Genomic DNA, 56881 nt, shown 5'->3' with positions numbered 1-56881 from the left:
AAATGCACCATCGGTTAAAAAACAGACTACCGTAGGCGCCGGAGACAGCATGGTGGCAGGAATGGTAGCTGTACTTGCTAAAGGTGGCTCTGTAACCGAGATGGCACGCATGGGCGTTGCCTGCGGAACTGCAGCGACCATGGGCAACGGAACAGGATTATTCACAAAAGAAAATGCAGAAAAGCTATATAAGTGGCTTTCAAAATAAGCTAATTGGTTATTTGTTGATTCGGTATCCGGAGCCGACAAACTATTCCCATCAATCAACCAAACAATAATAAATTATGAAATACCTTGACGCAAAAGACACCTACGAAGAACTAAAGGCCTTTGAAGGTAAAGCTACATTTAAAGGCGAAGAGACACTAATAGATTATTTTGTACTGCTGCCTAAAAGCGAACTGGATAATTTTGACCTGACCTCATTCTTTGAACGTTACCAGGCAAGCACCAGCTTTGAGATAGAGGGCAGCCATGAAGATGAGGCCTATACCCTGCTTGGCGTTAGCATTACCGAAGAAAAATATGCTAACGATATAGACTATTTCATGAAGCTTATTGTTTGGTAACTGTAGATACCAAATAATCACTTTTCTTTACATTTGCTCCATAACAAAACACTAATGGAAACCATTTCTTTTGAAGGACAGCTAAGCCCGGATGCTGCAGTTGGGAAAACATCTGTCGTGCCCTATGCATCGGCCACACCCATTGTAAAAGAAATGAGCAGGCTGGAGCAAAATATGATAAGCCTTATAACCGAAGGTGAAAAACTCATTTATAGTAATGGTGAAGCCATACACGTAACGCCTAATACCATTATGCTCCTGGCGGGCGGCAGTTATATTTTTACCGAACGCTTTGCCGAAAATACTATGCTGAGAAGCACTATTCTGCTTTTTGACAATAGCCTGCTTGAAGAAATTTTACCAAAGAAAAAATCTGCTGCTGAACAGAAATCTCATGTATTTTTTCCGAGGGATAAATTTGTACTCAGCTACGTAGATGCCCTTCAGCATTTACAACAATCGGGCAATAAAATAAGCGGGGTTATGGCAAAGGTAAAAGTAAGTGAACTTCTGCTCTATTTATCTGACGCCTATCCTGACATCTTTAATAGCTTTCAGCCGTATGCCCCAGAAAAGACATCGCACGAAACCCTAAAAAAAGCTGTAGAACAAAACCTTTCTAATTTCCTGTCGGTCAAAGAGATTGCTTTTTTATGCAATATGAGTGTGCCTACTTTTAAAAGGCATTTTAACAGCGTGTACAAAACGTCTCCTGCAAAATGGATGCAGGAACGCAGGCTTGAAATGGCAGCATTAAAAATTAAAGGCAAAAAAGCCAGGCCAACAGACCTTTATCTTGATGCAGGATACAACAGCCATTCGGCATTTTCACAAGCATTTAAAAGGCATTTTGGTATTTTGCCAAGCGATTACTCCAAAAAGCATTCACTTTAAATGAACCTTTTGCTACAATAAAACGACGTTTCTGCACTAACCCCTACCCTTCTCACCATCCTACATTTGTACCGTAATAAAAACAATAATTATGAGTACAGAACAAAGCAAAGCTTTAGTTGTACGCTACAACAAGGAAATGATTGAAACAGGGAACATGGGGGTATTAAGGGAGATTGCTTCGGCAGATTTTGTTAATTATTCGGCACCTGCCGGCATGCCTGCCGGACTTGACGGGATGGAATATTTTTTCACCAACATTCTTCATGCCGCCTTCTCTGATATCCATGTAAATATTGAAGACATGGTTGCCGACGACCAAAAAGTTGCCACCCGCAAGACCATCTCGGGCATCCATAGCGGAAAGCTTATGGATATTGCCCCTACCGGTAAAAAGATCACGCTATATGTAATTGACATTTTGACTATTGAAAATGGCAAGATTACTGAGCACTGGGGACAAAACAATTTTACCGAAGTAATGCAGTCGCTTTAAGATACCTGACAAAAATGGATAAATGTTATTTTTTAGACTTAGCCGGTTATATTGCCTGGACTGACAATAAGATAATCAAGTGGCTGGACCAGATTAGTGAAGAGCGCTGGGAACAAAACATTACAAGTAGTTTTAACAGCATAAAGCAAACAGCTCTTCATATAGCGAGTGCGGAAAAAATCTGGATAGACTTTTGGAAAAACATTCCTGATCCTGTGTTTTTGTCCGCAGAATTTGATGGCACTAAAAATGATCTGCTGAAAATATGGACAAAAACCTCTTTACAATTAAAGGATTTTATAGAACATTACCCCGAAGAAGAATACCGCAAACAAATTATATTTAAAGTAAGGGGAGAAGAATGGAAAATGGAATTCTGGCAGACATTCTCGCATTTTATAAACCACGCCACGTATCATCGCGGACAACTTGTAACAATGCTGCGTCAGGTTGGTTTCGAAAATTTTTCTTCAACTGATCTGGCTACTTATTATCGTTTGTCAAAAAACAATTCTGCATAAATAAAATATCCGTGGCAATAAGCGCTACGGATATTTATTGTTACACAATACAACACAAACTACTGATAATTAATATTTTATTAACCTTATCATAAACACCACTTCACGTTTCTGTTTTTAATTTACTAAAAAATAAGAGACATGAAATCATTCTTTTTAAAATATCTTATCTCTTTTAGGGAATGGCTTTTCTTAAAGGCCATGCAGTCTACTTTCATACATTAATATCCATCAGGAGAATTAGCTTACACGTTGTTTTTGGATGGAGATACAGGATGATTCAGGATTGAACAGACACCTGTTTGGAACAGATTTCAAATGGGGCGTTTCTACTGCTGCCTTCCAGATTGAAGGCGGATATGATGCCGATGGTAAAGGACTCTCTATATGGGATGTATTTACTGCCCAAAAAGGCAAGATAAAAAGCGGCCACCACGCACAGACGGCCTGCGATTTTTACACATCTTACCACACCGATATTGAGCTTATACAACAGCTTAACATTCCCAACTTCAGGTTTTCCATAAGCTGGTCACGGGTTTTGCCCGACGGTACCGGCAGGATTAACCAGGCAGGGATAGACTATTACAATACACTTATAGACCATATGTTGCAATGTGGTATTGAACCCTGGGTAACGCTTTACCACTGGGACCTGCCTCATGCACTGGAACTTAAAGGCGGGTGGACAAACCGCGAAATTGTAAAATGGTTTGCCGAATTTGTTGAACTCTGTGCCAAAAACTTTGGCGACAGGGTAAAGAACTGGATGGTGGTAAATGAACCATCAGTATTTACAGGGGCGGGTTACTTTCTAGGAATCCATGCGCCGGGCAGGCGCGGACTGGGCAATTTTGCCAAAGCTGTTCATCATGTTACGCTAGCTACAGCAACAGGCGGAAGAATATTACGGTCAATACTTCCTGAAGCTAACATAGGCACTACTTTTTCATGTACGTATATAGAACCATTGTCAGACAAGAAAAAGCATATTGACGCCGCAAAACGAGTTGATACCCTGCTTAACCGCACTTTTATAGAGCCTATACTGGGTATGGGCTATCCGCAGGAGGATTTGCGCGTACTGAACAAGCTTAATAAATATATGCAGCCGGGCGATCTTGAAGCTATGGCCTTTGATTTTGATTTTATAGGCCTGCAATGCTATACGCGCGAAATAGTACGGTCATCTATGCTTACGCCTTACATAGGCGCGGCACTGGTTTCTGCCGAGAAACGTAAAGTACCGCTAATCACCGAAATGAAATGGGAAGTGTATCCTGAAGCTATTTACCATATGCTGAAAAAATTTAGTGAATATAAAGGCATAAAAAAGATACTTATTACCGAAAATGGTGCCGCATTTCCTGATACCCTAACCGATGGGCAGGTAAACGATGAACTTCGCACCAAATACATACAGGATCACCTTAGCCAGATACTCAGGGCCAAACAGGACGGCGCAAACGTGCATGGCTATTTTGTATGGAGCCTTACCGACAATTTTGAATGGGCAGAGGGGTATCACGCCCGCTTTGGCCTTATCCACATTGATTTTGAAACACAGCAGCGCACCATAAAACAATCGGGGCTGTGGTTCAGTAATTTTTTAGCTGATGAGAAATAAAGCCTATCTTAAAAATAGCAGACAATGAAAATTCTTTATGCAGTACAGGGCACAGGAAACGGACACCTTAGCCGTGCCATAGACGTTATTCCGTGCCTGCAAAAGCACGGCGATGTAGACATTCTGGTAAGTGGTATACAGGGCGACCTGAAACTGCCTTTCAAGGTTACCTACGAACTCAGAGGGCTAAGCTTTATCTTCGGAAAAAAGGGCGGTGTAGACCTTTGGAAGACCTTTGCCAAAACCAATACCCGTAAGCTGGTACGAAGCATAAGAGAACTGCCTGTGGAAAAATACGACCTGGTTATAAACGATTTTGAACCGGTATCGGCGTGGGCATGCAGCCTTAAGAATAAACCCTGCATAGGCCTTAGCCACCAGGCGGCAGTGCTGGACTCAAGATATCCGCTGCCAAAGAATACCGACCGTACCGGCAGGTTTATCCTGAAACACTACGCTCCTACAGATGCAAAATACGGTTTCCACTTTAACGGAGACGGAAAGACGATGTTTACGCCCGTTATCCGTAAGCAGGTGCGCAGTCATGAAATTACCCAGGGAGTACATTATACTATTTACCTGCCTGCCTACGACGATAAAACCCTTATAAAAAGGCTATCGGAATTTAAGGACATAAAATGGCATGTGTTCTCCAAACATAACAAAAAGGAACTTGTGCATAAAAACATCATTATCCAGCCCATAAATAACGAGCAGTTTACGGCGAGCATGGCAGCATCTGCAGGTGTATTGTGCGGGGCGGGTTTTGAAACCCCTGCAGAGGCATTGTTCCTTGGTAAAAAACTGCTGGTAATACCTATGAAGAACCAGTATGAGCAGCAGCTTAATGCAGCTGCACTGGAGCAGATAGGGGTACCGGTAATCAAAAGCCTGAAGCCAAAATACAATGACGTTATAAAGGAATGGCTAACCAACGGAAAACCGATACCGGTAGACTATCAAGACATGACCCAGGAAATTGTAGACAGCGTTATAGCAAGGCATACTGTACCGGCACTTGCCGTATAAGTTATTTCATTATTATGCAGCAGGTTAAGTATTTTCTTAAGATTATTTAATGTTTTATTGGCAATTCGTTACCAAAACTTTAAAGGTTTATGGAGCATCTTTGTAAAACTAAACCACCTAAAACTACAGATCATGAAAAAGAACATTGACTTAACAACGATCAAAAATTTTATCCTTACCAACGCACTTTCAGAGAACGTTATGCTTATGCTTCACCCGTCTAACTTTGACAAACTGGTAACAGCAGGCAAACAGAAAACCAAATCAATTTGCATAGCCGGCATCAACATTATTGCTGATGACAACAACGAAATAAACGAGGGCGAAATAGACGTCCTTGAAGTAAAATTTAATTAGAGAAACACATCACCCCTATGAGAACAGCAATAAGCTACGATAGCGTACAGGAATTTATACTGGAACATGATCTTGACGAAAACAGCAGTATAGTGCTTCACCCCCGTGATTATGATATTGTGGCTTCTGAATTTGCTGACGAAAACAACATTGTAATATTCAGGTCTTTTGAGATACTTGGTGTCCCTGTGCTTGAAGATAATGCAGATGAAGTGAAAAAGAACAGCATTGCAATACTGCAACTGGCTGCCTCATAAAAACATATACATCAATAATTACTTTATTGGTAAGGCCATCCGCTACGGCGGGTGGCTTTTTTTGTGCCCTCATTTTTTCGCCCATAAAAAAGCCCCTTGCGGGGCTGTAAATACTAAAATAACAACGTGCTTAATTTGCCGTCATAGTAAGCTGAGAGCCGTTGATGCTCCCTCCCCCAAACACTTCTGTAAGGAAAGAATCTGCACAGCCCATATCTTTTTGTGTACGCGGGTCCTTTTTAACCTTTAGCGTAGCATCTACAAAATACTTCTCGCAACGGTTTACCACTGTTCGTGCCTGCATTGGCCCCATAACCTCTATTATCTTCAAGTTTGTAACGGTGACTACGTAGTTTCCGTTGTCTTTTCGCACTTCAAAATCAAATTTACAGTCGTTACGCATAACCGGCGATCCCTCCTGGCAGGTGTTTTTTATCTTATCTGCCGAACCGGTGTGCACATCGTTTACAAATGTATTGATCTGCAGCTCAGGATTGCCGTCAAGCTGTGCCTGCATATTTGTAGCAGCAGGGTAAGTATGCTGCCATATAAGTTTTCCGTTTTCGTTCCTGAATCCGTCCTGTGCCATGACAGGCAGCGCAAACAGCAATGAGAAGAGTAATTTTTTCATAGCTAATTCTTTTTAAGTGTAAGTACTGTTTGAGTATATAGGAAGGTGATATAAAATTACCCATAAAACATCAACAGGCAGCCGTTTAACCCTGTTTTACAATTTATTTATGATTCGGTTATGTAAAGCGGTTAAAAATCTTACGGGCTAATCCACAAAAATGCAGTTTGCAGTATCATTAAGTGTAGTGCTTCAAAAAAATATGTTAATAAAATGTGTTTTCAGCCGAAAGAATGTTCAAATAAACTTTTTTCCGAATAAATCACATCAACCTTATTTTTAATTAATCTAAATAAATAACTTTGCGCTGTTTAATATCCAACATACACGTTCATGAAGAGAACTATCCTTTTTTTATTATTTTTAGTGTCCGGTGCAGCTGTAACTGCACAAACACCCTGTTCTGAGCCCGGACCTGCCATAGGTTCTACAGGCTGCGTTACATTTACTTACGACGGTCAGACCGTTCAATATACAACGGTAAGGGCTGCAGACGGCAACGTTTGGCTTCAGCAAAACCTGGGAAGCTCAGCAGTGGCGACATCTGCAACAGATACAAATGCCTATGGCGACCTTTTTCAATGGGGCCGCTGGAATGACGGACATGAAAAGCGTAATTCAGCAGGATCTGCCATAGCACCTTCGCCAAACAATCCTTCAGGCCTTACCTCAGGGAATAATAATTTTTTAACCTCAACACCGGCATGGTGGACTGTAGCCGGATCAGGCGATGCCTGGGATGGCTCATCTATCGCTGACGTTACAGAAACGAGCGGATGCGACCCTTGTAAAGCTGCGTTGGGCAACGGATGGAGAGTACCAACATCTGACGAATGGCAGGCTATCATCACTACAGAAAACCTTACCGATATAACTGCTGCCTTTAACAGTAACCTCAAACTTACTGTTGCCGGTTCACGAAGCGGAGTTGGCGGAGGATTTACAAGTGTAGGCCAGAGAGGTTACTACTGGAGCAGTACACCAAGCCCAAGCAATGCAAACTATGGCAAATACTTATTTTACAGTAATATTTCCATGAATGCTAACGCCGGGGCATCAAGAAGCCAGGGAACATCGGTACGCTGCATTAAAGGAATATCGGCTACGCCACCGGCAGCACCTACAGGCATTACCATTATAACCCAAGGCAGTGTTCCGGCTGAGATAACTACAAACGCAGGCACACTTCAGCTTCTTGCTGTTGTTTCTCCGGGCAATGCAAACCAGTCGGCTACATGGTCTATAACATCAGGCAGCGAATTTGCATCTATCAACGGTGCGGGGCTTGTTACAGCTACAGCAAACGGATCCGTTACTGTACAGGCAGTGAGTTCAGAAGCTCCATCTATTACAAACACAATTACCGTTACCATAACAAACCAGGTGCTGGCTCCTACAGCTGTAAACATCGCAGTAGCAGATAATGCAGCGGCAACGATAACAGCAAACGAAGATACGCTTCAGCTTATGGCAGCGGTACTTCCGGCAACGGCTAACCAATCGGTTACATGGAGTATTACAGCAGGTGCCGAATTTGCATCGGTAAACGAAACAGGACTTGTTTCTGCTTTAGAGAACGGTACGGTTACAGTGCAGGCAGTTAGTACAGTAAACAATATTCTACTTGATACTATAGAAGTAGTGATTACAGGGCAAATCACGTTACCACAAACTGTTGTGATAAGTGTTGCAGACAATGCAGCAGCTACTATAACTGAAAACGAAGGTACACTTCAGCTGAATGCTGCGGTGCTCCCTGCTTCTGCAGAGCAGACAGTTACATGGACAATTACAGAAGGTAGTGAATTTGCATCTGTAAGCGAAGGCGGACTTGTTACTGCTATTGCCAACGGTACAATTACCGTTCAGGCAGTAAGCACCGTAGATGCAGCGATACTTGATACGATAGAAGTTGTTATTACCAATCAATATATTGCACCCGTAAACCTTGAGGTAACTACCGAAAACAATGTAAATGCAAGCATTATAACAACAGGTGGAACACTACAGCTTGAAGCTGCGATAGTTCCTGCCGAAGCTGACCAAACAGTTATATGGAGCGTTACTGCCGGAAGTGAATTTGCCACGGTAGATGCCAGCGGACTAGTTACTGCTCTTGGAGACGGTGTTGTTACCATACAGGCTGTAAGCACAGATGATAACACACTACTTGACACTATTACGGTTAACATCATCAACCAAAACCCTGCATCGGCAGCACCATATTGTGATGCTACAGTAGAATGGGATGTTGAGCCGATATCAAGAGTAGCGTTTGCAAATATTGACAACGCATCAAGTGCAGCAGTTAACGCATCTCCTGCTTATGAAAACTTTACCGCTATTATAGTTAATGTTATCCAAAATGATATATATAGCCTCGCAGTGGAAGGAAATACAGTAGGTATGTTTGAGCACGACATCAGGGTATTTATCGACTGGAACCAAAATGACGAATTTGACATGGCCACAGAATATTACCATACATCTATACAGGATACTGATGGAACAGACGGAACACAGGCAGTAATTAGCATCACCATTCCTGCTGATGCCGCTGTAGGAACCACACGCATGAGGATTACCAAAGACATGTGGAATGTATTTGAAGAGGGAGAGTTTGATGCCTGTACAGATGCATACTACGGCCAGGTGGAAGATTATACACTAAGCGTTACTTCTCCTGTTGCCGGACTTGACGACCTTAACAAAACAAGATTTACAGTATACCCTAACCCTACTCATGACCTGTTAACTATCCAGTCTCAGGCAGCGGTTAAAAATATAGAGGCTTACAATATAGCAGGCCAGCTAATTGCCCAAAGCAGCAATGCACAGCTTAGCCTTTCAAAAGCAGCAGCAGGCATCTACATTGTCAAGATAAGCTTTGAAAATGGCAGTACTGCAACACAAAAAATTATAAAGCAATAGTTAGTAAGTTAATTTGCAGATCAAAAAAAATAGATGTTAGTAGTAGTTTAATAGTTTTTGTTTTTTAGAGCAACGTTAGTTAGTTTTTGTTTTATTCATATTTTTTTTGAGGGGCCGCTGGGTAAAGACAGCGGCTCTTTTTTTTGCCTTTATGACTACCTTAAGAATACTTTACCAATCCTTTACCATAGCCCGGTTTTTATATTGACTAATTTTATAACTAATAACAGACATAAAATATAATATTATGGAAACCAGCAACATCAAATCAGCATCAGGGCCAAAACAAAACTTTTCGAAGTATGACGTTTCAGGCACAGACCCTAACCGTTATGCATCCGTTTCCAACACTAAGGAAGCTGATACATATCTTCACAAAAATAAAAAAAGCGTAGTGCCTGGCTTAAGGGTAAACGTTAGCAAAACAGAACGTTTACTTATGGTTGCGGCAGGAACTTACCTGTTGTACCGTGCACTTAAAAAGAAAAAAAGCACACCCAGAAAAATAGCCGAAGGAATTACAGCAGGAACAATGCTGTTTAGAGGTATAAGCGGCTATTGCCCTGCTTATGACCTGATAGACCAAAAGGGCGTACTCAAGGGAAATAAAATAGGCATTACCACATCGCTTACGGTAAACAAACCGGTAGAAGAAGTATACAACAGCTGGAGACAGCTGGAAAATCTTCCGCTATTCATGAAACACCTGCAAAGCGTTGAAGTAATAGACCGGCAGACTTCGCAATGGAAAGCTAAAATTCCGGCAGGCATTGGTTCTGTAGGATGGAAAGCACAGATACTTACTGACAAACCTAACGAGGTATTAAGCTGGCAGTCGCTTGCCGATTCTACGATACACAACGCAGGAAGGGTTAAGTTTAAATCTAACGGAAATTCAACAGAAATAGAAGTAAGCATCGCTTACCATGCACCTCTTGGTAAAGCAGGAGAAGCAGCAGGAAAATTGCTTACACCGGTATTTGAAAGAATGCTGCAAAAAGACATTGAAGGCTTTAAAGAATATATTGAAGGGGGTTCAATAATTGCTTCATAATAGTGCAATTTCATTTGTGTAAGAAGGGCGTGATCTTTACTGATTCACGCCCTTCCTTTTTTTATCCAATCAAAACTACAATGCATTAAAAAAAGGTACAGCAAAGCTGTACCCTGAATTAACCTAATATTTAGTATTTAGTAGAATTTTTAGCTAAAGATCCCAAATACGCCTGCCACTACGATAAATGCTATAGCAACGACTCCTGTAATTTCAATAGATCTTATAATGGTATCTTTCTTCTGGAAAGAGTAGTAAAAGTTTTTCTTTTTTCCGGCAGCTACAAATTGTGCCTGGCTAAACTGAGAGCGAGTTGTGTTTTTCATTTCGTTAATCATTTATCATTAATATCCTAATACAGTAAATATATAAACGCATTTCCATTAAAAAAAGTATTTAACAAAGACTTAGGCTTTAACACTTAAAAAACTACAATGCGTTTATAAAAACGTCCTCCCCGGATGAATAATTATCTGTATGCAAAAGAAGTGCCAAATTCTTAGTAACTTCGTGCTACTTTAAATTAATTATGCAGCAGGCGCTCGATATCCTTAAAAAATACTGGCAGCACGATACCTTCAGGGAACCGCAGGAAGAAATAATCCGTTCGGTCCTTGACGGTAAAGATACTTTTGCCCTTATGCCTACCGGAGGAGGCAAATCAGTTTGCTTCCAGGTACCCGCCATGATAAAGGATGGGCTATGCCTTGTGATCTCGCCATTGGTCGCGTTAATGAAAGACCAGGTTAATAACCTGGCAAAACGCGATATCAAAGCTATTGCCTTAACGGGAGGCATATCGACCGACGAACTTAGTGACCTGCTGGACAATTGCAAATTTGGCAATTACAAATTCTTGTACCTCTCCCCGGAAAGGCTTCAGGCCGACTGGGTAATAGAGCGCATAAAGGACCTGCCCATAAATCTTGTAGCTGTAGATGAAGCGCACTGCGTATCGCAATGGGGCCACGATTTTAGACCGGCTTATCTTAAGATATCGGCATTAAAGAAACACCTGCCCCATGTGCCGTTTATGGCGTTAACAGCATCGGCAACACAGCGGGTCCAGGAAGATATCGTAAAGCAGCTGGGACTAGAATCTCCTGCCCTTTTTAAAAAATCATTTGCCCGGGAAAACCTTGCCTATATGGTTTTTGAGACCGAAGACAAACTGCTTCGCATTCAGCAGATACTGACCAAAAATCCGCAGCCGTCCATAATTTACGTACGCAACCGCAAGGCCTGCCATGATCTTTCAGGTCAGCTGCAATCGCTGGGGTTTAGCGCTACCTTTTATCACGGCGGCCTAAAAGAAAAAGAGAAGGAAGCTAACATGCAGGCATGGATGAAAGAAAAAGCACAGGTTATTGTTGCCACCAATGCCTTTGGAATGGGAATAGACAAAGCTAATGTGCGTACCGTAATCCACATACAACTACCGGAAAACCTTGAAAATTATTACCAGGAAGCAGGGCGTGCGGGGCGTAACCGTGAAAAGGCCTATGGCGTACTGCTTGTACATCCGTCTGACATCAACATTGGCAAACAGCAATTCCTGGAAGTGCTGCCCGATAAAAAATTCCTTAAAGAAGTATACAACAGGCTTAACAGCTTTTTACAAATTGCCTATGGCGAAGGGATAGATGAGACCTATCCTTTTAACTTCAATAGTTTTTGCCAACAGTACAAGCTGCCGGCAGCAAAGGCCTATAATGCCCTTCAGTTTTTAGACCGGCAGGGTATACTCACGCTTTCACAGCAGTTTACAGAAAAAGTGACCATACAATTTATCATCCCGAGTAAGGAGGTAATGCGCTACATAAGCCTTAACCCTGCAGATGAAGAAATGATTCTTGCCATACTGCGCAATTATGCAGGGGTATTTGACATGGAAACGCCACTGAACAGTACACTTATCACCAAAAAAGCTAAGGTTTCTGAAGAAACGCTCACTAACCTATTGGAAAGGCTGGCGCAAAAAGGCGTTATATCGTACCGAAGCAGCGGCAATGACAGCTCCATCACTTTTAACGAAGTACGTGAGGATGAACATACCATAAACCGCATCTCTAAATTTTTAGAACAGCAAAATGATATAAAGATCAGCCAGTTTGAATCAGTGGTTCATTTTGTTTCAGACAAGGACACCTGTAAGAGCAGGCTTATCCTCAATTATTTTGACGAAAAAGAGAATACCGACTGCGGTATATGTTCGTACTGTATCACAAAGAACCGAAAGCCCGTGAGTCCGCTTGATTCGGCAAATGCCATACTGAACCTGCTTAAAGACACATCTTATAACTCAAAACAGCTTGAAGAATTGCTGGGCTTAACGCCCCAGGATACAGTATTTGCGCTTCAGCTGCTGATGGAGAACAACAGGATTACACTAAACACTAACAATCTATACACACTACAATAAAATGGAACGCTTACGAATTGTATTTATGGGTACGCCCGAGTTTGCCGTAGGGATACTTGACACGATATACCAAAACAACTACGACGTTGTAGGGGTAATTACCGCTGCCGATAAACCGGCAGGACGCGGCCAGCAGATAAAATACTCGGCAGTAAAAGAATACGCCCTTGAAAAAGGATTACGATTATTACAGCCTGTAAACCTAAAAGACGAAGCTTTTCTTGAAGAGCTTAAAAGCCTAAATGCCAACCTTCAGGTGGTTGTTGCCTTCAGGATGCTTCCTGAGGCGGTTTGGAAAATGCCTTCTCTGGGCACTTTCAACCTACATGCTTCACTATTGCCGCAATACCGCGGTGCTGCACCTATCAATTGGGCAATTATAAACGGCGAAGAAACAACAGGTGTAACGACCTTTTTTATAGACGACAAAATAGATACAGGCGCCATGATATTAAAAGCGTCTTTAGAGATTGGTGCAGATGAAAACGCAGGCCAGCTCCATGACCGCCTTATGGATCTTGGCAAGGATACGGTAATAAAAACACTTACTCTTATTGAGAACGGCAATGCAGTCACTACGATTCAGCCTAACGACGACGCTATTAAAACAGCTTATAAACTAAACCGCGACAACTGCAAGATAGACTGGACAAAACCGGGCGCCGAAATACATAATCTCATACGCGGGCTTAGCCCCTACCCTGCTGCCTGGTGTTTCTTTAAAGACAACGGACAGGAGTGGAACGTAAAAATATATGAGACTTCATTTGTAAAAGGAGAGCAGCAGAATGCTGCCGGAACTATAACAGCCGATAAAAAAGAGATAAACATCGCAGTAACAGACGGTACTATAAAAATACTTGCACTTCAATTTCCCGGTAAGAAAAAAATGACGGCAAAAGAACTGCTTAACGGAATGACATTTTTGGGAGAAGCGACAGCCTTGTAACCCACTGAATATAGGACTTTCACAAAAATTTAAGAAAAACAAGCCCTATTGTCAACATTAAGATAAAAGTTATTAACAATTGAGCGTAAAATCAGGTAAAACGCTTGCACGGTTTGGATTTCCTATTAAATTTGTAAGACAGGAGTTGAAAAAACAATAATTTTAACCAAACAATTAATAACAATTATTATGAACAAATCAGAATTAATCGACGCAATGGCTGCTGACGCAGGAATCTCTAAAGGTGCAGCTAAAAAAGCATTAGAATCTTTTGTTACTAACGTGAGCGGCGCACTTAACAAAGGTGGAAGAGTATCACTTGTAGGTTTCGGATCTTGGTCTGTAACAAGCAGAGCTGCAAGAGAAGGAAGAAACCCACAAACTGGAAAATCTATCAGCATTGCTGCTAAGAATGTGGTAAAATTCAAACCGGGAGCAGAACTTGACGGATCTGTAAATACTAAATAGTCTTTTAGCATATAAAATATAGAAAGCCTCTCAACTCCTGAGAGGCTTTTTCTGTTTGTTAAATTTTAGAATTTCTATTCACTTAAAGCCAAATACACAACACTTTAGCTATTTATCATTGCAAAAAATCAAAAAATACGGCAAAATAGTTAAAAAGCTTTTTTTGTAAAAGTTTGTGAAAGTTTTGGAGGTCTGTAATATTTCTTTTAAATTTATTACAAATTGTAAGAAGATGATTTCACTAAGACCCAGAAAAGGCCATCTGCTGATAGCGGAACCTTCCACCATCGGAGATCTTTCTTTCAACAGATCGGTAATCCTTCTGGCCGATCATAATGATGAAGGATCTGTTGGATTTATCCTTAACAAACCGTTAGGATACACTATCCATGACCTGATACCAGAGATCAAAGGAAATTTTAAAATCTACAATGGAGGCCCTGTTGAACAGGACAACCTTTACTTTATCCACAATATCCCGGAACTTATTCCTGACAGCATAGAAATATCTAATGGCATTTACTGGGGCGGCGATTTTGAGTCCACCAAAGAACTGATAAACAAAGGACTTATTAAACGTACAAACATCCGCTTCTTTTTAGGCTACACAGGATGGGAAGCCCATCAGCTTGATGAGGAGCTTGAAGACAATTCATGGATTGTATCTGAAAACAGCTATGACAATAAGATTATAGGCAAATCGAGCACTTCTTTCTGGAAAGAAAAGATAATGGAACTTGGCGGCGAATACCTGATTTGGTCTAACGCACCGGAGAATCCTGCCCTAAATTAACTGAACCTGATTTTTGCATTCAGCCTTTTTAAAAGGTCAGATGACAGCTGCGATACAAATTCCTTTTTACGGTACTTTGTTATAGGCTGAATTCCTTTAACCACGTTGGTGATAAACAATTCATCGGCCTTCTGCAGGTCAAACGGAGATATGGATGCCTCCACTACTTCAATACCTTCAATTTTTTTAGCCAGTTCAAGAACCTGCTTCCTCATAATACCGTTAAGGCAGCCATCGGCCACAGGCGGAGTTACAAGTTTACTTCCCGTAAGCATAAAAAGATTCCCCTGAAGGGCTTCAATTACATTCTTCTCATCATTTACCAACAGGCAGTTTTGCAGTCCGTTCTCGTGTGCGAAAATGCTACCGGTGATCTGCACCATCTTATTAGTACTTTTAAGTGAAGACAGCAGCTGTTTGGTAACATAAAAATCACGGAACAGGTCTACCTCATAGGCATCGCTGTTTAACGAATATAGTGGCTCAGCAAGCGCAGAGGCAGTTACAATGAATTCAACATCATTATTCTCAGGCAGGTAAAACCCACCCGATTTCCTGAATACAGACATCCTTGCCCTGTAAGCAGGTGCAGCAGGCAGGGAATCAACTAACAACAATACCTGCTCCTCCATATACTCCATGGTGAAATTCATGGGGATTTCCATCCTTACAATGCGCAGCGAAGCCATAAGCCTGAAGTAATGGTCTTCCAGGAAAAGCACTTTGCCATCAAGAACCCTAAGGGTTTCAAAAATTGAGTCACCATACAGGAAAGCCCTGTTTTCGTGAATGGATATGGTAGATTCGGTTACAAGTGTACCGTTATAATTGATCATAAAAAAAGCCCTGAAAATTCAGGGCAAATATAGTTCTTAATAGAATGAATTCCTAAACCGATCCTAAAACATGCTTAAGGTCTGAAATCTGGTTTTCCCAAAGCTGTTTAGACTCCTGCATATCGTCTTCTTCTGCAAAGTCTACAACGACAAGGGAAACGTCTTTAGTGATCTCATCTACCTGTATGCGAAGTTCAAAATAGTAGTCGCCATCCTTATTATCGTCATCTACCCAGCGGTATTTTACCTTTTCTCCAGATTTCTTAGAAGAAATACGTGCTTTCTCTTCGCTGTCATCCCATATAAAAGTAAAGAATTCCCCTCTCGAATTAACGTTGTCTGCAAACCATTCGGATAAACCTGATGGTGTAGATATATATTGGTACAGAAGCTGAGGTGATGAGGTTATCGGAAACTCCAGTTCATATTTTACTTTTTCGTCCATATGGGTCTTAAAATTTTTGGAAATATATAATAATTAACATTCATAAAAAAGGGTTTTTAAAAATAATTTTTTTCTTCAAATTTTATTTGGAACATATAAATAAAGCCCTATATTTGCACCCGCATTGAGAGATGTAATACAAACCGAAAAATGGCGAGGTAGCTCAGTCGGTTAGAGCGCAGGATTCATAACCCTGAGGTCACGGGTTCAACTCCCGTCTTCGCTACGAAATGTAAAGATTTGAAGGAGTGGTTTTAAAGAAATTTAAAGCCACTTTTTTTATGCCTTCAGTTTACCAAATAATGTCGTCACTACACTTTTCACTACACGATTTGGCACCAAAAAAGAAATACGGTAAGATCAATTTATTTGACTGGAATGGAGACCTTTCCAAAAGTTGGTACGTTTATTATAGTTTTGAAAATCCTGATACCGGCAAATTAACTCGACAAAATAATATTCATGGCAACATAAATTCCTTTGAAAGTATTCGTGGAAGGAAGCAAGCGGCTAAAATTATTATAGATGCACTGAAGGAAATGCTCGAAAACGGCTTTAGCCCTTATGCGATTCCGGAAGAACCGGTACAACAGGATGAGTCTATAAGCGCCGTTAAAACAATTGGCCAGGCAATTGATTTCGCCCTGAAGGCTGGAAAGACCCGATATGCAGAATCTACTTATAATGATTTTAGCAGCCGAATGAAGCAATTTAAAAAGTGGCTTACCGGCAAGAACCTGCACGACACCCCTGTTCAGTCATTTACTCCTATTCCTATATTGGATTATCTTAATGAGGTTCATGAGCGCACCAGCGCCCGGAACCGAAATAATACCAGGTTAAATATTTCAAGCTTGTATAAGCTACTCATGTCTAATCATATTGTAAAGATCAATATTGTTGAAGACATTGACAATTTGGCCAGCAAATCGGCAAAAAATAAGTCGTACAGCTCAGAGCAAGAAATAGAGCTGCTTGAACTGCTTGATAAAAAGGATCCGCTGTTAGGCCTTTTTATTGGTTTTATATCTATGAATATGCTTCGCCCGGTGGAAGTTTGCAGACTAAAAATTGAAGATATCAATATTAAGGATAAAGTATTGACAGTTCGTACTAAAACAAAAGCCAGCAAAATCAAGATCATTCCGGAAATGCTCCTGGCACTCCTACCCGATCTCAAACCCTACAATCAAAAAGATTTCCTTTTTACTCCTACTGGCCCAGGGCAATGGGTTACCAATGAAGTCAACAAAAGGAATTACTTTGGTAAACGCTTCAAGGAAATAAAGAATGCACTCAGCCTTGGCAAAGAATACGGAATGTACAGCTGGAGGCATACCTACATAACTAAAATATATCGCGAGCTCCGAAAAGACTTTCCTCCTTTTGAAGCAAAAAGCAGGCTTATGCTTATTACCGGCCATACCACTATGACAGCGCTCGATATGTATCTGCGTGATATTGATGCAGAATTGCCTGAAGATTACAGCCACCTTATGCACGACGGGGTAAAAACGAAAAATGGAAAGTAAGGATTAAACATGTCCTATTTATAGAAATGCCGGAACAATACATTTGTACCGGTATTTTTTTTGCCCTTTGTTTTGGCAAGTAATTTGTATTATTTTTAACCATCAATCACCCTACTCCAATCTATGATCCAAATCTCAATCCCGGTGGAACCTCATGTGAAGAAGTACCTCATGAAGAAGTATGGTTCTACCTACACAGCGTCGAAAACTTCGTTTTTAGGCCTTGAGGTACTTCAGGCCTTGTCCGGTGAATATGAAAAGCCTTATGTTCCTTCAGAGCAGGCGGCGGAACTTAAACACAGTTATAAGGTATTTATTCCGGAACGCTATTTTAATAGCAATGGCCATACTGTATCTATCAATAATTTGCAGCATCTTGGGGAAGTTGTTACAAAGAACTTCATGGAAACCATGTGCCAGTATCTCGATATGATGGTCGACCAGGGCAAACTGGCCATGCCGGAACTTCGCACATTCTTACATTACTATCACATATCTGAAGAAGATGTAAAACTTGAAAGCCTTTACAAAACCTATCAAAGGCACTGTAAAGGGAGCATTAAAAGCCCGAAAATAGCGGTATAATTTAGGACACCCTTTTTAAAATCGCTGAGAAACATAGTAAATACAGGCGTTTCCGCGTAGGACAAATTCGTAAAAAAACTTTAAAAAAAATTTGGATGTATTTTAATTGCCCTGAACAGTTGGCCGGTTTTGCCCGGTTAGATTTTTACCTGATATCGGAAACATCTAACTGGCCATTTGTGGTAAATGATGCCAATGCCGGTACGATACTAATTACCCCTCAGGTAACTATTGATGTTGATGGATCCATTGAACCGGAAACGATCAAAATTACCGATGATATTAAACCGGATGGATCGGGCGATACTGACCGCCAGCACAACTACAGCGAAAAGCTCCAGTTCTCTATCCAAAAAAGTTCTGCAATAGATAACATCGGTTTTGTGTCGGTTACGCCGTCACATCCGGATATCGAGATCTTAAATGTTGCCGTTAACGGCAACAACGTAACTATAGGCTATGTCCTAAACAACGGATTTACCACAAATAATCTGCGCCTGCAGTATCGTATGGCGGGCAGTACTACCTGGTACGCAATTGGCGATATCCTTTCTAATGGATCTGTAACTATTACCAGGACGGCCGGGACGTATTCGGCTCGCATTGTCGATTATAATAACCTTGCAAACGTTTCTGCAATCGTAACCTTTACCATATAATGAGCCTGATACGAATATTTGCCAATGGCATAGAGCTGGATATCGTGATCGATACGCTGAATATCCGTAAAGAAAACAACGCCTTCAGTACCGATTTCAGCATTTCGCATTCGTCGTACCCTTTTCTGATCGTGGAAAACGAGAAAACCCAGCGCGCGTTAGGTACCCGAGATCTTACGTCTGTCATTAAAAAGAAGATCATTCCGGTTACCGTTTTTGAAATGGGTGAGGAGTTTAACGGCGAGCTGCAGGTGTTAACCTATTCGCCGGGGTTCAGAAAATGCAATATAAAATACGGCGTGGAACCGTTAGCTATCATGAACGCAAAGCTGTTAGATATCCTGCCGGTGCTGTCTGTAATTCCAAACGTATCTACTCCGGTACCGTTTACTGAAGAAAGCCTGCAGGTTATTTACGGCACTTCGTTCTGGGAAACCTACCCTAACCAATTTGTGGGCAAAATATACCCTCAGGCAAAGTTCCAGTTCCCGCAAATGGCATGGAAGAATAAATTTTCTGATGAAGCTCCGGAAGCAGACGATCCATGGTTTGAATACAAAGGCTATTACAATTTTTACCAGGCTAACCACAATTTTGCCATCAACAATTATACGATCACCGGCGCGCTGAATGATAACGTATCTGTTTTTAATCGAAACGTCCCCTCTCCGCAATTATTTCTGCTTGGGATATTAGATTATGCCTTTGCATCGATTGGATGGAAAATAGCGGGCGATTTCGTGTCAAATGAATTTATTAAGCGCTTGCTGGTACTTTCCACAAAAAACAATTTGTGTAAAGTGGTCATAGCGCCGGCAAGCCAGGTGTTTTCTTTTACTGATCTCATATTGCGATCAAATGTTAATTTTGCGTATGACTACTATATGTACGAACATATACCAACTTCTGCCGGTACATATACTTTTCAATATAACATTACTGATGCCTTACGCCCGGACGGTATAACCAACACAGCCATCACTAAACTGGTATGGCAGCTTGATGCCATAGATGTAAGCGTAATTGACGGGGAAGTATATGCCAACTATAATGACCCGGCTAATTTACATTTTGAGGGTTCATTTGATGTAGTAGTTGATGAAGAAAAGGTAGGCAAAAGGCTGCGTGTATTTTGGATGCAGCTGAAGGCCAAACCGTTCATTGCTCCCGCCTACACCCTGCAATGGACAAAAGATGGTAAAGATTACCAGATGATGCACCCTACCCTACAGCTGGGCCGGTATGCGCCTGAAGGAACATTATCTGATTATATCAATGAAGTGAAAAATACTTTTGCGTTGAATCTAAAGTTTGACAGCGTTTCAAAAATGGCCTACTTTAATTTCACGGCCAAATCGCTTATAAAAGCTGATCAGTATGCTGTTCAAAAATCACTGGCCATAACAGAATATGAACCGCCGGAAAATGTAGCTGTTGTGCTAAAATACGCCAATGAAGAAGATACTTCATTGTATATAGATAAGAATGGCGTAACCCTAAACCAACCGCCACCGGCTGAATTTGGCTTTACAATAGAAAGTAAATTTAAGCTTGTACCGCGGGAAGGGCAAACAGCGGATCTAAGTACAATTGACGATAAGGAAGGTACCGGCCTGATGATATATGCCCCATCCGGAACTGCAGGTTTTGAACTGCCGGTGATCACCGATACTTACAATGGCCAGACTTTAACCTGGGATGGCGCTCAGGGGTTATATAACATGTTCCATAAAAACGTTGTTCGCTTCAGGCTTAATGCATCCAAGCTTGAGATTGAAGGGCCTTTTACCGAAACGGAGATCGCAATGGCAGCGCGCGTGTTTAAGATCCATGTGGATAACCAAACGTATATTATCACTGGCATGGAATACGAGCCAACTAAACAGGGGAATTATAACGTTAAGTTTACCCTTGAGAGTTTGAACTTTTAAAAATTCCTATTATCCTGTTCCATAATGATTCGTGGTAATAGAACCTGTGACATTGCTCGCAATATAAGGGAAGCAAATCAGGTGAAAAGCCAAATTTTGAAGCACATTTTTTACAGTATTGGGGCATCTATTTTAGTTTAAAGTTGTAAGAAAAATGGGGAATATCACAATTGTAATGTCTTTGGCCACCCTATATTTGCGCCGGTAAATAGGGAACGGTGTTCATGTTATAATTGGTTTGTGCTTAGCAACCGTTCCGAAATATTTTTTGAGTTATTTGTATTAGGCTGTGGGGCTTAATCAAAGATAAACCCGCCGTAGTAAGGCGGGTTTATTGTTTTATTGGAGGGACTGACTATTAACCTTTGTCGTTTTTGTCGCTTCCTTCTACTTTCACAAGTTTGTTATAAACCCCTAATAGTAAAAATGGCGCCGCCCACTGGCCAACAAACAATGCTGTCTTGTCGTTCCCTGCAATCTTAAGCCCTGCAGAAACTGCCATTGCTCCAAGAGCACTCCATAAGAATACATCCGATGGGATCTTTGCAGTTTGTTTTTCAATTCCTTTTGCTACTTTACCTTCTGTTTGGTCGTTGTCTTTAAAAGCCATAATAATGTATTTTTAGTTTTAAGTAAAGTTACCGTCATAACCATTAAACACTTTACATCAATACGTTAAACAATCTTACAGTGAGGTTAAATAACTATCCTTTTGGCGGATAAGGATCTGAGCCGTATGATCTTTCCTCCTGGATGGTGCCATCCGCTTTATGAATGATCACTGAACTCGGTTCGCGGTTCTGGGCAAGCTGAATTGTCTTTTCCAAAACCTCTTCCTTCGTTTTTGATACGATAGATGCTCTCAGAGCACCCTCCATCATTCCTTCCCATCCATTTGGATTAGGCTGAACATGGTAAACTGTTCTTTGTGTCATTGTGCTGTATTTTTTATTTGGAACTTTAAAATTACAGAGTGCATAAAAACTGACAAACAATTTTAAACAACTGTTAACAAAATTGGCAAATGTTGCAGCTAAAATTTTAGCTTTCTTTCGCTAAAGGTTTTGTCCTCCTGAAACTCTCCGATATCATCATAAACGGTTACCACACTTGGCCTATTTGACTCTGCCAGTTCGTACGTCTTACTTTTTACAACTTTTTTGCTTTCGTCAGTGATAATTATCTTATCTACATCAGTCTGCTTTCCAACCCAAAAATTATCCGGGTTCAAAAATACTTTGTACTCAGTCTTTTTCATGGCGATATATAGTTTGGTACTACAATATAACTATACGGAAATTTAAACTGAAGAGATTTATGTTTCAATTAACTACGCTTAAGCTCGGCAGGTAGAAAAAAAACAAAAATATATAGGTTGGATTATTCTGATTTCTTAAATTTGGGTATTAGGTGAAGGTCAATTATGACCAGATATTTATTGGACGAAATCCCTCCAAAGAGGGATTTCTTACAGTACAGAGTTATTAAACTACTGAATCTTAAAGTGTAACAAAAAAATGTTAATCAATTTTTATAAACTTATACTTTTTTTTAAATTTATTCTACGTTCTTTTTTCTTGTGAAAATTCATATCGACAATTTCAAGTAGTTTTAGTTATGTATCGACACTACTTTGTCAGCCCTTCTTCGGAAGGGCTTTTTAGTTTTAGATAATAGCATTTGTAACATCTGCACTTGTAATTGCTATAGGAGGTTCAAGCGGACTCGCTACGCCGTCTGCTGTTATAATTATAGAACTTATCGTAATCCCGCCAATATTGCTTTGGTACTTCGTAAGAAAGCGATACATAAAAACAAATAATTTTTAATTATTTGTTCCAAGAAGCCTTAACTTAGAAAATCCGAATCACAATCCTAAATAGAGTAACGTTATCAATTACTTTACACAAGCCCGTTTTTTTAGGTGGTTTTTTTTGGGATTAATTATCCCAAAACGTTGTTCATTTTGTGATTACATTTGTCTTATGATACTCGCGACGGAAGAATCTATTAAAAGCGGAAATTGTACACACTATGAATTGAAGTGTTTTCTTAAGCACGTGAGGTTGTCAGCGCAACATATTGATGTTAAGTTAAGTTGGAAATATGAAGATGGCCGGTACTGGGGATATCTCAAACATGAGGATAAAGTGTTGTTTCAGAAGCCTTATAATGAGCCAACTTTATTAGATGCAATAATTCAAATGCATTTAGACTTTCAAAATGTTTTACAAAGTGCACCTTTAAAAAAAAATAAATAAATGTCACCGGAAGAAATTAAACGATATTTTGAGAACAACCCGCCACCCAAAGAGGTAGACTGGCGGCCACACGCAAAGATTACTGATACTCAGGGTTTTCTTAAGCATACATTTATTCTTATTGGAAATCACAAAGGGGATATCAATAAATGCCCAGCCTGGTGGCGGCTAGAGGAGTTTTACCAAGATATGGTAAAGCTAAATGAACAAAAATAGAAAATCTTTTATTCAGTCTAAAGCGGTTTTTTTTGTATTATGGTGTTCTTCAACAGCGTCTTTATTATTGGCCTTATTTCGGAATTGTAATTACTCAAAAATAGAATGGTTCTAATTTTATTTAAAAGGCTTATGTGATGATATTGATCATAAGCCGCGTCAAAAAAATATAGCTTCCTATCGCTAGAGACTTTATCTAAATAAGATTCAAATGTAACCGTTTTGAATATCTGTACATTTTGATATCCGGACGCAATATATAGTGATAACAACTTTTCCAATGTTTTGGAATAATAGGCCGCCTTATTGATACAAACCTTCAGGTATTGGTTAACGACGACAGCAATTAATAAAAATAACGCAATAAAGAAAATGAAGAAGAACAGGAAATAATTCATGGTTTGAATATCCAGAATTTACCTGAATAAGATAAAGGTATCGTATTTAAATCCTTATGAGTTACACAATTACACAATAGTGTTACTATTTGTCGACTTCGTCAAAAAGTCGACTTTATTGACTAATTCCTTCTCTTTGAGACCACCCAACTACATAGTTACTCTTAACTATAAGCTACGTTAGACGAATGATGCGCAGTTTATTAAAAATGTGCATTATAAAAAACATAGAATGTTTAAAATTATTGCAATTCATTAAAAATGAAAAAGTTAAGTAATACAGGAATGCTATAGCAGAATTTATTCGGCCACTTCAGACCATAATTTCAAAAGAGGATTTCCTGCTAAATATTCTATAACCGAGATATATGTTATCTCAATCCCATTTCATGTAATACCCTTCTTCGGAAGGGTTTTCATTTGCCTAGTTAAAAAGTAATAATTTTTTAATAACCCTATTTATATAGAAAATCAAATGGAACATTATCAATCAAGATTTTCTTAAGCATTGAAACAAGCTCATTAAGGCTTGAGGGTTTTGTTGCAAATAGATCAGCGCCTAAATTTCGGCAGGTTTCTATTATATCCTTCGAATTTGTAGTAGTTAAGATCACAACTTTACAATTGGTCAGCGAAGGTTTTTCCCTAAGTAACTGTAAAGACTCTAAGCCGTCGGTACCGGGCATATTTATATCCAGAAAAATTATTTCCGGAGGTTTTGTCATATTGTTAAGTATTGTAAAAAGCTCATCGGAATTTTTAGCAATATACGGGGAGTAATTGTATCCGATTTCCGATAATGCATACTGAAAGAACATGATATCATCCGCATCATCTTCTGTCAAAATTATGTTCTCAATCATAGGTGTAGGCTTGAATTAGTTTGAGTGAGAGAAAGATGAATAGTAAAAGTCGACAAAATTAAACAATTGTTAAAAGGCTTTAACAAATTGACGTGAATTTATTCGTTTAACGGAATATTTAAACGGTTAAATAACAAAAATGCCCTTCCGAACCACCAGAAGGGCAAACCAAATAATTAATGTACTTAGAGTACAGTAATCAAAGGTGCAAATATAATTATTCCGGGCTTTCACCAGTTAGCTTTTCAATTTTCTTTTGCTTCATGTCCAAAAACCGCTTAAGCCGTGCGATCTCGTTTTGATTATCCCGATATTGTTCCAAAGCAAAGAGCAATACATTTTTAGCAGTGTTTATTTTATGCTCAGCTGCTATAGTCTCCAATGCCTTACTTTGTTCCGGTGTGAACTGCCTGATGTATGCGCTGTCTTTTATCATGTAGTTGAAAAGTCGACTTTTAAGTTGGTTTATTTAAAGAGTTGCAATTGTTCATCGTCCGGTTTAGGGTAAAATTTTACTTGTGGACCGGTTAATACTATCCAGTTACCTGCGTATTTCAGTTTCAAACCGCAATAACTTCGCTCCCTGTTGCCTTTAGATACTTCCTCGAAGTGATCAAAATATTCTAAAGGATCTTTGTTACCGCTGTACGCACGCAGGTCAACAGCTTTGTAACCTTGAACGTATTGATATCCGAACCGTCCACTGGTTGCGCCGCCGCATATTACGTAAAAGTCATTTGCGTAGGGAACCAATGCCGTAGCTTTCTCCTTTTCAATAATATCCGAAAGAGAATCTTTATTGATCATCTCTTCAAGTAAAGATTTGGTGATATAAAATTCCATCTATGCCTGATTTAATATTTCGTATGATATTTTATGCGCTGTCGTTTTTAAAAATCCTTTTTGTTGCAGTATAAGCTTTGTAACGGCCTTCAGTTGCATTTTTTCTTCTAGTCCAATGATCAGGTCAAAATCAAAAGTTAACGTTTGCCTGTAGCCTAAAGCATCTTTAAAATTGCAGGTTACGGCCACAGACATCACAGTCGCTTTACAATCCGGGCAAAGGTTATGTTCCGGCCATTTGCATTGAGTCCATTTAGGACGGCCTCCACATATTCTACACACTAGCATCGTGAGCTGGTTTCAGTTTTATAGAGTTCCAGAAATATGATAGCTGTTGATCAATATCTTCAAGAGCTGCAACGGCATCCAAATCATTCAAGCCTGTAGCTTTGTTTTTCATAAATAGAAATACCTGGCTAACACCGGCAATAAATGCGCGCTTACGTTCCGTAAGTTCCGGCAGCTCCATAACGGAAAGATCCAATTGCATACGCTTCATGTACTTTTGGAATTCTGCCTCGAGGTCAAATTTTTTCATAATATTAGTCTTCTAGTTTATGATTAGTATGCTCATAGAACAGATCGCGCTCTCTACAAAAATCAACTGCAGTCTGCACCGAAAAATCTCGTATATAATGGCCATCATCTTTTTTAAGCTTTGGTTTAATTACCTTACTTTCCAGCTTGAGCATACTGAATAACCGCTCCTTTTCCGCTTCCGGAAGGGCTTGTATTACATTGTATGCAGTTTCAGCCAGCATCATGGTTTATACCGTTTCCACTTTTAGTAATTCGTCTTTTGCCTGCTCCAATTGATCAATCGCTTCCTTCCGCATTTTATACACTTCAAGGATTGCAGCCTCAATTACAGGGTTTCCTGAATCGCCGTTAAAAACAGTTCGGATATATGCAGCGCCGTAGGGTTCCTCCTTACGGGAGGTGACGTCTTTTGAAGCAAGTACCTGAAGAACATCAGCGGTGTACTTGCGGCCGAGAACCGGCCTCATGGTTTTTGTCTGTTCTGGTGAAAACATAGAAAAGCATTATTAAGTTAATACTGTATTTTCTGTATATTTACCAACGCTAATAGGTTATTATACATTGCAAATATATTACAAAATGTTTACAATGTATATTATTTGTTTACTAAAATGAACATTTTGTTTATGGAAAATCATATAGGTTTGAATATCAACTTCTTAAAAGTAAAAAATAAATTGACTTTAGAGACGTTTGGTGAGCTATTTGACCTTACAAAAGCTCGTCTGAATACCTATACTTCGGGAAGGAGCAATCCGCCTGTTGAAAAAATACAGGAGATTTGCGCTTATTTTAAAATCTCGATTGATGACTTCATTAATAAAGATATGAGCGCAGATGGTTATTCAACAAACCCTAAGATTGTTTCAAACGTTGAAGAACCAAAGGTTGGATACAATGACGATAAGACAATGGTAATTGAAGCACAAAAGGAAACTATCGAAAGTCTTAGGGAACAAATCAGCCTGTTAAAAGATAAAGTTAGCATGCTGGAAACAACGAAAGCCAGGGCGTCATAATTACCTGGACTGTTTTTAAGAATTAGAAATTTTTAGGAACATCATTTCATCTGAAGGGGGATTCAGTTGAAGTAATACATAATGATGTGGTTTTAGAGATTTAAAATTTTACACTTTGCAAGTGTTTAGTTCAAGATAAATTTAACTGAATGGGGGATTCGGTCAAAAGATTAAAAATTAAATTATGTCCATCAAACCGTTTGCCCCACGCGAAGAAATCAAGAACTTTCTTGATAAACATGAAATTAGAAACAATGCTGCCAGACCTGATGCAAATTTTCTAGTCTTGTATGCAGAAAAAATTAATGAAATTGCCTTGAGGTGGCAATCTCATAACAGATTTTTAAAAAATTCTGTCCACAGAGTAATTTTAGAAATTGAGGCAATTCGCTCAAAAATCAGGAGCGATTTAAACGAAACAGATAACAAAAGTTATGCGATTGTGTGGCTTAAAATTTATCAGCAATTGCAAAGCATTTGGGGGAATTTTATCAATGCTTATGATATTGAGATAAGAGAGATTTAATGAATAACAAATTATAAATTAACAATTATGAAGGTGATTTTCGACTTGCCGGGGGACAGTGTTGAAAAAATTAAACATTTCAGAGACTTAGTGGCTCCATACGGCGAAATACTGGTTGAAGAGCCGGGTAGAATGTGTACTACATTTACAATTGAATTCAATTCAATTGAGGACTACGAGGGTTTTCAGGCAGCCGTACAAACAATCTGATCACAGTTAAGTGATCATCGCCATTTTCTCTGATTGATTAAAGCTTTCAGATTAAGAATTTGATGATGAACCATTCAAAAGCAATAAAACCCGAACAAAAAGAAAAATTAAAAACTTCAGCAAAACTCAGGCCGCGCATGATGATTACCAAATCTCCATTTGTAATGACAGATATGGGGTCAATAGACAAAATATTGCGCAGGCTGGTATGGCTAATCGTAATTTGGATAATAATATCAATTGGATTGTTGATCTGGTTATTTATACCGCATGAAAATCCATCAAAATATATATTGAAATAACACCCAATCAAACCAAACCATGAAAAAATTATTTATTGCCGGCATGGCCGCAATGCTGTTTGTCAATTGCACCGGCGATGACAGCAGCGATGTACTTACTGTAGAACAAAAGATAATCGGGAAATGGAATTACATATCCGTTATTGATGATAATGGGCAGGAATTGCCTCTTCAGGGGTGCGCGTTAGGCCAGTATATGAAATTTTCTAAAAATAAAAGTAAGGGTCTAGACTGGACAAGTTATGGGACTGACCAAAATGGGGACTGTGTGATTGAAGTCTACACAAGCGATTATAGCATTGAAAATAATGTTTTGACTTATGCAGCAGCAAATCTTAAAGATACCCTGACTTTTATAAATAATAATACTCTGAAGCTGGATAATGAATTTACAAATGGCGTAATACTTAGAAGAGAATAATAACCAACACAAATAATCAATGACAATAACAATCGTATCAATACTGGTTATCTATTTGGCAGTTGAATTTTATCTTGACTACCGAAATAAGAGGTCTTAACAATTATTGCAAAACGAATATAATTTAAATCATCTAAAAAATATTTTGACAAACGACGAAGCAGAATTTAACCGCAAGACGGAACTGTTACTTCAAAGGAAAATTACGGAGCTATCAAGTGACTTACTTGGCGTTGTAGAAATTAATGACCGCGACCAAATAATAAAGTATCACGCTAACGACCTTAATAGTGAGATATCAAAGATATCGAAAAGGCATACGTTACCTGAAAGCCATAATGAATACATTTCTACAATAGTAACCCGCCTAATGGTATTCGGACAGGTATAAATAGCATACCCCCACTTATGAAACCAAATTTAAACACACCTTCAAAAGCCTGTGTCTATATCTTTAAGCTGCTTTGTAAAAGCAGGCTGATCGTAGACCACAGGTATTGCACTGATAACTTTAACGCCAAAAGTGAAATGGATGCAATTGACAGGATCCTGGTACGGTTGTTCTGGGTTCTTATAATATGGATTGCCTTGTCAATACTAATGATTATCTGGCTTTCTAAACCGACACTACCTATTGCAGCCTACATCTTGAACTAAGACTTTATGAAAATCGGTTACATTCTTAAAGATTGCTCAGCCCCGAATGTAGAAGGCTTTGAAAAAGTTGTAACGGAGTTTGGATCCGTTGCTCAAAAATGGCGCGATGGCGAGATAATCAACTACATCATTGAGATAAATAATATGCAGGACACAGACGAGTTCCGGGAGGCTGCAAAAAAATATAGATAACGTGCTAAATTGGTTGTCGTTAAGGCAATTTTCCGCAACACTTTTCACAACACTTTAAAGAAAAAACAGCAAAATTTTAGAAATAATACCTCTTTAAAATCAACAACTTTCAAATCGCATTTTTAAGCATTTAGGGTAACTTAAAATTCATAACCCTGAGGTCACGGGTTCAACTCCCGTCTTCGCTACGAAATGTAAACATTTGAAGGAGTGGTTTTAAAGAAATTTAAAGCCACTTTTTTTATGCCTTCACTGTACAAGCTTTATCTAAAACCACACTTTTTACCACACTTTTCGGCACCTAAAAAGAAATACGGTAAGATCAATTTATTTGACTGGAACGAAGATCAAATCTAAAATTGAAAAATTGATTCAATTTTTGAAAAGCCACATTTTTTATAGATCACCGCCAGGGAAATTTATTTTGATGTAAAGCTAAAAATTGTTAATAAATATACTTTCAGATAGTTAAAAATAAAAACAACACATTGTCTTCCAATGGCGTTATTTATCTATTTGGTCTTTCACGGATTGCAATTGAACCTCAGACGCTATTCTTACCTTTTTTCAAAATGCAAAATTATTTTCTTTTAATAACATTTGCCTGTCTATTTACAGAACCCCTTGGAGATTTTACCCGCTCTGACAATCAACATAATAAGCTATAAAATCAGGTACTTTTACTTAGTTTTTGCTTTTCGATTTTAAATACTTTTATCAAATTCAATATTAAATCAAGAGTAATTAATTCATGCTGCCAGATGGTGCACTCTGAACTATTTGAAACTATGGGCGATTACTTAACGGCTCCCGCTGTGAGCTTTACTATATTATTGATTCTTTTCCTGTTTGTATAAGGAATAATATGAGGATTACAAATTATAAGATACTCAGGGATATATAAAGAGGGTAAACAGCACTCTAAAAGAACAGATACTTTGGAAAAAAATGAAAAAATAAAATACAAAAAGGGTTGAAGTAATAATTAGCGGTATTAAAATGCTTTTTCAGAACAATTTATCAAGTAACTCTGAATGGTTTTAATAAAGCCCAAATTGTTTTTGTTTGGATGAAAATTAACTAAAGCTATGTATGAACCAGCAAATTAAATTAATTAACCAATAAACAATACCAATATGATTAGTAAAACAGAAAATGTAACCCTGCAGGAAAATGCAGATATGATGAACCTAGAGAATGTGATTCAAAAACTAGGTAAAAATGGTCCCGCAACTCTTTCGAATGAAGAAGATGATTACAGAAAACGTCGTGACTATGTTAGAAACGTAATATCAACAGCAAAAAGTAATGTCTCACTATTTTCTTTAGAAGAAATGGGGCACATATTAGCTGCTGACTTTCTTATGCAGGCAACAGCTGATGATGAAGACAATAAGGAGTTCGACTTAAAATCTGTAACAACCCGAAACAGAATAACATCCTTGCCAGAAATGGATCCCGCACTGAAAGCAGCCTTATCCGTTGTTGCTGAAGTCATAAAAAAATCAGGCAGCTATCAGGAGGCATTGAGGGCTGGTGTAATAGCTATAGAAGGATGTATTCCGTATGTAGGTGGTATTATTGCCGCTATTACCTCCATATTTTGGCCTGAGAACAAGAAGGATGTTTGGGATCAGGTTAAGGATCAGGTCAATAAGGTGGTGCAGAATGCTATTTTTGAAAACGAGTACAAAATAGTTGCGAGCCAGATTACCGCGGTAAAGACAGGTCTTAATCAATATCTAAATTCGCCAAGCAAGGAGGAACAGCGCCCCCTTTTAATAGCAAATATGCTCCTTATTAATAGTCTTTATGAAAGAGTAAACCAATCCAAATATCGCCACATGCTGATTGGACTTATGGTACCAATCGGTGTATTGCACTTAACTGTATTATCTGAGCGGTACAATCACTATAAAGTATTATTTGGATCAGACGATCGCACACAAGCTCTGGAAGATTTGAAGAAATCATACGAAAATTACAAAGTTTTTTTTGATACAGTGTATGTTGAATGGAAAAATTGGAGAAGTGGCCAGTTAGAAGTATTTTTTAATTCTAACCATGTTTTATGGAACACCGTCTACAGCTATGGAGTTAATGACGGACTAGGCTTATATAACTTCAGATATGATATTGATGATAAATCCAGAGCAAATGATTTCAAAGAATGGGCGCTTAATAGATGTATTGCGGATATGGCCGAAGTTTTAAGCGCGACACAAACGTATTCAACTTTATTTAAAGGTATAGATGTAACATTAAGTCCCATTCTTCCAGAATTGGATACAATTGTACTTGGTCATTATTTTTGGACCAGATTTAAGGATACCGGAAATATGAGAAATACTATGATTGGAAACTGGTCCACTGATAAACCAACCGGCGAAGTCACAAAAATTAATATTTATGCTTACAACTCCATAGATGGACTGCAATTCCTTTATCCAGACATGCCTGGAACAAAGGTTACAGGCGGCGGCGGGGCCAGTTTTGAGCTTAATCTTGACGGGAAACAATGCATTGGTGCAAAGATGGACTATTCCAGTGGGCTTGTGTATATGATACAGTTCTTCTTTGCCGATGGATCGAGTTCTCCCGCATATGGTAACAAAGGTGGTTGGCATTCAATTGCATCAGTAGATGCAACTGTAGGAAAATCTTATAAGCTGGCATTTGCAAACTTCGCTTTAGGATCCGGACCAAGCGGTACTAAAGGGATCAATGGTGTTATTTTTACATTTAAGCGTGCTTAAAATAGCTTATTCTGCTTTCCAGTAAAAGTAAGCACGGTGATTATGCCCATAAGGTCTATAAGCGCTTCTGTATAACCTGCAGTAAAAAAGTCTTCAAAAAAGTTAGACATTTGTTCGGGCAATACTACAATAAACAACCCTAACTAATAATCAAAAGGTTAGGGTTTTTTATTGCCTTATATTTTTGTTTTTTTCCATTTAAAATCCAAACTTAATATGCCATTACTATCCATTGCATCGATAGTAATTATCTACTTTGCAGTAGAATTTATAATAGACTACCGTAAAAAGAAAAATAAAAGGAAATAATAGCAAGTAAATACACAGAAATAATAACAAAAAGTTTAAATTTTCTTATTGCTTCATATTTTTGAGCCCTATAGAAATTTCTCTATTTTTATGACTTAATAAATGTTCAACTTACCAATTCAAACCTATTATCATGAAATCAATCCTTTTAGTTAGCTTAATACTATCATCCGCATTTGGAAATGCACAAGTTATAGTCAACGAAGTTGATCTAAACACAAACGTCGAGGCTTTTGAGGTTTACCTAATGGCAAAAATGTTTAATACCAAAGAAAGTATATTTGCTAATACCGGAAGTAACGATTTTAAGATACAAAATTATGACACAAAAAGACAGGCAATTTTTAACGCTGAAGGTAAAAAATTTGAAAAAGGCGAATACCTAAATCTATATACCTACTTGATGTCGCAAGGATGGGAAGAAGGCACAAAGCGCAATGTAAATTATGGCGACAGCACAGGCACTTGTATCATGTTTAAAAGAAAAAAAGCTTAATCATAAAAATAATTAAACAGAATACAAATTGCTCGGGGGCAAAAACAGAAAGTGAAGTGAAAGCAATATCGTGTAAGGCATAGGCGTTTAATTACTATATTTGGTAACTTGCACAATTCAAACACTTTAGCCTTACTTATGAAAACACCATCATTACTTATCAGTACAGCGGGTCTACTTGCCTGCTTATGCCTTATCATAGCCTGTGATCCGGACGATAGCCGAAGGGACAGCATTTATTCTTATAATGTTTCAATCAGGAATGAATCTAATGCTGCACTGAATATATACGGTTACAGGACTAAAGATTTGGCAACAGGGCAGCATCTTACGCAGGCGCAGCTTATTCATTCTGTAATGGTTGCCGGCGGCAGCGATGATATAGTTACTACAATAGCATTGCCCCTGCCTATAGAGAACATAGGCATCATTTATCCCGGCTTTGAGAACAATGTAGATTCGCTTGTGGTTAAATTTAATGCAACCAATAAAGGCTATATTACAAAAGTTGTAAATGACACAACAGTGGTAAATAACAGGTGGATTAGCGGTAAGTCTTCGCTTTTTGATATTAAGGTCACCGACCTAAACAAAATTGGAAACACCTGCTATTACAACTTTTCGCAGCAGGATTATGAGAATGCTCCTGAGTTGTAGGATTTAAGATGCAGTAAAGATATTTTACTTTTACTGCTTTTAAAACTTCGGAAATTCTTATCGTTGACACGAACGTGATGCGAGTGCCAACCGGTAAATTATTTGGCAAATCTCCCTTTCAAACGGTGTGGTTTAAGCCAGCCACTCTCCCCTACCGTATTTACAAAACAAATAGACACTTCAGCCATCCCTCTAGATGTAAAACATACCCAGCAGGTTGCATCCTGTTTATCTTTAGTTATATACCAAAGAGAATCTCCATGGGCAAGTCCCCATGAACTAACGCGATGAACGAGCAAGTCAGCTTCTTCTCTGTTAGACACAATACACAGCCTTACATGCGCTTCTCCCATTGATGATGTTTGATATATTCTAGCCATACTGAACTATATTATTTGCATTTACAAGTTATTTTACACTTAGCTATTATTTCTCCCAGGCTTTCTCAAACTCTCCTCCAGTAATAAATTCATCTCCATCAAGTTCAAGCTCTTCTAATGCCTGATCATAAACAGATGATCCCTGAACAGGGTCTGACACATCATAACACATTTTATTTCCTCCTGAAATCTCAATCTGGCGTACTGCATATCCATCCTGAAAGTGGAGATAATACAGTATATCTTCCTCGTCCCAATACTTTTTTATAAATACTTCTTTCATAAGTAAACACAAATTATCACGCCAAGATAATAATTTATCTGTAAGAATAACTACAAAAAAGGGCAGTCAAACGACTACCCTCATCTTGTAAATATTTTAAAAGCTTATCGCTTAATACCCATTTTATTAACCCACGCCACATATTTCTGGCGGTTTACTTCGTGCTGTGCAGGGGTTACTGCAAACTCGTGGTAGCCAAAGTTAGTTACGCTCGCGCAGAAGTAAATATAATTATGCTTTTCCGGGTTTAAAACCGCGTCTATGGCCGTGATATCAGGCATTGCGATAGGCCCTGGAGGAAGTCCCTCATATTTGTACATATTGTATGGAGAATCAATCACAAGGTCTTTGAACAATACACGTTTGATAACCTGGTCAAAATCGCCCGATTGTTTTTTCATTGCGTAGATAACTGTTGGGTCGGCTTCCAGTTTCATGCCTTTGGCGAGGCGGTTAAGGTATACCCCAGCAACCCTTGGCCTTTCGTCAGTCTTTACGGTTTCTTTGTGCACTATAGACGCCAGCGCAGACACCTGAAGAGGGGTAAGGTTTAGCGCTTTTGCTTTTGCAAGGCGATCCTCATTCCAAAACTTCCTGTATTCCTTAGCCATCTTATCCCTTACTTTAGTAGCCGATGTGTTCCAAAAGAACTCATAGGTATTCGGGATAAACATACTCAATACATTATCTTCGTTAAAGCCATTGTCTTCAAGAAATTTTTTATCGGTAAAGGCCTGAAGCAGCGTTAGGCTGTCCGGTTCTATCTGGTGAGAGATACGCCCTACTGCCCTTTCCAGCGTTTCCTGATTATTGAAGGCAATATCCACCGGTACCGGCTGGCGCAGCGCATTCACGATATCGTTGCTGTTAGCACCATTTTTAATAACAAACTTACCTGCCTTAACATTGGTAGGATATTCTTTCTTTTCGGCAACCGAATTGAATTTCTCCATATCCTCAACATACGGTTTTACGATTTCCTGCACCTCTGCAAAGTCAGAACCCGTTGGGATATAAACCGCAATGCGGCTATCGCTGAATTTTGTATTTGGCGAAAATATCTGCTTATAGATCATATATCCATAAATAGAGCCTCCTATTACAACCACTAGGGAAAATATCCCTACTATTCTTCTAAGCTTCAAAGTAGTTCGTTTTTTTATTTCTGACTTATGAGCTGATACAGCCCCTCGTCGTGATAGTTATTATTTCGTTTTATCCAGTCTTTTTTCTGCCCTATAAGCTGAAAGCCAAAATTAGTAAAAAGGCTCACACTTGCAACATTGCCAGAGTCTATATTTGCATACAGCTGATGCAGCTGCAATTTATTGAATGCGTAGCTTATAAGTAGCCCTAAAGCTTGTGTGCCCACACCCAGGTTACGTTCTTCGGTATCCTGAATAATGATGCCTACGCCGGCACGCTGGTTTACGGGGTCAAAATCAAAAAGATCTATTAACCCTATGGCATCAAACGTACCTGTTTTGCAAATGGCAAGCCGAAGCTGCTTTGCCTCATAGATATCCTGGTGCGAATTTTCAAGGTACTGGCGTATTAGGAAACGGCTGTAAGGCGTCTGCGTATTGCTTACCTCCCATATTGCCTCATTGTTTTCCAACCTGTAGATAAATTCCAGATCATCGGGCTCAAGTGCCCTTAAATAAATGGTATTTCCGGTGAGGGTTACCATTCAATAGACCCGTCATATACAAACTTAGCCGGCCCTGTAAGGTATATTTCCCTAAACTGCTTGCCTTCCTGTACAAAAGATACTTTTAGTTCGCCTCCCGGAGTGGTAAGCGCCACTTCGTTTTCATCGGTATTGCCCAGCACCTTCATGGCAATGGCAACGGCTGTAACACCTGTACCGCAGGACAACGTTTCATCTTCTACCCCACGCTCATAAGTGCGCACTGAAAATTTGTCAGCGCCCGCCGGGGCAACAAAGTTCACGTTAGATCCCTTATCGCCATACAGTCCGCTATAGCGGATGTTTGCGCCTATGGCTTTTACATCAAGATCTTCCAGGCCATCAACCAGTTCAACATGGTGCGGTGATCCTGTATCCATAAACACATAATTTTCGTAGACCGATACCGTATGCACGTCTTTCATGTGCAGCGAAACCGTACCGTCTTTTGCAACGGTTGCATGATGCGGGCCGTCTACAGCAATAAAATCTGTTTCATCGTCTATTATCCCCAGAGCCTTTGCAAATGCTACAATGCATCGGCCTCCATTACCGCACATGGTACTCTCATTTCCATCAGAGTTGTAATAGACCATACGAAAATCGGTACTTCCATCGTTCTCTAATAAGATGAGCCCGTCTGCACCAATGCCAAATTTACGGTCGCACAAATGCCCGATAAGTTTGGTATCATTTTTGGGAAATATGTTATCACGGTTATCTACCATGACAAAGTCGTTTCCGGTGCCCTGGTATTTGTAAAAATTGTGTTTCATTATCTTAATTATTGACACAAAAATACAAATATAAATGACACGAAAAATGACTGTAGCCGGCTAAAAAAACTTTAAAATTATTCAATAACCAAAATTAAATACTGTTTAAATTATGAAGAGAATTTCAGGTTTATTTCTGGTGGCGCTTTTAAGCGGTGCCACTACTCTGGGAGCTTACAAACTGGTATTTGATAACGACACACCATCATCTGCCTTATCAATAGCTCCTTCTGCAAGTTACAACAGGACCGTAGGTTACGGCGCGCCCGAATCGGTAGATTTTACGGCAGCCGCCGATAAAGCGGTGCATACCGTGGTGCACGTTAAGAATACTACCTATTCTAACGGCCCGCGCAACATGATGGAATATATTTACGGCTATCGAAATAGCGAGCCTACCCCGCAGGTGGGTACAGGATCTGGGGTTATAATTACCGAAGACGGATACATTGTTACCAATAACCACGTTATAGCCAATGCATCTGAACTTGAGGTTACCCTTAACAATAACAAGACTTATAAAGCAAAACTGGTAGGCACCGACTCAAAAATGGATATCGCCCTGCTTAAGGTAGATACTAAAGATAAACTTCCGTATGCCACCTTTGGTAACAGCGACAATATGAAAGTGGGCGAATGGGTATTAGCCGTAGGTAATCCTTACAACCTTACCAGCACCGTTACAGCAGGTATCGTTTCGGCTAAAGCCAGGAACCTGAGCAACGACGGGCTGCAATCGTTCATCCAGACGGATGCCGCAGTTAATCCCGGCAACAGCGGAGGCGCGCTTGTTAACACACGCGGCGAACTTATAGGCATAAATACCATGATTACATCCATGACCGGTTCGTATGTAGGTTATTCTTTCGCAGTGCCTTCTAACATTACCCGAAAAATTATTGAAGACATCATGGAATATGGTAATGTTCAGCGCGGTGTGCTTGGCGTTACAGGCGGCGAACTGAACGCCCGTGTAGCTAAAGAAACCGGCATTACCGAAACACAAGGTTTTTACGTAAATGGAGTGAGCGATAAATCCGGTGCTAAAAATGCAGGTATACGTAAAGGTGATGTTATCGTAAAAATTGACGACAGGCCTATTAATGGCGTTGCCGATATTAATGCCGCTACCGTTACAAAACGTCCTAACGATGTGGTTAAGGTTACCCTGCACCGCGATGGAGAGGTAATGACGATTCCCGTTAAACTGACTAAAAACGAAATTAACAGTATTAATTACAGTGGCTTTGAGCTGGAAGACCTTTCTGCCACCGAAAAGAAACAATACAAAATAGATTATGGCGTTAAAGTTAAAGAGATTACCGACGAAAGATACATGCGTTACTATGATGAGCTTAAGGGCGGGATCATACTAAGCATAGGCAATGTAAAGGCTAAAGATATTGAAACCGTATCGCGACTACTGGATGCTAAAGGCGACAAAGGCATGAAAGTACAAATGATTACCCAGAGCGGTGAGATCGTTGCCTTTATAATGTAAAAAGAGTTTCTTTACATAAACACTACCCAGAACCTCCGGTCCCTTTGCCCGGAGGTTCTATTTTTTTTACAACCTTATCATAACACTTAGCAAATAGTAACATAATCAGCGTGAAGTATTTTTGTAAAAATCACCACCTGAAAAATGAAGAAAAAAACGTTTAGAAAACTGGAAGTGCTGCTGCATTTTCTTACCGCCTTTATACTGCTTATAAAAGGCTGCGACGAGCTGAACCGTAATCTTTACTTTCCGGGAGGGATTATTACAGGACTGGCCATACTTATACTGGCCATAACCATTTTTTGGAAAACATTTTATATAAGCCCTAAACAGGCCAGGCAGATATGTTACTACCTTGAAGCCCCTGCACTTTTGGTTACCTCTTATATGCTGCATCTTGAAGGGAAGAACTTTTTACCCGATATTTTTCTTGTTGCCGCCATGCTGTATCCTGCAATGGGTATAATATCGTCTAAAAAGTTTAAGGATTACAGCAAAAAATATATGGGCGAAGGTTAGTCTTTTACGATCATCTTGTAGCCTACTCCCCTTATATTTACTATAGATATGCGTTCGTCATCTGCAAAATGCTTGCGTAGTTTTGTAATGAACACATCCATGCTGCGGGCGGCAAAAAACGTGTCGTCTCCCCAAAGTTCCAGTAATACGCGCTGGCGTGGCAAAACCGCATTTTTATTCGTAATAAGCCTCAGGAGCAGTTCATTTTCAAGATTGGTTAGCACAATCGTCTTATCGGCACAGGCCAGTTCCATCGTAGAATAGTCAAATTTAAATTTACCAATGCTGAATTTTGAAACCTGCGCCTCATCGCTGACAATAGGTTTTGCAGTCCTTTTCAGCAAGGCATTCATACGCACAATAAGCTCTTCAATGCTAAAAGGCTTTTTAAGATAATCGTTGCCTCCGGTTTCAAACCCTTTTACTACGTCTTCGATCAGTGAGCGGGCAGTAAGAAATATAACAGGAATATCGGCGTCTGCCTTACGGATCTCTTTTACAAGGCTGTAACCATCTATTCCCGGCATCATGACATCTATAACGCAGATATCAAAACTTCCGGGTGAGAACGCCTCAAGTGCAGCCGTGCCATCGTGAACCCATTTTACGTTGAAACCGTTCTTAACAAGCATATCGCCTGTTATCCTGCCGAGTGCCAATTCATCTTCGGCATATAAAACCCTTATCTCATTCATGGCCTGTAGGTATTAAAATTTTAAACGCCGTTCCTTTCTGGCTCTCATCTTTTATAAGGACAATAGATCCACCATGGAGTTTCAGCACTTCTTTCACATAGCTAAGGCCAAGTCCATACCCTTTTACGGTGTGCCTGTTCCCTTCCGATACCCTGAAGTATGGCCTGAAGATATCTTTATGGTATTTGTAAGGGATTCCAATACCGTTATCTGTTAAGTCTACCGCTATAAAATTACCATCTCTTACCGCTGTTATGCTTATTTGCGGAATGGCGACTGCATATTTGAGCGAATTGTCTATAAGATTGATAAAAATGCGGCTTATGTGGTCTTCGTCGGCCTTTATGTAAAGGTCGTCAGGTATGCTGCATGTTATTACTGCCTCCAGCTGTTCCAGCCTTGGCCTTAAATTAGAAACCACCTCATCAAGCAGGTGCTTAAGATGAAGGTTTTCTGTATACAGCTGAATCTTGCCTTCGCTAAGCCTGGCATTATGGAGTATAGAATCGGCCATGCTTTTTAGGCGTTTCAGGTCGGCCTGCATAAGGTGTACATATTCCCTCGCTGTTTTTTTATCTTCCAGAACATTATACTTGTCTAATGCTTCGGTGGCGGCATACAGCGTAGCTATAGGGGTTTTAAGCTCATGGGTCATATTGTTGGTAAAGCTTACCTTTTGTTCCATAAGCCTCCTGCTCTTGCGTATACTGTTTATAAGCAGCACTACAGCACTAAGACATACCAATAAATAGAGAACTGATAACCCTATAGACGGAAGTATCTTTTTTATAACACTGTATTCCAGATTATACAACACCAGTGTAGGCGAAATTTTTGTCTTTAAGCGCGACGACGACCTTAACACCCTGCCGCTTTCGGGATTTACTTTTCTGTCGTATAAGATGAAGTCTACTCCCGGCAGTGCTTTTTTGATTGTCTTTACCGTTTCGTTATAGCTTTTTTCTAATTTTAATTTTTGGCTTTCAGGTCCAAAGATAGAATCGATAAGGGTTACGCTCAGCGGCATTTTTTTTCCATCGCCAGCAGTTTTAAAAATTTCAACCTTAAGGTTGGTAACCATATTACTATCTTTCACCACACCCGAAACAGATGAATCTTTCACATCTACCCTGCCATTAACAGTTAGGTTTTTAAACATCTCGAGGCCTTCAATATCAAGACTGTACGCGGTTAGTTTATTCTGTGCCTCTTCTACAATAAGTTTCTCCTGGTTGCTGTATAAACTGTAGAGCCAATACAGCTGAAAACACAATATAAACAGTATGGCTACGGCTCCGTAAACCATAATCAGCCTGTTGCTTTTTCTGTCTTTGTTAATTTTCATACCCAAATGTATATAATTTATAAAGTAAAAAAACACGCTTAACACTAAATAACACTAAGCTGTAAAAACAACAATGCCGTGCGGTTTTTCTTAACACACGATAACATTAAATAGCAGTAAGTAACTATGCACAAACAGGCTTGCCAATAACTTTGCAACAGTACTAACATAAAAAATTACATATGAAATCTACTACTTTAAAGCAAGCTGCATTAGGCGTGGCACTATTTTTAAGTGGGCTTACCCATGCACAGGATCCAAAGCCCTTTGGCCGGGAAATAAAACGAAACAACGAAGGCTTTGTACCCTGCGCTGCGACGGAATATTTAAGTTCACTGCAAACAGGCGGCAAACGGATATCTGATGCTGAATTTGAACAATGGCTTGCGCCAAAGGTTGAGGCTGTTCGAAGACAAAAATCACAAAAAAACAGCAATCAGACAGTCACGCTTCCTGTTGTAGTGCACGTAATACATAATGGCGACGAGCTTGGCACCAATGAAAACCTCAGTGACGAAAGGGTATTATCTCAAATACAGGTGCTCAATGAAGATTTTGGCAGGATACAGGAAACACCGGGATACAATGAAGAAACCCCCGGCGTAGATACTCAGATACAGTTTTGCCTTGCCCAGCGCGACCCAGATGGAAACCCGACCACAGGCATAGAGCACATACAAATGACAAGGACGTCATGGAACGCCACCGCTATAGAAACCCAGCTAAAACCACAAACGATTTGGGATCCTGAAAAATACATCAATATATGGGTATGTAATTTTGGCGGCGACCTGGTTGGTGTGGGCGGTTATGCCTTCTTTCCTGAAGCATCAGGCCTGGAAGGTCTTGATGAGGCTGAATCTACTGCCAGCGGCGATGGATTAACGATGTATTACAAATGTTTTGGATCATCCGCTTATGCTCCTGAAGGCGAATATATCTCCCAGATAGATATGGGACGTGCCACGACACACGAAATGGGTCATTTCTTTGGACTAAGGCACATTTGGGGTGATGGCGAAGATTGCAGCGCAACCGATTATTGCGATGACACCCCTGCAGCACTGGCCATGAATACAACCTGCGGCTATGTAGATTCCTGCACGCTGGACGATAAGCCAGATATGGTAGAGAACTATATGGATTACACCCCCGATGCCTGCAAAAGTGTATTTACCGAAAACCAAAATGAAAGGATGTGGGCAACACTGAACAATGCGCTGCGAAGAGGTACACTCATAACCTCAGACGGGTGCTCTGCCCCTACTGCGGGTACAAATGATAACCTGCTGCAAGGGCTGAATATTTATCCTAACCCTGTACAGGATGTGCTTTATATACAGTCTGACATTACAGGAGTTGACGGCAGCTACGAGATTTATACTGTTACAGGACAGGCTATCGCGGCTAAAAACATCCGTTTTGAAGATGGATTGAACATAGATACTTGGGCATTGTCTCAGGGAATATACTTTGTAAAATTAAACAGGGACGGACAGACCAAAACCCTTAAGTTTATAAAACAATAAAGACCGCTGCAAACTGTTATATTAATTTGATGGCTTAGTTAAGCAGAAAGGATGGCAAATGCCATCCTTTCTTTATTATAGTAAACTATGTATTACTGATTGATATCACATACAAAATTGTAAAGTACTGCTCCGGTAGAGCCACGAATAATCTTTTCATTATAGATCTTATCGTTTCCTTCTGTTTCTATTTTTCCTTCGCCATCATAAAGCGTAAATTCAAGTTTATCGGCAGTCATAGAACCGCAGTGAAACACCATATACTGCACAACATAACCTTGTTTTTCGTATGTAGTCTTTCCGTCCTGTCCCTTTATTTCTTTATCTGCCTCGGTTGTTTTTAACCAAACATGCATATCGTTTTTAACTGTCTTTTCATATTTTACGTAATGCGTGATTGTCCCGTCTTCTGACTTAAAAACCTTAAACCATTTGGCCTGGGCAGCAGCAAAATTGCTTGCAAACAATAAAAAGAGCACGATGTATCTCATGATTAGTTTTTAAGCTGTAAATATAAGCAAAGGATAAAGCGAATAACCCCGAAAAGAACTTCCCGGGGTTATTCCTTTAACCGGACGGTTAAAGCAGATTCAATTTTAAAAAATTAAAAACTATTTATTCTTAACAACCTTAAAGGTTTTGTTACCATTCTCTGTAGTTACTTTACCAATGTATGTACCGGCAGCAACTTTAGAAAGGTCTATTTGTGCATTAGCGTCGTTTATCGACATTTCCATTATCTTCTTGCCTAACATATCATACATTGTAAATGATGTGATTGTTGAAGAGTAGCTCAGGTTTAACACATCAGACGATGGGTTAGGATAATATTTAAATGCAGCTGCATCAAACTTATCATTACCAAGTACTATTGTAACCGTTACCGAAAATGGCTCGCTTGAGCAGTCTCCCTGTGTAATTGTTGCATAATATGTAACTGTAGTACCCGATATTTCAGTAGTACCGGTAAGAGGATTAATGCCGTTTTGAGCATCTTCTTCAGTAGCGTAGAACGTAATAATTCCGTCTATTGCAGGAGCAACCACTATTTCAGAAATTGTGTGCACAACCGGCATTCCACCCTGATCTTCAATTGTAACAGTAACATCGTCTAGCGGTTCAACTTCTGTAACTGTTACGGTAAACGAACTTTCGGCAGTACATGTAGTTGTAGCGCTGTTAGCCACTGCATAGATATAGATCGTTTGGTTTGAGGTAATAACATCACCTGCATTAAGTGCTGTTCCCGTGCCCTCCGCAGCGGTATAGTAAGTATTACCAGAATTTAAAACAGGTAAAGTATAGCCTGCGCAATTAACCGTTACATCTTCCATCTCGTCTGCTTCAGCAGATACCACTGTCACTGTAAACGTACTTTCGGCAGTACACGTAGCGCTAACTGCATTGTAGATATGTATGGTATTTGTTGACGTAATAACATCTCCTGCCTCCAGCATATCGCCAAGGCCTGAACCACCTGTGTAATATGTACCGTTTGTAATTTCAGGTAATGTGTAAGAACCACATACTGTGACATCGTCAAGCTCGTCAACTTCTGCATTGGTAATAGTTATTACAAAAGAATTTTCAGCGACACATGGAGACGTGGCCGTTCCTGTAGAAGTATAAACATAAAGTGTTGCTGTTGCTTCAACTAAATCTCCCGCTGCAAGTGCATCACCCTGACCACCGGCTTCTGTAAAGTAATTACCGTTTGTCAATGCTGGGAGCACATACGGCCCGCAGTTGGAGACGTCAGCAGGATCATCTGCAACAGCATTGTTTATTGTTATTACAAAACTGTTTTCAGTATTACACGCAGCATTACCCGCATATACATACAGCGTGGCAGATTGTGTAATCACTGTGCCTGCAGGAAGTGCGATACCACCGCCGCCAGCAGCTGTATAATATGTTCCTCCTGTTAAAGCAGGCAGTGTATAAGAACCACAAGCCGTAACGTCATCAGGATTCGCAGCCACAGGGTTGCTTACCGTGATAAGGAAAGAATTCTCTGCAGAACAAGTGCCTACAGTATTGTAAACGTATAGAGTAGTTGTAGCATTTACAGTGCTTCCTGCAGCAAGAACGGTACCGCCGCCATTTGTTGCAGTACGGTAAACACCATTGGTAAGTGCGGGCAGTGTATATGTAATACAAGCAGTAACATCTGCAGGATCATCTACCGGTACAACTGTAAAGGTAACAGCTACAGCAACTCTTGCAGACCCTTCGCAGCCTATAGTTTGTGATGCATAATAGGTAGTATTGTTTGTTAGTGCAGCAGTAGCAGCAAGCGGTGTACCTCCTGAAGCCACAGTATACCATTTTATAGCTGTACCGGTAGCTGTTAGAGCAGCCACGGTAGCGCCAGGGCATACCGTTTGCGCAGCGGTAGCAGTAGGCGCTACAGTTGTACATTGCGTAATGTTAACCAGGTAATCTTCTACCTGACCGTATCCACCAGTTGCGCAAGGTCCCGAAGGATAAGCATTCCATAGTTTATAAACTCTCATTAATGTAATTCCCGCAGAAGCATTAGTAGGTATAAAGATAGAGGCAGAAGCAGTCTGCCCGTCTATTCCTGTCGAACCGCTTACAAATCCTATTTCGAATGATTCTCCGGGATCATTGAGGTTTCCATTTTTGTTGAAGTCAATAAAAACTTTAAAATAGTCGGTAAATCCACCGTCTGTATTTCCTTGGGCAGAGAAAGTATAGGCCTGTCCTGTAGTTACATTTGCAGGAGCTAATGCGGTAAAATCCTGCATAGCAGGTGCACCGGCAGTTGCTGCAGGACTTGTATTTGTAAGGTTAGAAAAACTAACCGATGTTATAGGTTCAATGGTATTAGTAAAAGTAACGGCACATGGTGTACAGTTAGTACCGCTTGAGGTAGCCTGAACAGCTGCGCTTGTAGCTGTAGCACCACTCGCAGTACAGGTAATTACAGCCCTGAACCATGGCCCTGCAGCTACCGGTGCACTAAGGGTTGCACTTGTTGCACCTGCAATGTTAGTATAGGTTGTTCCGTTAGCTGAACCTTGCCATTGATACGAAAGCCCAGAGGCAGTATAAGCTGGAGTTAATGCCAGAGATGCATTTTGCTGGTTACACACCGGGCCGTTAAGAAGTGCTGCTGAAGACGCCGCCGGTGCTCCCGTACAGGCAGGAAGCTGCTGAACAGCGGTAACATTGTCTATTGTCACAAGTACATCTGTACCATCTAACCCTGAGTGGTTACCGTAAACACGAAGATAAACCGGTGTTCCGGCTGCCGGAGTAAACGTTGCAGTTTTAACCGCGCAGCTGGCAGAACTAATATGATTAGTGGGGTTTATTGTATGAAGCGTTGTCCATGGCCCTGTAGGTGAAGCACTATAAGATACAGTTACAGCTCCCCAGTCGGTATTATTTGTTAATACATCATACTCATAATAATCAAATAGCTTATAGCTGTACGTTAGGGTAACCGGAAGACCATTTGAGGTGCCTAAAGTTGGTGATACTGTTTCTGCTGAATAGTCATAGACAAAACCATCACCATAATCAATAAAAACAAATTCTCCTCTTAGTGCAGAACCTTCACAAGCCTGGAAAGTTCCCGGGTAAAAATCAAGGTCTCCCCATCCGCCGGCGTCAACATTAAAATTTTGTGAATAGTTGATTTGTGCATTACTCTTACTTCCCGTGACGAGTGCTAGCAAAATCATAAAACAGCTGATAATCAGTTGTAGTTTTTTTTTCATAATTGGTGATGTTTAATTAATAGAAAATAAACTTAACTAATTTTTAAGACTTTTATAACATAACGTTCTTAAATTTTAACAAATATTTCACAATACATTACACTTTTAATTAAAAACCGAAATATCTTAAGAATAATTCTACAGCTTATCTCACAATTGAATGGAAGAGATTAAAATTTTAAAGCAGTTAATATTTTGAATTGTGCATACAAATAACATTAATTACACCAATACTGAACTATTGATGCAACTGTTAAGAAATTATTACTACAGTTTTAACTCAAAAACAGATATTATGAAAATAAATAAAAAAACATTCTTAAAACCCTTTACGAAAACGTTTGAAATATATACTTTTGCACCACTCAACAACACTAAAAAAATATTATCTTCATGAACAACAATGTTTTATACGAAAAAGAGCTTTCTTTTCAGGCTGACAGGCGAAAAGCCGGTGTAGAATTCATTAAAATCGTAAGCGATCTATGGTATGACAAGTCGATTGAACTTGTGCTTTTCAGGAACCAGCTGATTGACAGGAATGTAAGTGACATCATTAACCTGCACGAATATGCCGGGGAGTTTGTACAAAAACCAATCAATGTATTTGATACTGTGGAGATTGCACGTGCCATTGAAGCGCTTGACCTGCCGCCATCGCGTATAGATATTGGCAAGCTTACGTACGAGTATCACCTTGAAGATGACAAGTATAACGACGCTACAGCCTTTGTAATAGACAAGCTGAAAGGCGCAAGAGCAAGCAGCAGCATTCAGCCGAAAGACGTTGTATTATACGGCTTTGGGCGTATAGGAAGGCTACTGGCTCGTGAGATGATGCACAAAATAGGCAAGGGTAACCAACTGAGGCTAAGAGCAATAGTTGTTCGCGACAAGGCCGATGCCACCCTGCTTGAGAAACGTGCTTCACTATTGCGTTACGATTCGATACATGGAGATTTTGAGGGGTCTGTAAGTGCAGATCCTGAGAACAACGCACTGATAATCAACGGGACTACAGTACATATCATCACGGCAAACAGCCCTGAAGATGTAGACTACACCAAATACGGCATCAGCAATGCCCTGCTTATAGACAACACCGGCGCCTTTACTACCGAGGAAGCCCTACGCAGGCACCTGACTTCCAACGGGGTAGAGAAAGTATTGCTTACCGCTCCGGGGAAAGGCATACCGAATATCGTGTATGGCGTTAACCATAACGAACACAGCCCTGACGAAGTAGATATCTTCTCTGCGGCATCGTGTACTACAAACGCTATTACCCCTGTACTTAAGGCAGTTGAAGACACTTTAGGCGTTGTAAAAGGCCATCTCGAAACCATCCATGCCTATACAAACGACCAGAACCTGGTAGATAATATGCACAAGAAATACCGCCGCGGACGTGCCGCTGCCCTTAACATGGTGATCACCGAAACCGGCGCAGGAAGCGCTGTAGCAAAGGCATTGCCCTCATTAGCAGGCAAGTTAACGTCTAACGCTATACGTGTTCCGGTGCCAAACGGGTCGCTTGTGGTACTTAACCTTGAGGTGGAAAGGGCAACCAACATTGCCGAGGTTAACGAGATCATGAAACACTATGCCCTTGAAGGCGAGTTAGTTGAGCAGATAAAATACTCAATGAACAACGAGCTGGTATCGAGCGATATCGTAGGTACGGCACAGCCTGCCATATACGACAGCAACGCCACGATTGTGAGCGCAGATGGCAGAAACATAGTACTTTACGTATGGTACGACAACGAATACGGCTATAGCCACCAGGTAATCAGGCTGGCAAAATACATCGCAAAAGTTAGGCGATATACGTACTATTAATAGTTCAAACCAACCTATATTTATCTCTGAAAATCCGCGGGCTACAACCGCGGATTTTTTATGCTTTTTATAGTCGAAATTCCTGTCATGTCGACTGAAGTGTAACGGAACGGAGAAATCTCTATTTCTGTAAAACTCCACTTACTAAAAAGTGTTAATGTTACGCATTTGGTATCTCAAATGCACTTTTCGTGCGTAACATTAGCCTACCCTACACGTCTGAAAAACAACATAGTAAAAATTAATGTTACGCATTTTGTTTTTCAAACGAAAGTCCATTTTTACGTGTTAACAAAATGAAGATTCTGTAATTCGTTAACATTTGCCCTGCTCGTAATATAATCGTTCCGAAAACGAAATTACTGCAACGGTTTCTTCAGTCCTGTTTTAACTGAAAGTCCGGCTTCAGTAAAGTTGATTAGCGTTGGAGTAACTTCGCACCGTTCACATGATCAGTCCGTCATTAAGAAGTTATACGCACTGTCATTTTGAGCGAAGCACAGCGGAGTCGAAAAATCTCTTGGGGGTGAGAGTGAAGCTGGCTCCCCTCTTGAGCCTGTGCGCCGCGGCGGAAAGGGTTGGGGGTGTGTTATAATGGAACGCGGATGACACGGATTTGAGTGGATAACCGCAGATTTCCCCTCCTACTGTGATTGCGTCGCTAAAACGTCATGTCATTTTGAGCGAAGCGCAGCGTAGTCGAAAGCACTAGGCTGAAAGCCGACTGGCAAAGCAATCTCTATTGGGTTAGAATGAAGCTACTGGTCACTGACACTGTGACTGTTTACTTTTCCTGAAGCGAATAGCATGCGCAGACTGGCAATGATAGTTCCTGCTTTCGCCTTTATCTCTTCGCTACGCTACAAGGATATCGGCTCTATCAGGGCTATGGAAAATTTTTGTGATATTTGTAAATCCTCTTATATAATAAAGTAATACCTTAATGTAATCAAATGTCAACTGGAAATTAATAAATTAGAAGCTCTAAAGATTATTTCTTTTCTCAATACCTTGATAAAAGTATTTTAGCACAAAAATATCAAATCTGTCAAATGTTGTAACATTGCGCCTTATTGACCATATGCCTAAATTATTGAATTTATCAATAACAGAATGTATAGTCAATTCTGGATCAATAAAATTAATCAAACCGCTATCATGAATTTTTCGTGAAATCATTCTTGGCATCCCATATTCTTCCAATTGATAAACGACCGTTGGTAAAAACGCATGAGAAAGTTTTGATATAAATGGCGAAACATCTGAATTCGGCTTAACTCCTATCACCTCTTTATATAAAATATTTATGTCATGTAAAAGGGAAGCTAACTTATATGTCGCGTTTCGTTCCAATTTGAAAAAATCTTCTATCGTAATATCATGTTCTGCGAGGTTTCTTAAAATCGTAGGAATAGTACTCGACCAATTGGAGGATAAAGCCTTTACAAATTCAACAAATATTGTATGAGAAGTGTCCCAACCTTTTTGCAAAGGTAAAATTTTATGTAGAAAATAATTCCAGTTCTGTGGATCAGAATTATTTAGATAACCAAATCCATTCCAACTATTTCTATTCTCTATCATATCTTTAACAATCTCTAAAAGCAATGGTCCGTTAGTAATATGAAACTTATTTTCTTTTTGCAGGCGATTAAAAACCTCTGCTCCCAGCAATTCTGTCATATCACGTTTAAAAGAAATTATTTTTGCAATTTGATCATTTGTAAGATCATTTTTGAATTCTTCTGGATCAACATCGTTGACCAACTCATCAGGAAATTCCAATATTAATTGCATGTTTTCTTCTACAGGAGGCTCATCAAGAATATATATTTTACCAATAAAATGTTTGAACATTCTACCTCCTCGCCCAATGATATTCTTATATGTAAAATCATTTATTGTAGCCCATCTATTTTTTCCACTTAAATTTCTCCAAAGGACAACATTTTCTGCAGAAGTATTTACTCCTTCAATAATTGAAGAAGTTGAAATAATGTTGTGAATACCATAATGAGATTCAAATAGCCTTACTTGTATTTGGCTTAAAGATCTGTGAAGTCTACCGTTATGAACGCCACTGCCACGTCTTATAAGACTCGTAAGACTCCAGTTAGCAGAATAATGCTGTTCCAGCCAAGTGGCAAATGCTTGCAATAATGGACTTTCATCTACTGGTAATTTATCAATAAATAAATTTGAGAGCTTGCCTATTTCACTATATGTACCGGCATAGATTAACGTTTTAGTTTTCTTCTTATCCAAAATTTCCAGTAATTTTAGACTTTTGAGTGTCTCATCACCATTAATTTCTGCCTGATAATTGTGTTTTTCTAAATAAACCGTGTTAAAGTCAAGTTTATAAAATTTCACATCTTTAGTAAAAAGATTATCATTTAATTCTCCAATATTTGGTGCAAGAAAATATCTTTGCTTCGCCATCTTTCCCAACTGCAAAATTGCTTTAAGCAATGAGGGAGAACGATCTTTTTCAAATTGTGCACTTGCTTTATAAAATTCATCTATCACTAACAGGTCGATGGATTCAAGAATGTTTATATAATTGATTGCGCGCTCTTGCGGAAAAATCAAAATGTTCTTTTTGGCAAGGGTTACATCAGAAGTTGTTATTATTTTATATTCATGTGCAAACTTTTTATATAGCCTCCTTCTTGTTTCATCAGTTAAAGCAATTGTGGGCACAATAACGACTATATTATCAGGTTTTTTAATAGATATAAATGCATCAATAACAAAGCTCTTTCCAAAACTAGTCGGCGCGCTAACAGCTATAGATTCACCATCCAACAACTTCTTTAGTAAAGAAGACTGTTCTCTATGTAAGGTCACCTTCTCATCAATTCCAATATCTGCTTTGAATGCTTCAAAAACGTAGCGATCTTGCCAATTACTAGTTTCTGGAATTAGGTAAGGATATAATCCAGTTTGACGTATTAAGTGATTAACGAGCGGTATATATTCTATTTCATTCAATTTATGGTAGTCAAGCAATTGAATTAAACTATCCCTTGCTATTGATTCATTCCCAACAGTTATATTATTATTTATTTCTCTGCACCTTTCAAAAATATAATCTTGTGCATATGTGTTGACAACATTTTGCATATTTATTGATTTTTAAAAAATTCAACATTGTCTATAAATTTATTAACTATAACTTCTTTAGAAGGGACGGGAAACAAAATTATGTGAAAAGTTACTTCTGAGTAAAGCCATAAAGTTTCTGAAAATTTACTTAATTGCTTTTTAAAATATGATTGTGCTCTCTCTTTATGAAATTCTAATATTTCATCTTTATATTCCTGAGATAGAACGTTACTTTTTTCAGTGATTGAACATTGATGGAGAATTAATATAGGAATATGCAGTTTAGGTTTAATTTGATCCATAGAAACCCCTGGGGAAATTAAATCTAAAATTTTTTTACGTAAATCTATATCGTCAACAAGGATATCCAAATCAGATACATTTGTTATAATACTATTTTCTAGTTCTAACTTTTCTGTCGTTAAAGAATTCTCAAATGATTGGACAATGGAACCCAATCTTGCATCTTGAATATCATTATAAAATTTAGCTTCGCCAAACCATAAGGTAAAATCTCCATCTTTTACGACTATGTGAACACTATCAGCACCTTTAGCATTATCTTGACTATTTTGTTTATAAAAAATCTTAGGAACAGTTGGTAATGCCCCGAAATGATGTTTCATAATACCATATAAGACTATCTCTGCTAGTTCACTACCTTTTCCAATATCACCATCTCCATCTGTAAGTCTAAGTTTCTTTGCAGATTGGACAAGAGCGGATTGTTCCTGGTCTATTAGACTAGCCCGCTCTCGGGCGGATAAGGCTGTCTCCTTTATATTATCCCATATAAAATTTTGAAATTTTGTATATCTCCATGCACCATCCTCAAAATCGTTTATTATGCTTAAGACATGTTTTTTATCGATTGGCATTAGAGCTACCTCATTATTTACATTTGTAAAGGAGTCATCCAAAAGAATTTCAAATTTTACTTTATCTATAAGGTCACTCATATTTATTTATTTTCACAAAAGAACATCACTAATATAAATTCTAATATCTTACACAATCAACTTATATATACTTAATTTCTAACATTACTACATGTGGGCGAATATAAATGATTTACCTTAAAAGCAAATAAGTATAAATACCTGATTTACAAAAATGTAAAAACACCTAGCCCCGATAGAGACGATATCCTCGCAGCGTAGCGAAGAGATGAAGGCGATAGCGGGTGCGAAGCGTAGGAATAAGCGCTTTGATGGCTGCTTATATAAATTTAACTATTTTCACCATATCGTGGGTAGACTTAAATTAATAAAAATATTTTCTTTGCTCTAATAATATGAGAGCTATGAAGGAGAATGATAAATTTGTCTTGGAGGTACTGGGTAGAGAAATTAGACATTGGAGGATTAATCATTTCCTTTGGACTCAGGAGGAGCTTGCTGAACGCAGTGGACTAACTCGAAATCAAATTAGTCTTATCGAAAATGGAGCAAAGGACATTCGTATAACAACCTTAAGAAATATAGCTCAGGCATTTGGTATGACAGTAAGTAGACTTACTAAGTTTAAACTATTTTCTAACGAACAAATATTTTATAACAAACGTGAACGCTTTTAGCCCCGATAGAGCCAATATCCTCGCAGCGAAGCGAAGAGATAAAGGCGATGGCCAGTACGGTGTGTCGCAATAAGCGATTTGACGGCTGCTTCAACACACCCCTAACCCCTTCCGCCGCGGCGGGAGCCAGCTTCACTCAAACTATTAGAGATTTCTCCACTTCGCTACGCTGCGGTCGAAATGACAGAACGGTAACGAATGATATAAGAACACAAAAAAACTCCCGACTTACATCGGGAGTTCTTATTATATAACTAAGATCGTAATTATGCTTTTACTTCGTCGTTGCTTGCAGCAGCGATAAGGTTTAGTGCAGATCCTGCAACAAACCAGCCTATCTGGCCTTCGTTGTACGAGTGGTTTACAAGGATTACATCTCTTGATCCGTCGTCATGGATAAACTCTACGCTTAATTGTTTGCCCGGGGCAAATTCTTTAAGGTCTAAGAAGTTGATCGTATCGTTTTCCTGTATTTTGTCGTAATCAGCCTCGTTAGCAAAAGTAAGCGCAAGCATACCTTGTTTCTTAAGGTTAGTTTCGTGGATACGGGCAAACGATTTTACCAATACAGCCTTAACACCAAGGTGGCGCGGCTCCATTGCAGCATGCTCACGCGAAGATCCTTCACCGTAGTTATGGTCGCCCACAACGATAGACGGTACACCGGCAGCTTTGTAAGCACGGGCGGTTGCAGGAACCGGCTCATACTGTCCGTCAAGCTGGTTCTTAACGTTATTCGTTTTTTGGTTAAAGGCATTAACCGCACCGATTAGCATGTTGTTAGAAATATTGTCAAGGTGGCCACGGAAACGTAACCATGGTCCTGCCATAGAAATGTGGTCGGTAGTACATTTACCAAACGCTTTGATAAGCAGTTTAGCACCTGTAATGTTCTGTCCGTCCCAAGGCGTAAACGGAGCTAATAATTGCAAGCGCTCTGACTCAGGGCTTACCGCAATCTTAACACCCGAACCGTCGGCAGCCGGAGCCTGGTAACCAGGATCTTCAGCGTCGAATCCTTTTGGAGGAAGTTCGTTACCTGTTGGTTCGTCAAGCATTACCTCTTCGCCGTTCTCATTGATCAGTTTATCAGTGATCGGGTTAAAGCCAAGGTCGCCCGCAATAGCAAGTGCCGTTACAAGTTCCGGAGAACCTACGAAGGCAAGCGTGTTAGGGTTACCGTCGGCACGTTTAGAGAAGTTCCTGTTGAACGAGTGAACGATAGTGTTACGCTCTTCTTTCTCTGCGCCTTCACGATCCCACATACCGATACATGGTCCGCAGGCATTAGCAAATACGGTAGCGCCAATTTTATCGAAAGTATCGATGAAACCGTCACGCTCTATAGTGTAACGCACTACTTCAGATCCCGGAGTGATCGTAAATTGTGCTTTAGTTTTAAGGTTTTTCTCAGCTACCTGCTTAGCAAGCGATGCCGAACGTGAGATGTCTTCGTAAGAAGAGTTGGTACACGACCCGATAAGGCCTACCTGGATTTGTAGCGGCCAGTTGTTCTTTTCGGCTTCTTCCCTCATTTTAGATATAGGCGTAGCTAAATCCGGAGTAAAAGGTCCGTTTAAGTGTGGCTCAAGTTCAGAAAGGTTGATTTCGATAACCTGGTCAAAATACTGCTCAGGGTTAGCGTACACCTCTGCATCACCTGTAAGGTAAGACGCTACTGCGTTTGCAGCATCAGCCACATCAGCACGGTTTGTAGCACGAAGGTAACGGTCCATAGACTCGTCATAACCAAAGGTAGAAGTGGTAGCGCCAATTTCTGCACCCATGTTACAGATGGTTCCTTTACCGGTACACGACATTGCCGTTGCACCTTCGCCAAAATATTCTACTACAGCGCCGGTTCCACCTTTTACAGTAAGGATACCTGCCACTTTAAGGATAACGTCTTTTGGAGCTGTCCAGCCTGATAGTTTACCTGTAAGTTTTACACCTATCAGTTTTGGGAATTTAAGTTCCCATGCCATACCGCTCATTACATCTACCGCGTCAGCACCACCTACACCGATAGCAAGCATACCTAGTCCGCCTGCGTTTACCGTGTGAGAGTCGGTACCGATCATCATACCACCCGGAAATGCATAGTTCTCAAGAACTACCTGGTGGATGATACCTGCTCCCGGTTTCCAGAAGCCAATACCATATTTGTTTGATATAGAAGAAAGGAAGTCAAAAACCTCATTGCTTTGTTCTTTAGCACGCTTAAGATCGGTCTTAGCGTCTACTTTTGCCTGGATAAGGTGGTCGCAGTGTACTGTTGTAGGTACTGCTACCTTAGGCTTTCCGGCATGCATGAACTGAAGAAGCGCCATTTGTGCCGTAGCATCCTGACAGGCAACTCTATCCGGGGCAAAATCTACGTAGTCTTTACCTCTGGTAAAGCTCTGCGAAGGATTTCCCTCCCATAAGTGCGAATATAAAATCTTTTCAGAAAGTGTAAGCGGACGGCCAACAAGCTCACGGGCTTTGTCAACACGTTCTGCCATGGTATCATACACCTTTTTGATCATTTCAATATCAAAAGCCATATATTTTATAGTTTAATATTATACGTTTGTTTTTGCTTACACATCAATTATCCTACCAATTGTTTATTAGCCGGTGAGAATTTAGTAAGATCTATACCTACAACTGCTGCCTTGTATTCTTCAACAGAAGGAATACGCCCTAAAATTGCCGACAATACAACAACCGGTGTAGAAGCCAGTAACGATTCTCCTTTTTTGCGATCGGTGTCTTCCACAACACGCCCCTGGAAAAGACGTGTAGAAGTTGCCATTACTGTATCGCCTTTGGCAGCTTTTTCCTGATTTCCCATACAAAGGTTACAGCCGGGACGTTCAAGATACATCATATTTTCATATTCAACACGGGCTGCGCCTTTAGGCAACAGGTCGCTAAATTCAAAACCTGAATACTTCTGTAACAAATCCCAGTCACCTTCAGCTTTAAGTTCGTCAATGATATTATACGTTGGGGCAGCTACAACAAGCGGAGCGTTAAATTTCACTTCACCCTGCTGCTCTTCCAGATTCTTAAGCATCTGGGAAACGATTTTTAAATCGCCTTTGTGAACCATGCAGGAACCTACAAAGCCTAAATCAACTTTTTTTTCGCCACCATAGTAAGAAATAGCACGGATCGTATCGTGCGTATATCGTTTTGAAACATCCTCATTGTTTACATCAGGATCGGCAATCATTGGTTCTGCTATCAGGTCGAGGTCAATTACAACTTCGGCGTAATATCGTGCATTGTCGTCCGGAGTTAACGCCGGCTTTAAGCCCAATTTTATCTCTGTAATCCTGTTATTTGCTTTGTCAATCAAACCTTGCAGTACCTGATTGTGGTTATCCATACCTTTGTCAATCATGATCTGGATCCTGCTTTTCGCAATTTCCAATGATTCAATCAGGGTATTGTCGTGCGAAATACATATTGAGGCTTTTGCCTTCATTTCCGCTGTCCAGTCTGTAAATGTAAATGCCTGGTCAGCCAGAAGCGTACCAATATGAACTTCTATAATCCTTCCCTGGAACACGTTTTCACCGTCAAATTGCTGCAGCATCTGTGCTTGCGTTGCATGAACGACATCGCGAAAATCCATATGCGATTTCATTTCGCCTTTAAATGTAACTTTTACAGAATCAGGAATTGGCATTGATGCCTCACCTGTAGCCAATGCAAGTGCTACTGTTCCGGAATCTGCTCCGAAAGCAACACCTTTTGACATTCTGGTATGTGAGTCGCCGCCAATGATTATAGCCCATTCATCTATTGTAATATCATTCAGGACCTTGTGAATAACATCAGTCATTGAATGGTAAACGCCTTTTGGGTCGCGGGCAGTAATGACACCAAAATCGTTCATAAATTTCATCAGTTTCGGGATATTAGCCTGCGCTTTTTTGTCCCAAACCGAAGCCGTGTGACAACCTGACTGGTATGCACCATCTACAATTGGCGAGATCACAGTTGCCGCCATAGATTCCAGTTCCTGCGCGGTCATAAGGCCTGTAGTGTCCTGAGAACCCACAATATTTACCTTTACACGCACGTCTGAACCTGCGTACAAAAGTTTGCCCGGCGTTACGCCAACTGCATTTTTATTGAATATCTTCTCTACCGCCGTAAGACCTTGCCCTTCATGGGAAATTTCTTTTGACATAGCAAATACCAATGGAATTTCAATACCTAAAGTCTGGGCAGCAAATGTTT

64 protein-coding genes and 1 tRNA gene (2 of these 65 only partly in view) are annotated in these 56881 nt (G+C 39.8%); 37 read left to right on the top strand and 28 right to left on the bottom strand.

Annotated features, from left to right (window positions below):
- The 9 genes from R1T16_RS05790 to R1T16_RS05750 form a co-directional block, all read left to right on the top strand.
- Positions 1-208, top strand: the 3' end of a protein-coding gene (locus tag R1T16_RS05790; RefSeq protein WP_317500142.1) for a 1-phosphofructokinase family hexose kinase. It extends 725 nt beyond the left edge of the window; the window shows 208 of its 933 coding nt (coding positions 726-933); its start codon lies off the left edge, out of view; it ends in the stop codon at positions 206-208.
- Positions 209-284: 76 nt separating this feature from the next.
- Entirely contained in the window at positions 285-569 is a 285-nt protein-coding gene (locus R1T16_RS05785) for a hypothetical protein (RefSeq protein ID WP_317500141.1), read from the top strand.
- A 54-nt stretch (positions 570-623) separates the two neighbouring features.
- Positions 624-1463 (top strand): AraC family transcriptional regulator, encoded by an 840-nt coding sequence (locus R1T16_RS05780; RefSeq protein WP_317500140.1) that lies wholly within the window; start codon positions 624-626, stop codon positions 1461-1463.
- 91 nt (positions 1464-1554) lie between these two features.
- Positions 1555-1959 (top strand): ester cyclase, encoded by a 405-nt coding sequence (locus R1T16_RS05775; RefSeq protein ID WP_317500139.1) that lies wholly within the window; start codon positions 1555-1557, stop codon positions 1957-1959.
- A gap of 14 nt (positions 1960-1973) precedes the next feature.
- Positions 1974-2480: a DinB family protein gene (locus tag R1T16_RS05770; RefSeq protein WP_317500138.1), complete on the top strand. Its 507-nt coding sequence runs from the start codon at positions 1974-1976 to the stop codon at positions 2478-2480.
- Between the two features lie 262 nt (positions 2481-2742).
- Entirely contained in the window at positions 2743-4107 is a 1365-nt protein-coding gene (locus R1T16_RS05765; protein ID WP_317500137.1) for a GH1 family beta-glucosidase, read from the top strand.
- A 24-nt stretch (positions 4108-4131) separates the two neighbouring features.
- On the top strand, positions 4132-5136 hold the full coding sequence (locus tag R1T16_RS05760; protein WP_317500136.1) for a glycosyltransferase family protein: 1005 nt from the start codon (positions 4132-4134) through the stop codon (positions 5134-5136).
- Between the two features lie 132 nt (positions 5137-5268).
- Positions 5269-5493: a hypothetical protein gene (locus R1T16_RS05755; RefSeq protein WP_317500135.1), complete on the top strand. Its 225-nt coding sequence runs from the start codon at positions 5269-5271 to the stop codon at positions 5491-5493.
- Positions 5494-5510: 17 nt separating this feature from the next.
- Positions 5511-5750, top strand: a complete 240-nt coding sequence (locus R1T16_RS05750; protein ID WP_317500134.1) for a hypothetical protein — start codon at positions 5511-5513, stop codon at positions 5748-5750.
- 130 nt (positions 5751-5880) lie between these two features.
- On the opposite strand, the gene R1T16_RS05745 is transcribed toward R1T16_RS05750, so the two are convergent.
- Positions 5881-6381, bottom strand: a complete 501-nt coding sequence (locus R1T16_RS05745; protein WP_317500133.1) for a hypothetical protein — start codon at positions 6379-6381, stop codon at positions 5881-5883.
- Between the two features lie 333 nt (positions 6382-6714).
- On the opposite strand from R1T16_RS05745, the gene R1T16_RS05740 reads away from it, so the two are divergent.
- Both R1T16_RS05740 and R1T16_RS05735 read left to right on the top strand, forming a co-directional pair.
- Entirely contained in the window at positions 6715-9312 is a 2598-nt protein-coding gene (locus tag R1T16_RS05740) for an Ig-like domain-containing protein (RefSeq protein ID WP_317500132.1), read from the top strand.
- A 247-nt stretch (positions 9313-9559) separates the two neighbouring features.
- Positions 9560-10366 carry an SRPBCC family protein gene (locus R1T16_RS05735; RefSeq protein ID WP_317500131.1) on the top strand — a complete coding sequence of 269 codons (807 nt, stop codon included), beginning with the start codon at positions 9560-9562 and terminating at the stop codon, positions 10364-10366.
- 149 nt (positions 10367-10515) lie between these two features.
- On the opposite strand, the gene R1T16_RS05730 is transcribed toward R1T16_RS05735, so the two are convergent.
- Positions 10516-10692 carry a hypothetical protein gene (locus R1T16_RS05730; protein ID WP_317500130.1) on the bottom strand — a complete coding sequence of 59 codons (177 nt, stop codon included), beginning with the start codon at positions 10690-10692 and terminating at the stop codon, positions 10516-10518.
- Between the two features lie 203 nt (positions 10693-10895).
- On the opposite strand from R1T16_RS05730, the gene R1T16_RS05725 reads away from it, so the two are divergent.
- The 4 genes from R1T16_RS05725 to R1T16_RS05710 all read left to right on the top strand — a co-directional run bounded on the left by R1T16_RS05725 (position 10896) and on the right by R1T16_RS05710 (position 14998).
- Positions 10896-12788: an ATP-dependent DNA helicase RecQ gene (locus tag R1T16_RS05725; RefSeq protein ID WP_317500129.1), complete on the top strand. Its 1893-nt coding sequence runs from the start codon at positions 10896-10898 to the stop codon at positions 12786-12788.
- 1 nt (position 12789) lies between these two features.
- The gene (gene fmt / locus R1T16_RS05720) at positions 12790-13737 is read left to right on the top strand and encodes a methionyl-tRNA formyltransferase (protein ID WP_317500128.1); all 948 of its coding nucleotides are present in this window, start codon (positions 12790-12792) and stop codon (positions 13735-13737) included.
- A 189-nt stretch (positions 13738-13926) separates the two neighbouring features.
- Positions 13927-14205 carry an HU family DNA-binding protein gene (locus tag R1T16_RS05715; protein WP_317500127.1) on the top strand — a complete coding sequence of 93 codons (279 nt, stop codon included), beginning with the start codon at positions 13927-13929 and terminating at the stop codon, positions 14203-14205.
- Positions 14206-14437: 232 nt separating this feature from the next.
- On the top strand, positions 14438-14998 hold the full coding sequence (locus tag R1T16_RS05710) for a YqgE/AlgH family protein (RefSeq protein WP_317500126.1): 561 nt from the start codon (positions 14438-14440) through the stop codon (positions 14996-14998).
- Here the strand turns inward: R1T16_RS05710 and R1T16_RS05705 are convergent.
- Together R1T16_RS05705 and R1T16_RS05700 are read right to left on the bottom strand one after the other, a co-directional pair.
- Entirely contained in the window at positions 14995-15834 is an 840-nt protein-coding gene (locus tag R1T16_RS05705; protein WP_317500125.1) for an aminotransferase class IV, read from the bottom strand. The two genes, R1T16_RS05710 and R1T16_RS05705, sit on opposite strands and share 4 nt — an antisense overlap.
- Before the next feature lie 52 nt (positions 15835-15886).
- The gene (locus tag R1T16_RS05700) at positions 15887-16279 is read right to left on the bottom strand and encodes an START-like domain-containing protein (protein ID WP_317500124.1); all 393 of its coding nucleotides are present in this window, start codon (positions 16277-16279) and stop codon (positions 15887-15889) included.
- Positions 16280-16431: 152 nt separating this feature from the next.
- Here R1T16_RS05700 and R1T16_RS05695 point away from each other — a divergent pair.
- The 5 genes from R1T16_RS05695 to R1T16_RS05675 all read left to right on the top strand — a co-directional run bounded on the left by R1T16_RS05695 (position 16432) and on the right by R1T16_RS05675 (position 20986).
- Positions 16432-16505 (top strand) — tRNA-Met (locus R1T16_RS05695).
- Between the two features lie 55 nt (positions 16506-16560).
- Positions 16561-17811 carry a tyrosine-type recombinase/integrase gene (locus R1T16_RS05690; RefSeq protein WP_317500123.1) on the top strand — a complete coding sequence of 417 codons (1251 nt, stop codon included), beginning with the start codon at positions 16561-16563 and terminating at the stop codon, positions 17809-17811.
- Positions 17812-17934: 123 nt separating this feature from the next.
- Positions 17935-18396: a hypothetical protein gene (locus R1T16_RS05685; RefSeq protein ID WP_317500122.1), complete on the top strand. Its 462-nt coding sequence runs from the start codon at positions 17935-17937 to the stop codon at positions 18394-18396.
- Between the two features lie 95 nt (positions 18397-18491).
- Positions 18492-19055, top strand: a complete 564-nt coding sequence (locus tag R1T16_RS05680) for a hypothetical protein (RefSeq protein WP_317500121.1) — start codon at positions 18492-18494, stop codon at positions 19053-19055.
- Complete coding sequence (locus R1T16_RS05675) at positions 19055-20986, top strand: hypothetical protein (RefSeq protein ID WP_317500120.1); 1932 nt, start codon at positions 19055-19057, stop codon at positions 20984-20986. The genes R1T16_RS05680 and R1T16_RS05675 overlap by 1 nt, the downstream gene beginning before the upstream one ends.
- Positions 20987-21344: 358 nt before the next feature.
- On the opposite strand, the gene R1T16_RS05670 is transcribed toward R1T16_RS05675, so the two are convergent.
- The 4 genes from R1T16_RS05670 to R1T16_RS05655 form a co-directional block, all read right to left on the bottom strand.
- On the bottom strand, positions 21345-21596 hold the full coding sequence (locus R1T16_RS05670) for a hypothetical protein (RefSeq protein ID WP_317500119.1): 252 nt from the start codon (positions 21594-21596) through the stop codon (positions 21345-21347).
- Positions 21597-21690: 94 nt separating this feature from the next.
- Entirely contained in the window at positions 21691-21921 is a 231-nt protein-coding gene (locus R1T16_RS05665; protein WP_317500118.1) for a DUF2188 domain-containing protein, read from the bottom strand.
- Between the two features lie 98 nt (positions 21922-22019).
- Positions 22020-22244 (bottom strand): hypothetical protein, encoded by a 225-nt coding sequence (locus R1T16_RS05660; protein ID WP_317500117.1) that lies wholly within the window; start codon positions 22242-22244, stop codon positions 22020-22022.
- 408 nt (positions 22245-22652) lie between these two features.
- Complete coding sequence (locus R1T16_RS05655; protein ID WP_317500116.1) at positions 22653-22796, bottom strand: hypothetical protein; 144 nt, start codon at positions 22794-22796, stop codon at positions 22653-22655.
- A 451-nt stretch (positions 22797-23247) separates the two neighbouring features.
- On the opposite strand from R1T16_RS05655, the gene R1T16_RS18400 reads away from it, so the two are divergent.
- A complete protein-coding gene (locus R1T16_RS18400) occupies positions 23248-23463 on the top strand; it encodes a DUF6965 family protein (RefSeq protein ID WP_411162019.1) in 216 nt (71 codons plus the stop codon).
- 853 nt (positions 23464-24316) lie between these two features.
- Here the strand turns inward: R1T16_RS18400 and R1T16_RS05650 are convergent.
- The 7 genes from R1T16_RS05650 to R1T16_RS05620 all read right to left on the bottom strand — a co-directional run bounded on the left by R1T16_RS05650 (position 24317) and on the right by R1T16_RS05620 (position 26601).
- Entirely contained in the window at positions 24317-24724 is a 408-nt protein-coding gene (locus tag R1T16_RS05650) for a response regulator (RefSeq protein ID WP_317500115.1), read from the bottom strand.
- 217 nt (positions 24725-24941) lie between these two features.
- Positions 24942-25160, bottom strand: coding sequence for a hypothetical protein (locus tag R1T16_RS05645; protein WP_317500114.1), 219 nt, complete (start codon positions 25158-25160; stop codon positions 24942-24944).
- Between the two features lie 29 nt (positions 25161-25189).
- Positions 25190-25567, bottom strand: a complete 378-nt coding sequence (locus R1T16_RS05640) for a hypothetical protein (RefSeq protein WP_317500113.1) — start codon at positions 25565-25567, stop codon at positions 25190-25192.
- Complete coding sequence (locus tag R1T16_RS05635; RefSeq protein WP_317500112.1) at positions 25568-25762, bottom strand: hypothetical protein; 195 nt, start codon at positions 25760-25762, stop codon at positions 25568-25570. It abuts the gene before it with no gap.
- A 79-nt stretch (positions 25763-25841) separates the two neighbouring features.
- Positions 25842-26105 carry a hypothetical protein gene (locus tag R1T16_RS05630; RefSeq protein ID WP_317500111.1) on the bottom strand — a complete coding sequence of 88 codons (264 nt, stop codon included), beginning with the start codon at positions 26103-26105 and terminating at the stop codon, positions 25842-25844.
- A gap of 4 nt (positions 26106-26109) precedes the next feature.
- On the bottom strand, positions 26110-26331 hold the full coding sequence (locus R1T16_RS05625; RefSeq protein WP_317500110.1) for a hypothetical protein: 222 nt from the start codon (positions 26329-26331) through the stop codon (positions 26110-26112).
- Positions 26332-26334: 3 nt separating this feature from the next.
- Positions 26335-26601 carry a hypothetical protein gene (locus tag R1T16_RS05620; protein ID WP_317500109.1) on the bottom strand — a complete coding sequence of 89 codons (267 nt, stop codon included), beginning with the start codon at positions 26599-26601 and terminating at the stop codon, positions 26335-26337.
- Between the two features lie 132 nt (positions 26602-26733).
- Here R1T16_RS05620 and R1T16_RS05615 point away from each other — a divergent pair, with 132 nt between their 5' ends.
- The 11 genes from R1T16_RS05615 (at position 26734) to R1T16_RS05565 (ending at position 33652) form a co-directional block, all read left to right on the top strand.
- Entirely contained in the window at positions 26734-27126 is a 393-nt protein-coding gene (locus R1T16_RS05615) for a helix-turn-helix transcriptional regulator (RefSeq protein ID WP_317500108.1), read from the top strand.
- A gap of 184 nt (positions 27127-27310) precedes the next feature.
- The gene (locus R1T16_RS05610; protein WP_317500107.1) at positions 27311-27652 is read left to right on the top strand and encodes a hypothetical protein; all 342 of its coding nucleotides are present in this window, start codon (positions 27311-27313) and stop codon (positions 27650-27652) included.
- A gap of 27 nt (positions 27653-27679) precedes the next feature.
- Positions 27680-27862, top strand: a complete 183-nt coding sequence (locus R1T16_RS05605; RefSeq protein WP_317500106.1) for a hypothetical protein — start codon at positions 27680-27682, stop codon at positions 27860-27862.
- A gap of 62 nt (positions 27863-27924) precedes the next feature.
- A complete protein-coding gene (locus R1T16_RS05600) occupies positions 27925-28164 on the top strand; it encodes a hypothetical protein (protein WP_317500105.1) in 240 nt (79 codons plus the stop codon).
- Between the two features lie 19 nt (positions 28165-28183).
- On the top strand, positions 28184-28585 hold the full coding sequence (locus R1T16_RS05595; protein WP_317500104.1) for a lipocalin family protein: 402 nt from the start codon (positions 28184-28186) through the stop codon (positions 28583-28585).
- Between the two features lie 145 nt (positions 28586-28730).
- Positions 28731-28976, top strand: a complete 246-nt coding sequence (locus R1T16_RS05590) for a hypothetical protein (RefSeq protein WP_317500103.1) — start codon at positions 28731-28733, stop codon at positions 28974-28976.
- A 17-nt stretch (positions 28977-28993) separates the two neighbouring features.
- Positions 28994-29242, top strand: a complete 249-nt coding sequence (locus R1T16_RS05585) for a hypothetical protein (protein ID WP_317500102.1) — start codon at positions 28994-28996, stop codon at positions 29240-29242.
- A gap of 6 nt (positions 29243-29248) precedes the next feature.
- Entirely contained in the window at positions 29249-29434 is a 186-nt protein-coding gene (locus R1T16_RS05580) for a hypothetical protein (protein WP_317500101.1), read from the top strand.
- 1136 nt (positions 29435-30570) lie between these two features.
- Positions 30571-32190 carry an insecticidal delta-endotoxin Cry8Ea1 family protein gene (locus R1T16_RS05575; RefSeq protein ID WP_317500100.1) on the top strand — a complete coding sequence of 540 codons (1620 nt, stop codon included), beginning with the start codon at positions 30571-30573 and terminating at the stop codon, positions 32188-32190.
- 442 nt (positions 32191-32632) lie between these two features.
- Positions 32633-32995 carry a hypothetical protein gene (locus R1T16_RS05570; protein WP_317500099.1) on the top strand — a complete coding sequence of 121 codons (363 nt, stop codon included), beginning with the start codon at positions 32633-32635 and terminating at the stop codon, positions 32993-32995.
- A gap of 138 nt (positions 32996-33133) precedes the next feature.
- Positions 33134-33652: a hypothetical protein gene (locus R1T16_RS05565; protein WP_317500098.1), complete on the top strand. Its 519-nt coding sequence runs from the start codon at positions 33134-33136 to the stop codon at positions 33650-33652.
- A gap of 98 nt (positions 33653-33750) precedes the next feature.
- Here the strand turns inward: R1T16_RS05565 and R1T16_RS05560 are convergent, their stop codons facing one another.
- The 5 genes from R1T16_RS05560 to dapF form a co-directional block, all read right to left on the bottom strand.
- Complete coding sequence (locus R1T16_RS05560) at positions 33751-34032, bottom strand: DUF6150 family protein (RefSeq protein WP_317500097.1); 282 nt, start codon at positions 34030-34032, stop codon at positions 33751-33753.
- Positions 34033-34078: 46 nt separating this feature from the next.
- Positions 34079-34315, bottom strand: coding sequence for a hypothetical protein (locus tag R1T16_RS05555; protein ID WP_317500096.1), 237 nt, complete (start codon positions 34313-34315; stop codon positions 34079-34081).
- Between the two features lie 104 nt (positions 34316-34419).
- Positions 34420-35460 carry an endolytic transglycosylase MltG gene (gene mltG, locus R1T16_RS05550; RefSeq protein WP_317500095.1) on the bottom strand — a complete coding sequence of 347 codons (1041 nt, stop codon included), beginning with the start codon at positions 35458-35460 and terminating at the stop codon, positions 34420-34422.
- Positions 35461-35474: 14 nt separating this feature from the next.
- Positions 35475-36005 carry a GNAT family N-acetyltransferase gene (locus R1T16_RS05545; RefSeq protein ID WP_317500094.1) on the bottom strand — a complete coding sequence of 177 codons (531 nt, stop codon included), beginning with the start codon at positions 36003-36005 and terminating at the stop codon, positions 35475-35477.
- A complete protein-coding gene (gene dapF, locus R1T16_RS05540; RefSeq protein ID WP_317500093.1) occupies positions 35999-36781 on the bottom strand; it encodes a diaminopimelate epimerase in 783 nt (260 codons plus the stop codon). The genes R1T16_RS05545 and dapF overlap by 7 nt, the downstream gene beginning before the upstream one ends.
- 112 nt (positions 36782-36893) lie before the next feature.
- Between dapF and R1T16_RS05535 the strand changes: the two genes are divergently transcribed.
- Positions 36894-38282, top strand: a complete 1389-nt coding sequence (locus R1T16_RS05535) for a S1C family serine protease (RefSeq protein WP_317500092.1) — start codon at positions 36894-36896, stop codon at positions 38280-38282.
- Between the two features lie 144 nt (positions 38283-38426).
- The gene (locus R1T16_RS05530) at positions 38427-38801 is read left to right on the top strand and encodes a hypothetical protein (RefSeq protein ID WP_317500091.1); all 375 of its coding nucleotides are present in this window, start codon (positions 38427-38429) and stop codon (positions 38799-38801) included.
- On the opposite strand, the gene R1T16_RS05525 is transcribed toward R1T16_RS05530, so the two are convergent.
- Complete coding sequence (locus tag R1T16_RS05525; RefSeq protein WP_317500090.1) at positions 38798-39496, bottom strand: response regulator transcription factor; 699 nt, start codon at positions 39494-39496, stop codon at positions 38798-38800. The genes R1T16_RS05530 and R1T16_RS05525 overlap by 4 nt on opposite strands.
- Positions 39489-40841: a HAMP domain-containing sensor histidine kinase gene (locus R1T16_RS05520; protein ID WP_317500089.1), complete on the bottom strand. Its 1353-nt coding sequence runs from the start codon at positions 40839-40841 to the stop codon at positions 39489-39491. Before R1T16_RS05520 ends, R1T16_RS05525 begins: the two co-directional genes overlap by 8 nt.
- Before the next feature lie 182 nt (positions 40842-41023).
- Here R1T16_RS05520 and R1T16_RS05515 point away from each other — a divergent pair, with 182 nt between their 5' ends.
- Positions 41024-42370: a M43 family zinc metalloprotease gene (locus tag R1T16_RS05515; RefSeq protein ID WP_317500088.1), complete on the top strand. Its 1347-nt coding sequence runs from the start codon at positions 41024-41026 to the stop codon at positions 42368-42370.
- A gap of 92 nt (positions 42371-42462) precedes the next feature.
- On the opposite strand, the gene R1T16_RS05510 is transcribed toward R1T16_RS05515, so the two are convergent.
- Positions 42463-42861 (bottom strand): surface-adhesin E family protein, encoded by a 399-nt coding sequence (locus tag R1T16_RS05510; RefSeq protein WP_317500087.1) that lies wholly within the window; start codon positions 42859-42861, stop codon positions 42463-42465.
- Between the two features lie 120 nt (positions 42862-42981).
- Positions 42982-46119 (bottom strand): GEVED domain-containing protein, encoded by a 3138-nt coding sequence (locus R1T16_RS05505; protein WP_317500086.1) that lies wholly within the window; start codon positions 46117-46119, stop codon positions 42982-42984.
- Between the two features lie 393 nt (positions 46120-46512).
- On the opposite strand from R1T16_RS05505, the gene R1T16_RS05500 reads away from it, so the two are divergent.
- The gene (locus R1T16_RS05500) at positions 46513-47961 is read left to right on the top strand and encodes a glyceraldehyde-3-phosphate dehydrogenase (RefSeq protein WP_317500085.1); all 1449 of its coding nucleotides are present in this window, start codon (positions 46513-46515) and stop codon (positions 47959-47961) included.
- A gap of 984 nt (positions 47962-48945) precedes the next feature.
- Here R1T16_RS05500 and R1T16_RS05495 read toward each other — a convergent pair.
- Both R1T16_RS05495 and R1T16_RS05490 read right to left on the bottom strand, forming a co-directional pair.
- The gene (locus R1T16_RS05495; RefSeq protein ID WP_317500084.1) at positions 48946-51087 is read right to left on the bottom strand and encodes a DEAD/DEAH box helicase; all 2142 of its coding nucleotides are present in this window, start codon (positions 51085-51087) and stop codon (positions 48946-48948) included.
- 2 nt (positions 51088-51089) lie between these two features.
- Positions 51090-52028 carry a DUF1837 domain-containing protein gene (locus R1T16_RS05490; RefSeq protein ID WP_317500083.1) on the bottom strand — a complete coding sequence of 313 codons (939 nt, stop codon included), beginning with the start codon at positions 52026-52028 and terminating at the stop codon, positions 51090-51092.
- Between the two features lie 344 nt (positions 52029-52372).
- On the opposite strand from R1T16_RS05490, the gene R1T16_RS05485 reads away from it, so the two are divergent.
- Positions 52373-52645, top strand: a complete 273-nt coding sequence (locus tag R1T16_RS05485) for a helix-turn-helix transcriptional regulator (RefSeq protein ID WP_317500082.1) — start codon at positions 52373-52375, stop codon at positions 52643-52645.
- A 266-nt stretch (positions 52646-52911) separates the two neighbouring features.
- Here R1T16_RS05485 and R1T16_RS05480 read toward each other — a convergent pair whose 3' ends face one another.
- Positions 52912-55191 carry an aconitate hydratase gene (locus R1T16_RS05480; protein ID WP_317500081.1) on the bottom strand — a complete coding sequence of 760 codons (2280 nt, stop codon included), beginning with the start codon at positions 55189-55191 and terminating at the stop codon, positions 52912-52914.
- 47 nt (positions 55192-55238) lie between these two features.
- Positions 55239-56881: the 3' portion of a bifunctional aconitate hydratase 2/2-methylisocitrate dehydratase gene (locus R1T16_RS05475; protein ID WP_317500080.1), read on the bottom strand. It continues 1138 nt past the right edge of the window; 1643 of the gene's 2781 nt are visible here — the last part of the coding sequence; the start codon falls outside the window, past its right edge — the gene reads right to left on this strand; its stop codon occupies positions 55239-55241.

The organism is Flavobacterium sp. DG1-102-2 (assembly GCF_033042555.1).
Taxonomy (GTDB): Bacteria; Bacteroidota; Bacteroidia; order Flavobacteriales; family Flavobacteriaceae; genus Flavobacterium.
This window is presented reverse-complemented; position numbering and strand designations above follow the sequence as displayed.

Excerpts from the sequence above, each read along its gene's own strand:
- R1T16_RS05605 (WP_317500106.1), top strand. The coding sequence starts at position 27,680 with ATGAAGGTGATTTTCGACTTGCCGGGGGACAGTGTTGAAAAAATTAAA.
- R1T16_RS05525 (WP_317500090.1), bottom strand. The coding sequence starts at position 39,496 with ATGAATGAGATAAGGGTTTTATATGCCGAAGATGAATTGGCACTCGGC.
- R1T16_RS05780 (WP_317500140.1), top strand. The coding sequence starts at position 624 with ATGGAAACCATTTCTTTTGAAGGACAGCTAAGCCCGGATGCTGCAGTT.
- R1T16_RS05600 (WP_317500105.1), top strand. The coding sequence starts at position 27,925 with ATGATGAACCATTCAAAAGCAATAAAACCCGAACAAAAAGAAAAATTA.
- R1T16_RS05690 (WP_317500123.1), top strand. The coding sequence starts at position 16,561 with ATGCCTTCAGTTTACCAAATAATGTCGTCACTACACTTTTCACTACAC.
- R1T16_RS05735 (WP_317500131.1), top strand. The coding sequence starts at position 9,560 with ATGGAAACCAGCAACATCAAATCAGCATCAGGGCCAAAACAAAACTTT.
- R1T16_RS05665 (WP_317500118.1), bottom strand. The coding sequence starts at position 21,921 with ATGACACAAAGAACAGTTTACCATGTTCAGCCTAATCCAAATGGATGG.
- R1T16_RS05615 (WP_317500108.1), top strand. The coding sequence starts at position 26,734 with ATGGAAAATCATATAGGTTTGAATATCAACTTCTTAAAAGTAAAAAAT.
- R1T16_RS05745 (WP_317500133.1), bottom strand. The coding sequence starts at position 6,381 with ATGAAAAAATTACTCTTCTCATTGCTGTTTGCGCTGCCTGTCATGGCA.
- R1T16_RS05785 (WP_317500141.1), top strand. The coding sequence starts at position 285 with ATGAAATACCTTGACGCAAAAGACACCTACGAAGAACTAAAGGCCTTT.
- R1T16_RS05740 (WP_317500132.1), top strand. The coding sequence starts at position 6,715 with ATGAAGAGAACTATCCTTTTTTTATTATTTTTAGTGTCCGGTGCAGCT.
- R1T16_RS05750 (WP_317500134.1), top strand. The coding sequence starts at position 5,511 with ATGAGAACAGCAATAAGCTACGATAGCGTACAGGAATTTATACTGGAA.
- R1T16_RS05505 (WP_317500086.1), bottom strand. The coding sequence starts at position 46,119 with ATGAAAAAAAAACTACAACTGATTATCAGCTGTTTTATGATTTTGCTA.
- R1T16_RS05725 (WP_317500129.1), top strand. The coding sequence starts at position 10,896 with ATGCAGCAGGCGCTCGATATCCTTAAAAAATACTGGCAGCACGATACC.
- R1T16_RS05775 (WP_317500139.1), top strand. The coding sequence starts at position 1,555 with ATGAGTACAGAACAAAGCAAAGCTTTAGTTGTACGCTACAACAAGGAA.
- R1T16_RS05530 (WP_317500091.1), top strand. The coding sequence starts at position 38,427 with ATGAAGAAAAAAACGTTTAGAAAACTGGAAGTGCTGCTGCATTTTCTT.
- fmt (WP_317500128.1), top strand. The coding sequence starts at position 12,790 with ATGGAACGCTTACGAATTGTATTTATGGGTACGCCCGAGTTTGCCGTA.
- R1T16_RS05560 (WP_317500097.1), bottom strand. The coding sequence starts at position 34,032 with ATGGCTAGAATATATCAAACATCATCAATGGGAGAAGCGCATGTAAGG.
- R1T16_RS18400 (WP_411162019.1), top strand. The coding sequence starts at position 23,248 with ATGTCACCGGAAGAAATTAAACGATATTTTGAGAACAACCCGCCACCC.
- R1T16_RS05545 (WP_317500094.1), bottom strand. The coding sequence starts at position 36,005 with ATGGTAACCCTCACCGGAAATACCATTTATTTAAGGGCACTTGAGCCC.
- R1T16_RS05660 (WP_317500117.1), bottom strand. The coding sequence starts at position 22,244 with ATGAAAAAGACTGAGTACAAAGTATTTTTGAACCCGGATAATTTTTGG.
- R1T16_RS05500 (WP_317500085.1), top strand. The coding sequence starts at position 46,513 with ATGAACAACAATGTTTTATACGAAAAAGAGCTTTCTTTTCAGGCTGAC.
- R1T16_RS05555 (WP_317500096.1), bottom strand. The coding sequence starts at position 34,315 with ATGAAAGAAGTATTTATAAAAAAGTATTGGGACGAGGAAGATATACTG.
- R1T16_RS05610 (WP_317500107.1), top strand. The coding sequence starts at position 27,311 with ATGTCCATCAAACCGTTTGCCCCACGCGAAGAAATCAAGAACTTTCTT.
- R1T16_RS05510 (WP_317500087.1), bottom strand. The coding sequence starts at position 42,861 with ATGAGATACATCGTGCTCTTTTTATTGTTTGCAAGCAATTTTGCTGCT.
- R1T16_RS05490 (WP_317500083.1), bottom strand. The coding sequence starts at position 52,028 with ATGAGTGACCTTATAGATAAAGTAAAATTTGAAATTCTTTTGGATGAC.
- R1T16_RS05480 (WP_317500081.1), bottom strand. The coding sequence starts at position 55,191 with ATGGCTTTTGATATTGAAATGATCAAAAAGGTGTATGATACCATGGCA.
- R1T16_RS05685 (WP_317500122.1), top strand. The coding sequence starts at position 17,935 with ATGATCCAAATCTCAATCCCGGTGGAACCTCATGTGAAGAAGTACCTC.
- R1T16_RS05620 (WP_317500109.1), bottom strand. The coding sequence starts at position 26,601 with ATGTTTTCACCAGAACAGACAAAAACCATGAGGCCGGTTCTCGGCCGC.
- R1T16_RS05670 (WP_317500119.1), bottom strand. The coding sequence starts at position 21,596 with ATGGCTTTTAAAGACAACGACCAAACAGAAGGTAAAGTAGCAAAAGGA.
- R1T16_RS05635 (WP_317500112.1), bottom strand. The coding sequence starts at position 25,762 with ATGTCTGTGGCCGTAACCTGCAATTTTAAAGATGCTTTAGGCTACAGG.
- R1T16_RS05755 (WP_317500135.1), top strand. The coding sequence starts at position 5,269 with ATGAAAAAGAACATTGACTTAACAACGATCAAAAATTTTATCCTTACC.
- R1T16_RS05515 (WP_317500088.1), top strand. The coding sequence starts at position 41,024 with ATGAAATCTACTACTTTAAAGCAAGCTGCATTAGGCGTGGCACTATTT.
- R1T16_RS05675 (WP_317500120.1), top strand. The coding sequence starts at position 19,055 with ATGAGCCTGATACGAATATTTGCCAATGGCATAGAGCTGGATATCGTG.
- dapF (WP_317500093.1), bottom strand. The coding sequence starts at position 36,781 with ATGAAACACAATTTTTACAAATACCAGGGCACCGGAAACGACTTTGTC.
- R1T16_RS05760 (WP_317500136.1), top strand. The coding sequence starts at position 4,132 with ATGAAAATTCTTTATGCAGTACAGGGCACAGGAAACGGACACCTTAGC.
- R1T16_RS05645 (WP_317500114.1), bottom strand. The coding sequence starts at position 25,160 with ATGATAAAAGACAGCGCATACATCAGGCAGTTCACACCGGAACAAAGT.
- R1T16_RS05575 (WP_317500100.1), top strand. The coding sequence starts at position 30,571 with ATGATTAGTAAAACAGAAAATGTAACCCTGCAGGAAAATGCAGATATG.
- R1T16_RS05705 (WP_317500125.1), bottom strand. The coding sequence starts at position 15,834 with ATGATCAATTATAACGGTACACTTGTAACCGAATCTACCATATCCATT.
- R1T16_RS05565 (WP_317500098.1), top strand. The coding sequence starts at position 33,134 with ATGAAAACACCATCATTACTTATCAGTACAGCGGGTCTACTTGCCTGC.
- R1T16_RS05485 (WP_317500082.1), top strand. The coding sequence starts at position 52,373 with ATGAAGGAGAATGATAAATTTGTCTTGGAGGTACTGGGTAGAGAAATT.
- R1T16_RS05710 (WP_317500126.1), top strand. The coding sequence starts at position 14,438 with ATGATTTCACTAAGACCCAGAAAAGGCCATCTGCTGATAGCGGAACCT.
- R1T16_RS05495 (WP_317500084.1), bottom strand. The coding sequence starts at position 51,087 with ATGCAAAATGTTGTCAACACATATGCACAAGATTATATTTTTGAAAGG.
- R1T16_RS05640 (WP_317500113.1), bottom strand. The coding sequence starts at position 25,567 with ATGGAATTTTATATCACCAAATCTTTACTTGAAGAGATGATCAATAAA.
- R1T16_RS05680 (WP_317500121.1), top strand. The coding sequence starts at position 18,492 with ATGTATTTTAATTGCCCTGAACAGTTGGCCGGTTTTGCCCGGTTAGAT.
- R1T16_RS05585 (WP_317500102.1), top strand. The coding sequence starts at position 28,994 with ATGAAACCAAATTTAAACACACCTTCAAAAGCCTGTGTCTATATCTTT.
- R1T16_RS05715 (WP_317500127.1), top strand. The coding sequence starts at position 13,927 with ATGAACAAATCAGAATTAATCGACGCAATGGCTGCTGACGCAGGAATC.
- R1T16_RS05655 (WP_317500116.1), bottom strand. The coding sequence starts at position 22,796 with ATGTATCGCTTTCTTACGAAGTACCAAAGCAATATTGGCGGGATTACG.
- R1T16_RS05625 (WP_317500110.1), bottom strand. The coding sequence starts at position 26,331 with ATGATGCTGGCTGAAACTGCATACAATGTAATACAAGCCCTTCCGGAA.
- R1T16_RS05770 (WP_317500138.1), top strand. The coding sequence starts at position 1,974 with ATGGATAAATGTTATTTTTTAGACTTAGCCGGTTATATTGCCTGGACT.
- R1T16_RS05700 (WP_317500124.1), bottom strand. The coding sequence starts at position 16,279 with ATGGACGAAAAAGTAAAATATGAACTGGAGTTTCCGATAACCTCATCA.
- R1T16_RS05595 (WP_317500104.1), top strand. The coding sequence starts at position 28,184 with ATGAAAAAATTATTTATTGCCGGCATGGCCGCAATGCTGTTTGTCAAT.
- R1T16_RS05765 (WP_317500137.1), top strand. The coding sequence starts at position 2,743 with ATGGAGATACAGGATGATTCAGGATTGAACAGACACCTGTTTGGAACA.
- R1T16_RS05520 (WP_317500089.1), bottom strand. The coding sequence starts at position 40,841 with ATGAAAATTAACAAAGACAGAAAAAGCAACAGGCTGATTATGGTTTAC.
- R1T16_RS05570 (WP_317500099.1), top strand. The coding sequence starts at position 32,633 with ATGAAATCAATCCTTTTAGTTAGCTTAATACTATCATCCGCATTTGGA.
- R1T16_RS05630 (WP_317500111.1), bottom strand. The coding sequence starts at position 26,105 with ATGAAAAAATTTGACCTCGAGGCAGAATTCCAAAAGTACATGAAGCGT.
- R1T16_RS05535 (WP_317500092.1), top strand. The coding sequence starts at position 36,894 with ATGAAGAGAATTTCAGGTTTATTTCTGGTGGCGCTTTTAAGCGGTGCC.
- R1T16_RS05730 (WP_317500130.1), bottom strand. The coding sequence starts at position 10,692 with ATGAAAAACACAACTCGCTCTCAGTTTAGCCAGGCACAATTTGTAGCT.
- R1T16_RS05580 (WP_317500101.1), top strand. The coding sequence starts at position 29,249 with ATGAAAATCGGTTACATTCTTAAAGATTGCTCAGCCCCGAATGTAGAA.
- R1T16_RS05650 (WP_317500115.1), bottom strand. The coding sequence starts at position 24,724 with ATGATTGAGAACATAATTTTGACAGAAGATGATGCGGATGATATCATG.